We start from the raw sequence: 56749 nt of genomic DNA, 5'->3' as shown, positions 1-56749 counted from the left end.
GGATTTTATTTGTTTGAACATATCATCGAGTTCGTTCTTCACTTCCAAGAACAAGGTGTCCCATTTCGTAAAATACTTCTCATATTGAGGAACTTCAAGAAGATCGCTAAGCTCTCTTAACGTGTTCATCATCCCATCGCCATCTGTAGTAGAAAGCCGGTCTAATAGCTTTTGAAAGGTAAAATAATCGGATTCTTTACCAAAATGATCGCTTACAACTTCTTCAATATGATGTGCTTCATCCAGCACTGCTTCTTTATAAGAAGGCAGAAGCTGAGAATCAGACTTCAAATCTGTAAACAACAAAGCATGGTTCGTAATGACCAAGTCTGATTCATGCGCTGCTCTTCTTTGCTTGTGATAGAAGCATCTGGAAAACCATGGACAACGATGGTTCAAACAAGAATTCGCATCACTTTTTACCGTATTCCAAAACAATTTTCCGCCAGAAGCCATTGAAAGTTCTTCAACATCCCCTTGTTCCGTTTCTGTCAGCCATATGATCAGTTGAGCTTTTGTAAAATTCATATCGTAATTATCATCATGATGATCCATTAATGTATGCTCAAACTTTCTCAAGCACAAATAATGATTTCTGCCTTTTAATAAAGTTGCTGAAAAATCAAACGGCATAATTTTTTTTAACAGCGGAACATCTCGTTCCAGCAATTGTTGCTGTAGTTGAACGGTGTGTGTAGAAACAACAAGGGGGCGGTCCTTCTCTTTTGCAAAACGGATACCGGGAATGAGATACCCTAATGATTTCCCTACTCCCGTACCTGCCTCGATTACAAGGTGCTGACTTGTCTCTAATGCTTCATCTACAAGCTCAACCATCTTCTGCTGACTCTCGCGCACCTCATAATGTTTCATATGGTTTTTAAGTTGATGTTGAACATCAATATTTTCTAGTTCTACTTGGTCTTCCTCTTCAATTTGGGCATCTGATTGGATCATTTTCTTTTTAAGCGCCAATTTGCGATAAAAATCATACGTTTCTTCATCCGCTAAAAAAGCTGATTTTTCTCCAATCATTTCGTTAACAATGCTCTCTAAAGAGCTTTGCAATTTTTTTAGAAACGGAGTCAGACGCTCAAGCGTCAACAACGGCAGGTTCTCAAGTTTCTCAAGCAGATGCATAAGAAGCATTGCCGTTACTTCCGCATCACTGTCAGCTTGATGCGGGTTCTCATGCTCAAGTCCTAAGTAATCTGCAAGCATTCCTAGCTGATAACCATCGGCACCTAAAAGAAGAAGTCTTGACAGCTCAACCGTATCGATCAGAGGCATTGAAAGAGGGGAATAACCAGACCGATCAAGCTCCCCTTGCAAAAACGAATAATCAAACATAACGTTATGCGCAACAAAATAAGCTCCTTCTAACATCTGAAGGAGCTTTGGCGCCACTTCTTCAAATAACGGAGCATCTTTTACCATATCATCCGTTATACCTGTTAATTGCTCGATAAAAGGGGGGATGGGAACGCCTGGCTGGATAAACGTTGAAAATCTGTCCGTTATCTTTCCTGCCTCAACCGCGACCGCACCAATTTGGATAATCCGGTCTCCTTTAGCTGCTGAATTTCCTGTTGTTTCAAAATCGATAACGACAAATCGTCGTGTCATACCCAATTCACCTCATTCCCCTGTGGCTATATATTTAAAAAAATGATTATTAATAGATTGTAGCCTCAGGTTCAACACCTATCATATCTTGTATGTTGTTATTTTTATCCATGATTGCTACTTTCGGCTGATGATTTTTGGCTTCTGCTTCGTCAAACATGGCATAAGAGATAACAATGATTGTATCGCCTTCTTGAACGAGTCTAGCAGCTGCACCATTTAAGCACATCACACCAGAACCTCTTTTTCCAGGGATGATATATGTCTCAAAACGAGCACCATTATTATTATTTACAATTTGGACTTTTTCGTTCGGTATCATATCCACTGCATCTAGTATGTCTTCATCGATCGTTATGCTGCCAACATAGTTTAAGTTGGATTCTGTTACAGTTGCACGATGTATTTTTGCTTTCATTAATGTACGGAACATGTTTCTTCCTCACTCTCTGTTTTTATGAACATATTGTCTATGATGACATTATCAATTAAACGAGCTTTGTTAAACTTCACACTGACAGCGAAGATGAGCCGCTTGTCACTTTTGGTTGGAGGAAGAAGCTCTGGATACGATAATATCTTGCAATATTCTACAGAACCGCTCGTGTGTTCCTCCAAGTATTTTATCATCTTTTGTTCTGTGTCACCACTATCATACTTCAAGAGCCAATCTTGTGCTCTCGATAACGATTGGAACAGATGAAGAGCTTCTTTTCTTTCGTTTTCGTCAAGGTAGACATTCCTTGAACTCATCGCTAGACCATCCGCTTCTCGTTTTGTTTCACACCCAATAATCTCTACTTGAATATTAAAGTCCTCAACTAGACCTGTAACGACGGCAACTTGCTGGGCATCTTTCATTCCAAAAAAAGCTTTATTCGGAGAAACGATGTTGAATAGTTTTGTAAGAACGGTCGCAACACCATCAAAATGACCTATTCGGGTCTTCCCGCAAAGTGCATCAACACGCCTATTAACAGAAACGGTTACGACAGGCTCTTCTGGATACATGTCTTTTGTTTCGGGACAAAAAAGAACATCTGCTCCCGCCTCTTCAGCAAGTTTTTTGTCACGTTCAAAATCTCTCGGATAACGGTCAAAATCTTCGTTCGGACCAAACTGCAGAGGATTAACAAAAATGCTGACGACGATTATGTCACATTCTTCTTTTGCTTGTTTTATCAGAGAAAGATGACCTTCGTGCAGATAACCCATTGTTGGAACAAATCCGATCGTTTTTCCAGCTGTTTTTTCCAGATTCATTTCTTTTTGCATGACTTGGGTGCTTTTCACTATTTTCATTACTTTACTCCCCCATACAAACGGTCAAGTGTTTCAGCCTTCATGTTGAAGCTGTGGTCTTCTTGTGGAAACTTCATTTGCTGAACATCTTTTTTATACTTCATAAGTCCTTCCATCATTACATCTTTAACATTTCCATATGCCTTCACAAATTTAGGAATATGATGAAAGCCATATCCGATCATATCGTGATAGACAAGAACCTGACCATCAGTATGCTTCCCTGCACCTATACCGATCACTGGTATGTTCAACCTTTTGGATACGATCTCAGCAAGCTGCTGAGGCACACACTCGAGCACAACGGCGAAAGCCCCTGCATTTTCTAACAAAAGACTTTCTTCTACTAGCCGGTTTGCTTCTTCTTCGCCTTTTGCCTGCACACTATATCCGCCCATTACACCGACCATTTGTGGTGTTAGCCCGAGATGGCCCATTACAGGAACGCCGGCGTCAGTCAGAACTTCGATTGTGCGGATGACATGTTTTCCACCTTCAAGCTTTACAGCTGACGCACCGCTTTCCTGCATGATTCTTCTTGCATTTTTTAACGTCTCATCAATTGATCCATGATAAGTCATAAAAGGCATATCTGTAACGATAAATGTGTTTGGAGCTCCTCGTTTCACCGCTTTTGTATGATGAATCATATCTTCCATTGTTACAGGAATTGTAGATTCATACCCTAAAACGACCATTCCGAGTGAATCTCCGACTAACAGCAGATCCATCTCTGCTTTTTCGCAGATTACCGCCGATGGATAATCGTATGCGGTTACCATCGTAATTTTCTCACCGTCTCTTTTCATTTTGAGAAAGCTTTTTGTTGTTTTCATTTTATTTCCTCCCTGTTTTTTAACAGGGCCAGAGTGCAAAAAACCTTCTTCCAAAGAGGAAGAAGGCATAGGAAACATCCCTAGACGTTTTTTTGTTTGCTTCCTCTGTCCCGGTCCTTTTTTGGATCTAGGCAGATATGTGGTTTTTGTTCTGGAATTTCGCTCATTTCAAGTGCAGTTCCTAAGCTGGATACCGCCTATATACTCATATTATCATGGACTTATGCGTTATGAGAAGGAAATTCAATATCAGCAGAATAGATCGAATGAATCTCGCCTTGGTCATCCTCAAGAAGCAACACACCTTCATCTGTTATCCCTTTTGCATAACCTGTTATAGAACCTGAAACAGATCTTGCTGTTATTCGTTTACCTAGGCTGAAGGCACGCGCTTCCCAAAGTAATTTAATTACTCCAAATCCATTTTGAAGGTAACTTTGATACAAGCTCTCGATCTCGGTTAAGATGGAACCGACGATTTCTGCACGTTTATACGTTTTGTTACCCTCAATCGCCAGACTTGTTGCGATTTCAGCAATTTCTTCTGTAAAATGTTTTTTTTCTTGATTGACATTGATGCCGATACCAACAATAACCGAATGGATAGAGTCTGCTTCTGCCTGCAGTTCTGTTAAGATCCCTGCCACTTTTTTTCCGTTGATCAATAGATCGTTCGGCCATTTAATCGCAGCTTCGAGACCTGTCACCTTTTCAATCGCTTTCGATGCGGCTACCGCGATCAGCAAGGTGAGCTGCGGTGCTTTTTGCAAAGGAATCTTTGGGCGCAGAATAAGACTCATCCAGATTCCCGTTCCTGATGGCGATTGCCACGCTCTCCCTAATCTGCCTCTGCCACCTGTTTGTTCATCAGCAAGAACGATACTTCCTTCAACGGCTCCTTCTCTTGCTAAAGAATGGGCAATCTCCTGAGTACTCTTTACAGATAAATGATAGGAGAATTTTTTTCCAAAGGTTCCTTTCCCTGTATATAAAGAAACCTCTTCAGATGTAACAAGATCTGGTGAGGTCAATAAACGGTACCCTCTTTTCTGAACCGCTTCAATGGTATAGCCGTTCTTTCTAAGCTCTGAAACATGTTTCCAAATCGCCGTTCTTGAACAGTTTAGCTTATCGCTTATCTGCTGTCCGGAGACAAACTCACCTTCATTTTCTGTCAACATGTGCAACAATGCTTCTTTCATAATCGTTCCCACCTTCGTACCCATTCAATAAGCTCACTTTCAGAAAGAGGTAATTCTCCTTCAACAATTTCCTTTTCCATCTCTTGAAAAAGCTGACCAACCCATTCACCAGGTACCTCTTTTTTTATAGATAAAATATCCTCACCCCTTAATGGGATATCACTTCTAGAAGAAATGGGAATCTCGGACGCTGTCTGTTTTAATCGTTCTGCCTTTTCATGGTATGGAGCACCGTTTAGTAGACAACGTATTTGTAAACCTAATAAGGCAGTCTTCAGAGAGGTTTCATATAGCTTCATCTTGGACCACGAATCGGTATAAGTTGCCTCAACAACGTCCAAAACAGCTTTTGATAATGGATTAGGAATCTTCCATTTCTTAAGAAAATCTCTACGGTCATTCACTTTAGAGAGAATAATCACAGCTGCCCATCTTTGTTCTTCATGTTTAAGAGAACACCAATCGAAGGTGAGCATATTCCCGTTCTTTTGTTCTTTAATGGGGTGTGGCAAATAGTGCGCAACATGAGAGCTTTGCATAAATTCCAATGCTTTTCCTGCTTGCTCACCTTCTAATAATTTCCTAAATTCCGCCGTGATTCTTTCGGTTGATATTTTTTTTAACAAAGGAGCATGATTGCCGATTGCAGCCCTCGTTCTTTCCTCAATGTCCATGTTATACACGCTCATAAATCTGCAAGCACGCATAAGACGCAGAGGATCTTCTGAAAAACGATGATCAGGATCTCCGACCGTTCTAATTTCCTGTTTCTTCAGGTCCATTCTGCCGTGAAAAGGATCGATAAGCTTATATGACTTGTCCATTGCCATTGCATTGAAGGTAAAGTCTCGCCTTGATAGATCTTCTTCTAATTCGTCTACAAACCAAACTTGTGAAGGTCTTCGATAATCTTTGTATTGATCTTCTTTTCGAAAGGTTGTTACTTCATAAGACACATGATTATGGCGAACAATGACGGTTCCATGCTCGATCCCGACAGGAATCGTTTTTGGAAAGATTCTTTGGATATCTTCAGGTTTCGCGTTGGATGCAATATCAATATCTTTTATCGGTTTTTTTAAGCAATAATCACGCACACATCCACCAACGTAATAGGCTTTGTAGCCTTCTTTTTCAATCTGCTCTATTACGTAAGAAGCTTCTTGAAACAATTCGTTCATATGAACTCAACCCTTTACTAAAGAGTTATAAATGTCTTCGTAAATACTCACGATTTTTTCTGATAAAAAGTTTTCCCTTACATGTTCTACCGCATTTTTTCGAAATTGGTTGTGCATTTCATCATTTTTCAAAAGAGAAATGGCTTTCTTAGCAACTTCATTCGTGTCTCCAACATCAACCATAAATCCCGTCTCTCCGTCAACGATCACCTCAGGAATACCACCTATTCGAGTCCCGATAACCGGTACGCCACACGCCATCGCTTCTAAGAGCACCAATCCAAAACTTTCTTTTTCAGATAACAAAAGTTTAAGATCGCAAATCGAGAAAAGTTCGCCGACGTTTTCTTGTTTTCCTAGGAATAGAACATCTTCTTCCAAGTTAAGTTCCCGAACAAGTTCACATGCGACAGTCAGTTCAGGACCATTTCCTATTAATAGGAGCTTGGAAGAGATCTCTTTTCTAATCAAAGAGAAAGATTTAATGACGTCCTTTATGCGCTTAACTGGTCTGAAATTAGAAATATGAACGATGACTTTTTCGTCTTCTTGTATGCCATATGTCTTCTTGAGTTCCGTGTAATTATCCTGTCTATAATACACGCGTTCATCAACAAAGTTATGTACTGGGATGATGTCTTTTTGTATGTTTAAGAGTTTTTCTGTATCTTCTTTGAGCTGATGAGAAACAGCTGTGACCACATCGGATTTATCGATACCGAATCTAATCATTTCACTTAGCGATGGGTCGTAGCCTAAAACCGTAATATCCGTTCCATGAAGAGTTGTTACGATCTTAATATTGTCGTCAACCATCTGTTTAGCAAGTACTGCACACACAGCATGAGGAACAGCATAATGCACGTGAAGAATATCCAGTTTTTCTCTTTTTATCACCTCTGCCATCTTGCTTGCAAGTGCAAGATCATAGGGAGGGTACTTAAAAACAGAATAATGGTTCACTTCTACCTCATGAAAAAAGATATTCGGATAAAATTTACCTAGCCGAAATGGGATACTTGATGTAATAAAATGAATCTCATGCCCTTTTTCAGCTAATAGTTTTCCTAGTTCAGTTGCAACCACTCCCGATCCTCCTACAGTAGGATAGCAAGTGATTCCTATTTTTAACTTCATAACGTTCTCCTTATAGATAGTCTGCAACAAACGTTTGTTCCGTAATAAAACCTTCAGCATAAGCTCTTCCTGCCTCAAATCCAAACAGTCTATCACGTGCTTCTACTCGTTCGATATATCCGTTTGTCAAAGGTGTATCAACACTGCCAACGGTTTTAATAAATTGGGAAGGATATGCATTTAGCGCCTGGAGCTTAAAAGAATAAGTCTCACTTACATCTACGAGAAGGGTTGGTTTTTCTGTGCTGTTTATGAAATAATAGAAGACTTTTTTTACCTTATGAGCAGGCAGATTGTCTCTATCGTTTATCTTTTTGATACCTGCAGAAAAAACAGCTTCTTTTACTAACCTGGAACAATTTCCATGATCGGGATGTCTATCAACCCAGTATGGCGCAAAAACATATTCAGGTTTTTCCTTCCGTATACAAGTAACGAGATGCATGATGTACTCTTCGTGTATATAAAGACCCCGATCAGGAAGGTTTAAGTTAATCCTTTTTTGAACACCTAAAATCGTAGAAGCGTCTTCAGCTTCTTTCTTCCGGATATCAACGTTGCCATTAGAAGAAAGTTCAGCCTCGGTCAAGTCACAAATAGTAACGTTACGGCCTCTTATCGTTTCTTTTTTTATTGTAGCTCCCATCCCGATCTCCACATCGTCTGCATGTGCACCGAATACAAGCCAGTTATTTAGATTCATTGATTCTCTGACTCTCTTTCATCGATAATTTTGCGCCAGTCTAAATCTCCTCGTTCTAATGAACGAATGAAGAGTTCCGCACTCGCAACATTTGTGGCGAGGGGTATCTGATAAACATCACATAGACGCATCAATGCAGATACATCAGGTTCATGAGGTTGAGCGGTCAATGGGTCTCTGAAGAACAGAACAAGATCGAGTTCATTCTCTGCGATTAAAGCTCCGATCTGCTGATCACCGCCTAATGGACCTGATTGGAATCGTCTGATTGGAAGATTAGTCGCTTCTTTTATTTTAGAACCCGTCGTTCCAGTAGCAAATAATGTGTGATCTTTTAGGATAGGAGCATATGCCACTGTGAAATTGATCATATCGTTTTTCTTCTTATCGTGCGCAATAAGAGCTATTTTCATCTTAACCCCTCTTATTCCATTATATTTTCAAGACCATACACAAGGCCTTCAATGTGCATTACATGTTCTATTGCCATTTTCACTCCAGGCATAAACGAAGCTCTGTTCATAGAATCGTGGCGAATGGTCAGTAACTGGCCTTCTCCGCCAAACATTACTTCCTGATGTGCAACAAGACCAGGAAGCCTCACACTATGAATTCGAATTCCTTGCCACTCTGCTCCCCTAGACCCTGTTAACTCTTCTGTTTCATCAGGATGTCCCTGTCCCTTCGCCTCTCGAACTTCAGTAATTAATTGAGCAGTTTTTAGTGCTGTTCCTGATGGTGCGTCCAGTTTTTGATCATGATGCTTCTCGATGATCTCAATATCTGGGAGGTATTTAGCTGCCATCTGTGAAAATTTCATCATAAGAATAGCACCGATGGCGAAGTTAGGTGCAATGATTGCCCCTGTCTTTTTATCATGGGCAAGCTGTGATAAGCGTTCAAGATCTTCATTGGTGAATCCTGTCGTTCCGATAACAGTTCTAACTCCGTAGTTCAACGCGATCTCCAGATGCCTCTTTCCGATGTCCGGTTTTGTCAGATCGATCAATACATCCGCTTGAATGGCATCTAAACATCTTTCTATGTCGTCATACACGGTTGCATCCATTGAATTAGGAGCACCAGTGAGATCTTTTACTTGTAATCCGTCATTTCTAGAATCGATCGCCGCAACAAGTTCAAACTGCGGTGTCTCTGAAATCATCTTTAACGCTTCTAGACCCATCTTTCCCCTTGGACCAGCCAGGATAATCTTTACTTTATTCATGGTTCGTCTCTCCTTCATCGATCTTTGTCCATCTATCTTTGTCTCGAGTTTGAAATTTATTCATTACGGTGCTTAGTGCATCATCTAAATTTATGTTTAATGAATTCGCAAGACATATTAATACAAAAAACATGTCTCCTAGTTCTTCTTCCACTGTTTTAGCTTCTTCTGTCGACTTTTTTGGTTTTTCTCCATAGTGGTGATTAACTTCTCTTGCAAGTTCGCCAAGTTCTTCTGTTAATCTGGCGATCATTGCAAGCGGGCTGAAATAGCCCTCTTTAAATTGCGATATGTATTGATCTACAACGTCCTGACTCTCTTTTAACGTACGGTTTGCCATGGTGTTGACACTCCTCTTTCATTTTAGTTCCACCTTTATGTTATCGGTATTTTTTATGTTTGACAAATTTCATGAAATTTTGATTATAATAGGGAGTCAGAAGCGAAAGTTCAAGTCTTACTCAACAAGAAAAGAGGCATAATATGATTTATCCGATCAAACTAAAAAATATTTTTTATATTCTTTTAGGATCTGCAATTTTTTCATTCGGAATTGTACATATCAATATGACAAATAATCTGGCAGAAGGTGGTTTTACAGGAATCACTCTTATTCTATATTTTTTATTTTCTATTGATCCTTCCTATTCAAATCTTGCTTTGAACATACCGTTATTCTTTGTAGGATGGAAACTTCTAGGAAGAAATGCCTTTATCTATACCATTATCGGCACTGTTGCTGTATCTGTATTCTTATTTGTGTTTCAGCGTTATTCCTCAATAACGATTGAATTAAAGGAAGACATGACATTAGCAGCCCTTTTTGCCGGGGTATTTATCGGAGTGGGTCTTGGAATCATATTCCGATTTGGAGGGACAACAGGCGGTGTTGATATCATCGCACGTCTCGGGCATAAATTTTTAGGCTGGAGTATGGGTAAGACAATGTTTATCTTTGATTTTATGGTCATCGCCATCTCACTTGTCTATTTAAATTATCGGGAAGCCATGTACACTTTAGTAGCTGTTTTTATCGGAGCACGTGTGATTGATTTTATGCAAGAAGGAGCTTACGCTGGAAAAGCCGTTATGGTCGTATCTGAGAAAAACGCAGAAATCGCAGCAGATATTATGAACGAGCTTGACAGGGGTGCAACTCTATTAAATGGTAAAGGAACATTTACTGGGCAACTTAGAGAAGTTCTTTATTGTGTAATCGCAAAAAATGAGATCGTACGTTTAAAACAGGTGATCGAGAGAATAGATCCACATGCTTTTGTTACGGTAAATGATGTCCACGAGGTCATAGGCGAAGGATTTACACTTGATGCTGATAAAAATCCGATAGGAAGATAATAGAAAAAACTCCCAAATCGGGAGTTTTTTTAGTCTTTTTAGTCCTCTGAGTTCATTCCAAGAAACATAAAGATAAAGCGTGCTAGTTCTAGAAGGGCAACGAGTGCTCCTGCAACATATGTTAACGCTGCAGCATTTAATACTTTTCTTGCTCCTCTTTCTTCATTGTTGCGAATCATACCGGTTGAAACAATTTGATCCATTGCACGAGAGCTAGCATTGAATTCGACTGGCAAAGTTACAAACTGGAACAGGACGGCTACAGCCATAAAGATGATTCCCAACAAGAGAAGGTTCATAGCTCCAAGCAGCATACCTCCTAGAATGAGGAAAAACGAAAAATTCGATCCTATATTAGCAACAGGTACAAGAGCATGTCTGAAGCGCAAGAACGCGTACCCTTCAGCATCTTGAATGGCATGGCCCACTTCATGGGCAGCAACAGCAGCTCCAGCAATCGAAGAGCCATAATAGTTATCTTCGGATAAACGAACTACTTTTTTACGAGGATCATAATGATCCGATAACATTCCTCTTACAGGTTCAACTTGAACATCGAATAATCCGTTCTCATTCAATATTTCTCTTGCAACTTCTGCACCCGTTTTTCCAGTGCTGTTCGCTACTTTTGAATATTTTTTATACGTACTTTTCACCCTCATTTGTGCCCAAATGGGAACAATAAGCAAGATGGCGAAGTAGATTAAAAATCCACCCATTTCTGCATTCCTCCAAATTAAAAAGCTTAAGTTACTTTACATTCATTTTACGATTTTGCCCACTAGGTTGTCAAAGATAACGCCTATTTAGTTATCTCTTTTGAGGGACGCGTAGTGCTTCTTCTTCCTCTTTATCCCCTTTGTATTTTCTCCATCCTACATAAAATAATGTAGATGAAATAATACCGCCAATCGAAAAGATAAGCCAAAACAGGGAAGGCTCGGAATTATCTTTTTTGGCAAAGAATAATGCTTCAAAATCAGCTGAAATCACTTCAAGATGTTTTTGATGTTCGACCTCTGAGAGTATTTCGTTTCGATTACGATCTACGTAAGACACATGTTCGTCCAGCATGTCGATTTCATCAGACTTAAGATCAACAGTTAATGCTGGTCTTAACGTCTCATATCGTTCAAGTAAAAGGTTAGCAGCTTGATGAAACATAGCGGAATCATTCTTCCCGATTCCTTTTTTCATTGATATAAACGGTTCTAGCATCATCAGCCCAGTCTTTTTCCACAATGGCTCATAGCTTGTTTGAAGAGCATCGACTAAAAGACGGACTTCAGTTAGTTTATTAAGCTTTTTCTCTTTTGACCATTCTGGATTTTGAAGAGATGTTACAGCCTCAGAAAAAGTATATTCAACTAATCGCTGCTGATCAGGTCTTAAGGATAACACTTCTTCAATGTGAGTCATGTTATCTGAAGTGAACTTTAGCACATCAGCCGCCTCGTTATACCGTTCTAATTTTCCCAGTTCCCAGATCTCACTCGTAAGTTCATTAATTTCAGACCATTCTTTCACTTCATCTGATGTATGATTTGTTGCATGTACTGGTATGACAAGTCCTAAAGCAAAACTTATAACGGCAATCGCCCATCCTAACCTTCTCATCCGTTGTCCCTCCTGTACCCTTATACTAAAAAGTATGAGAGATTGGACAAGGTTATACCTGTTTAAAGGATAGAAGCTATGACTTTCTTATTCTCCATAATAAAACGATTGCGATAACAGAAAGCCAGAAAGTTAAATAACCGATGATATCTTGGTAAGGATCTAAAACGGTATATCTCGGCATCATATCAAAAACGTAATCTATGATTTCATTGTGAAGTAACCAAATAGCAGCAATGGCAACATGCCAGTCTTTTATTTTATAAAAGGGAGCAAATAAAAGTCCTTGTACAGCCATACCTAGATGAGAAAATATTAGCATGTAATTCACAAAGTTTAACGGGCTACCAACGAAAGCACCGGCTAGATTCATTCCTACAGCCCAAATTCCGTACTTGAACAACGTGGTTACCGCGAGTGCTTCGATCAATCCAGATTGTTTATTAAAAATAAAACCTAAAAGTACGAACACAAAAAATAAGGATGCTGTTGGACTATCAGGAACAAAGAGTAAAAAATACCACGGTGTGTCTTGCAGCTGGGAGTTGTACCAATAGTATCCATATATCGTGCCAAGTATATTAATCCATAAAAGCATTTTTAAGAACCATCGTTCCTTGATGATCGTAAAAATCCAAGACATTGTATATCTCCTTTTCATTTAGAAAAAAGCCGACCCATACCGAGCCGGCTTTTACTTACTTCTGTTCAAGTTTAGAGATGAATTCAGCTAATTGTTTAAGCTCTTCATCAGATCCTTTAAACGCATTTGGCGGCATGCCAGGAGGCTTACCTTCTATTGCGATCTTGCTGATCTCTTCAGGCTTTAATCCTGTCCCAATCAAGGAAGGTCCAGATGCACCACCTGTTAAAGTGTTACCATGACAGCCTACACAGCTTTGCTGTTGGTAAATCTGATAACCTGGATCATTTTGATCAAAGCTTACATCAACAATTTTCCCTTGAGTCTTCGCTTTTTCCCAATCATGGTTCACAACGGATTCCCAAGTTAAATATGTAGTAGCGATCAAACCCAATAACATCAACCCGGTAGCAATTGGACGTTTAGATGGACGTCTCTCCAAACCAGTGTCAAGAAATGGTGCCAACATTAAAGCACCAAAAGCTAGACCAGGTATAATAACAGTACCGATAAGAACATAATCCCCTGCCGCATACTTGTACTTCAAGAGCTGGTATAAAAATAGGAAGTACCAGTCTGGTAGAGGAATATATCCGGCATCGGTAGGATCAGCTTTTTTCTCCAAAGGAGATTCATGAACGATGGTCAATACGAGGTATCCGATTAAGAATACGGCACCAACCATCCATTCTTTTAAAAGGAAGTTTGGCCAGAACGCTTCTGTTTTCCCTGGAAATTCTGAATAATCCTTAGGGATATTAGGTTTACGTTCAGCAGGGACACGAGAGTCTCCGACAAACTTCATTCCTTTACCGCGATGCATATATTTCCCTCCTTTGCTCTCATGAAACTATTAAAATCTTTGCTCGTTTTTACAACGGTCCGGAAATACCTTGTTTACGGATCATTAAGAAGTGGGCACCCATCAAGCCTAACAGTGCTGCAGGAAGGAAGAATACGTGAATCGCAAAGAATCGCGTAAGCGTCTGAGCTCCAATAATCTCTCCACCAGCAAGGAATGTTTTAGCGATAGGTCCAACGACCGGAATGGTCATGGCGATCTCGATCCCTACTTTTGTTGCAAATAATGCTTTCATATCCCAAGGTAATAGATAACCTGTGAATCCTAAACCTAACATTACAAAGAAAATAAGTACTCCAACAACCCAGTTTAATTCTCTAGGCTTTTTATAAGCTCCCTGGAAAAATACGCGCAATGTATGTAAGAACATCATTACGATTACAAGGCTTGCGCCCCAATGGTGCATTCCGCGTACAATAACTCCAAATGCCACTTCATTTTGCAGGTAATATACGGATTCCCATGCATTCACGATATCAGGAACATAATACATCGTTAAAAACATACCTGAAAGAATTTGAATAACCGTGATAAAGAACGTTAATCCGCCAAAACAGTAAACGAACGCAGAAAAATGATGCGCGGGGTTTACGTGTTCAGGTACTTCATGGTCTGCAACATCTCTCCAAAGCGGCGTAATATCCAGGCGCTCATCTACCCAGTCATAAATCTTTTGTAGCATTCATTACGCCCCCTTTCTTGGTTTTGCCTTTCCTAAATAAAGCTTTCCATCTTTCACCTTGCTGTCGTATACATCAAGCGGTGCTAGTGGCGCAGTTCCCTTCACGTTCGTTCCGTCCTTCGTGTAACGGCCTAAATGACATGGACAGAAGAACTGATTTGGGTGAGATGGATCTGTATTCCAGTCTACCGTACATCCTAAGTGTTTACAGATTGGAGAAAGTGCGATAACATCACCATTCTTCGCTTTATAAACCCAGGCAGATTGAGTTACATCTGACTCATACCAACCATCTTTTTGTTTGATTTTAAAGTCAAAACGCTTTGGTTCATTCGATAGCTCTTCCATACTCGTAACCGCTACCATTTTTTGATCAGAACCCTCTTTTAAAATCGGATCAAGGGCGAAACGGACCATTGGCATAAGCATGCCGGCAGCCATAAATCCGCCAACGCCAGTTAATGTGTAATTTAAAAACTGACGTCTTGAAATATCTTCCTTTGACATTGTTTTCCCCCCCTTATGCTGTAAATGACGGTCCATCCGGACTTTTTACACACATATTACTAGGACATAAACATGATAGCTTAAGTTGTCTTTTACTGTCAATATGAACATGCAGTAAATATCACGAATTTATCCCGCGTTGCCATTCATTAAAAATGAGCTGAAACAGCGGTTTGACCTGTTCTTTTACAACTTCAAATTTATAGTTCTCATCCATACTTTCAAGCGGAAGTGCAGGAACCCAAATGAGCTGTCCTTTCGTAGTATGTTCAAATTCCTTCCAATACACATCACTGCTAACTAAAAAGATGTGTTTAAAGTGTCCGGAATTTGTAACATGTTCTAGGAAACTTGTTAATTGTTGGATGGGAATATCTTTATCTTCTCCCATTACATATGTAAAATTTGGAGCTAAGAACAGCCTTCCATGCAGTTGCCGTTCGATTTCTGTACAGAGAAGTTCCGTATATTCTCCCATCGCTACACTGCTTTTAAAATCTTGTTTAAAATTCACAGGAGTCAGTGGAATTAATAGACTATCTACATATTCACCTGATTTTAAAAATACATCACCATCGCTTGTTTTCCATTTCATTTCATATGTCTCCTTCACGCGTTGTACTGCTATTCTATCGTACCATATTTCTGCGTTTAATAGGCTTAAGGTAGAAAAACCGAAAAAAATTTCTGCTTTCCGCTTCTTTGTAAGGAAAACGGAGAGAATATGAGAGACTTTGAGAGTGTCGTTTTTTTTTGAGGATTTATGTGAGGGATTATGCCTAAACTAGAGAAAGTTTAGTTAGAACACAAAAAAAGGATGACCCATTTTTTGAGTCATCCTTTCCTTTTAAGAAGGCTGTTTTTCTAAGTTCTTTAACTCTTTTGTCCATTTTGTAAAAGAATCATAATCTTTTTGATCTAATGCTTCATCAATTTTGGCCATGATATCATTCTTTCGGTACGCCTCAATAGACTTCTCTAATACCATCTCTGCCCATATGCCATACTTTTTGTCCATAGACATATTTTGAGGCAAGTGCGGATTTTCTTCTAATACAGAAGCATATTCAGGCGTTAAACGAGAAGCATTAAAATTAAGTTCTAAGAAAATTTCTTCTTCTTGATTTAGCCGGATATCATGAAAGGACTTTTCTGCATCAGTTGTTAAGACGTTCTGTTTGTAAAAACGAAATGGAACCCCGTCGGTACACTGTGTGGACATAATAATGGCTTTCGGACAATATTCTGCCTTTTCTACAAAGTGCACTTTCTCCATCAACTGGTCATCACTTACTAAGTAGTTTAATAACCAAACACATTCGCGCTTCTTTAACTGATAATGATTAAGGAACCATTTGATAAAATCCTTTTTTTCAAGGACCGAAACGGTGCTGCTCATTGCAATCCCCCCATCATTCAAAAACACGTCATTTTTATAATAATTATATTCTCCGATTAGTCGTAAAATCCTTCTTTGCTTCAGAAAGTTTTAAAATTCTTCCAAACGGTTTAAAACATCTTCAATGTCATCTCTTCCAGGGTTTAATTTAAGCAATAATGACAGTGTTTTTTTAGCATCTGATTGCTTGCCTTCTTCCAAGAGAAAATAAGCAAATTCTTCTAAAAACACTGGGTCATCGTGAAAAATTCGAGCTGCTCTTTCATACCAAATTTCGGCATCTTTATCCTTTTCTAATTCTTTATTTGCTGTTGCTAAATGCCAATACATTAACGGAATCTCTTCCTTCGTTTCTATGAGTGGTTTATACAGGCTTAAAAGATCCTCATACCTTTCTTCACGAACATATTGATCTCCTAAACGCAATAGAGGTTCAATACGCGCCGGGTTGAGTTCTAAAGCTGCTTTGACCCATTTTTCTCCTTGTTCAGGATTATGCATTTTGTAAGCAAGTCTCGCAGCCTGAAGGTAAATGTTTTCGTTATGTTCATCTCGTTTTAAACCCTCTTGGATGATTTCGTAAGCCTCTGTTACAGCTCCTTCTTCTTCATAAGATTCCGATAAGACACTGTATAAGGTTGTATAGTCAGGATCCATATCTTTTAATTCTTCGAGAGCAGAAATAGCCTCTTTGAATTCACCAGCTTTATAGGCAGTAATTCCATACCCAAATAAGCTATAAATTTCCTTGTGCTGATCGAGCCCTTTTTTATATAAAGGCAATGCCTCTTCAAATTTCCCTGCGCGGCTTAAAGCCTCTGCATACCGAAGAGCAAGATCTTCAACCTCAGCCTTACCTTCAATGGCTTGTTGCAGCAATGGCAAACTGGAATCGAACTTGCCTTGTCTTAAATAAAAATCACCTAAAGCATAAGCCAGCAATGGATGTTGTTTATCTACTTCACGTGCAGCTGCTAGTTTTCGTTCAGCCACTTCTGTTAATCCCAGCCCTTCATAGAGGTCAGCTTGTAAGATCAATGCTCTTAAATACTCATCATCATCTTCTTTCACTTCTTCTAAATAGCTGATAGCTTTTTCATCCAAACCTTCATCTAAACAACACTCAGCAATAGAAACAAGAAGCTCTCCGTCATTTGGATATTTCTCTAGCAAATCGTTAAACATCGCCATGGCTTTTGAGGTATGTCCCCAATCTAGGTATACTTCTGCAATTTCAAACTGTTCTGGATCTGTTGCTTTTTGTTTTAGCTTCTCTAAAAGAGACATTCCTTTTTCAACGTCTCCACGCTCTACAAGCCTGATCGCATCTTGAATGGTATTCAATACGTAAAACTCCCTTATCCCATGTATTCTTGTGCTTATTATACACGAGAAACAAGAGATTCTCCAAAACGATGAGGCTGAACAATCGTAATTTCTTTTCCAAATCCTTGATAGTTGTCTGTTTGATTTTCTGAATATACAATCGTTCCTCTTACAATTACAGCTTTTGGTTTCTCGTTAAAATCTGTAGCAGATAGCAGACAATAATCTGCGTCACTTCCAGAGAACAGGCCTCCCTTTTTAGGATATATTCCAACAAGCTTTAAAAAAGGCAGGGGCAGGGGCTCATCCTCTTCTAGATTTTTAGAAAAAGTAGGGATTTGTAATTTGAAAGCAAGCTCGTTCCATTTCTTTTGCCAGGTTTTTTTCTTTTTTTCATCGATCGTTTCTGGAAAAGTAGGAAAAATGACTGCTTGATAAGGAAAATTGACTTCTCTTATTCGTTCCCATATAACGGTTGTTAATTGGCTGTAATCTTGACAGATCAACTCGATAAAGGCTATTTTTTTCTTTTTGCAATAACGGATTAAGTTTGGAGTGATCTTTTCTGGGGATAATGAGAGACCGATGCAATAATCTATCGAACTTGAAATGAGCAAATGTCTCGTTTTCTTCAACTCATGATCAGCTTCATGCAAGTAATTAATTCTGGCAGAAGCCAATATAGTGGTCGTCCCATTTTGAACCTTGTGATTGAGACGCCTTCTGACTTCATCAACTTGCAGCTTATTTACTGATAAGAACGGAGTGATATGACCAGGGATCATCTTCAATCCATCCATAGACATCTTCATCACGTTCATTCTAAGAGGACCTTGAGTTACACTGGAGATTTGCTGAGAGTCAACTAGATAGGATAGAACTGTATTTGTTCCAAGGTTTTGCAAAGGTCGCTCAATAATATACCGCATAGCTCGCCTCCTTTTGTCTCTTTAAGACAAGCTATGATAAAAAGAAGGATTATATGAAAAAAAGTCTTATAAAACAAAAAAAGTCCTGACATGTAAGCGTTGTCAGGAAAGAATAATATGGATAGGAGTGGAGAGAAACCATATTACCTACATTATAAATAGAGTATTACTGAAATGCAACACTTTTTTGAAAATTGTGAAAATAGCCCGAAATCCTTAGTTTAAAGAGATCGGGCATGATTTTTTAATTTACTTTGTGAACGAGTGTTTCCATATACTCTTCCAAATGTTCAATGATCTCCTTGTTATGCTCTTCTTCCCCAATCGTAATACGAATCATAGTAGGGAACCCTAAGGCATTTCCTGAGCGTACGATATAACCTTTTCTTAAAAGAAAATCAAAAGCAAGGTCAGCATCAGATTGAACATCTATGAGAATAAAGTTCGCTTCTGAAGGATAGTAGAATAACCCTTTACTCTTACAAAAAGAATAAAAGAGTTCTAGACCTTTTCTGTTCCTCATCTTGCATTCAACAATAAATGCTTGGTCCTCAAGAGCACCTATCGCGGCAGCCTGTGCTAGTCGAGAAGTGTTAAAAGGTTCTCTTGCCGGTTCAATAGACGCGATGATGGAACAATCAGCGATTCCATACCCTATCCTAAGTGCAGCAAGTCCGTGTGCTTTTGAAAACGTTCGAAGAATAACGAGGTTAGAATACTCTTTTAGATAGGATATCGTATTTGGATAGTCACCTGCAGCGACATACTCAAAATAAGCTTCATCACTTACAACGATGACATGTGAAGGCACTTTTTTCATAAAGCTTTCAAACTGATCTTCAGGGATATAGTTTCCAGTAGGATTGTTAGGGTTGCATAGCCAGACAATCTTCGTGTTTTGGTCTATCGCGTTAAGCATTGATTCAAGATCATGTCTTCCATTAATGAGCTCGATTTCTCGTACTTCTGCTCCTTCGATTACTGCATTATGTCTGTATTGAGGAAAAGTAGGCGCAGCCATCACCGTGTTGGTTTTGGGTGATAAATATGCTCGGCAAAGGATTTGAACCACTTCATCCGAGCCGTTTCCAAATATAATTTCATCCGGCTTTACATGTAAAGAACTAGCAAGCTTCTCTCTGATGTCAGCCGCATAACCATCTGGATATACTTGAAGGTTTTCCAGTTCATCTCTGATGTTAGCTTTAGCACGCTCAGAACAACCGTACGGATTTTCATTTGATGCGAGCTTTACGATTTTTTCTAATCCTAATTCACGTTTAACTTCCTCGACCGGTTTACCTGGTTTGTAGGGTTTCAATGACATCAACTGTTGTTTGGGCTGCATTTTCCCACTCCTTTTTAACGACTATAAACAGGCAGCAATGAATCAATAAAATGTTTAAACTCCATAATCGCTTCTTCTCTATTAGACATTAGCTGTTTTTCTAATGATTCAATTTTATTCACAATGGCGCTGCCTACAATAAAACCATCACTTGTTTCCTCGAATTGCTGAATCTGTTCACGTGAAGATAGACCAAATCCCACTAACACTGGAACATTCGCATTTAATCTGGCAGCATGTAAAAAGGCACTCAATCCATCTCTAAACTCACTTCGCACTCCAGTTACTCCAAGTGAAGAGATACAATAAAGAAAACCTTGCGCTTCTTTAGAGAGTTTATGAAGTTTATCTTCATGTGTAGTTGGAGCCACAAGCGAAATCAAGGCAAGATGGCGATTGCTGCACATTTCACGCAAATAGCTGCTTTCTTCATATGGCAGATCAGGCACAAGCAAACCATCAACACCGTTTTCTTCAGCTAAAGTGACGAAGCGATTTTCTCCTAATTGTAACAAAAGATTGTAATAAGTAAAGATGATTACGGGAATCTTCAAACCTCTTTCTCGCAGTTTAGAAACAAGTGTAATGGTTTTCTCAAGTGTCATATTTTGGCCCAATCCACGCATACCCGCTCTTTGTATGACAGGTCCGTCAGCAAGGGGATCTGAATAGGGCACACCTAGCTCTAATGCAGCTGCACCACATTCTTGGAGAGCTAAAGAAAGTTCAATCGTTGCTTCTTCACATGGATCGCCAGCCATGATATAAGGTACAAAACGATACTGAGTTGAATTCTGAAAGCTTTCCCACCGTTTATTCATTCAGCTTCGACTCCTTCCACATGTTCCATGAGTGTATGAACATCCTTGTCTCCTCTTCCTGACAGACAGACAACAACTGATTGATTCTCATCCATCGTTCTTGCGAGTTTCAAGCTGTAAGCAACAGCATGTGCACTCTCAAGGGCACAAAGTATTCCTTCATTTACACATAAAAGCTTCAAGGCTGCTATCGATTCTTGATCAGTCACTGCTTCATACGTTACTCTTTTAGTATCATGCAAATAAGCGTGTTCTGGTCCAATCCCTGGGTAATCCAGTCCAGCTGATATCGAATAAGGTTCTGTAATCTGACCTTCTTTTGTTTGCAGAAGTTTCGTCAGAGATCCGTGAATTACACCGTTTGAACCTTTAGATAGCGTAGCGGCATGGTGATTCGTATCAACGCCAAGACCTGCTGCTTCAACACCATACAATGGAACATCACTTTGTATAAAAGGAGCAAACATTCCGATGGCATTACTTCCGCCTCCTACACAAGCAACAACTGCATCTGGCAGTTTTCTTTCACTTATAACATCAAACTGTTCCATCGTTTCAATTCCGATTACTTCTTGAAATCTTTTAACCATTTTAGGATAAGGATGCGGTCCTACAGCTGAACCGATAAGATAGAACGTATCCTCCACTGAAGCCACCCATTCTCTGATCGCTTCGTTCGTTGCATCTTTAAGTGTCTGGCTGCCGCTTGTAACCTCTATTACTTGGGCACCTAAGAGCTTCATGCGAAAAACATTCAACGCCTGTCTTCTAATATCCTCTTTCCCCATATATACTTTGCAGGAAAGTCCGTATTTCGCAGCCACCGTTGCAGCAGCTACTCCATGCTGCCCTGCACCCGTTTCAGCGATGATTTTCTTTTTTCCCATACGAACTGCAAGAAGTGCCTGTCCGATGGCATTGTTTATTTTGTGGGCACCAGTGTGATTCAAATCTTCTCTTTTTAGGTATATTCTTGCACCACCATTTGTTTCACTAAGTCTGTTGGCAAGTGTTAAAGGAGTCGGTCTGCCCGAGTATATCGCGAGTTCTTTCTGTAAAAGCTTATTAAATGCAGGATCGCTAATTGCTTCTTCAAACGCACTCTCAAGCTCTTCTAATGCAAACATAATCGTTTCAGGTACGTATTTACCTCCAAATTCTCCATATCTTCCACGGTGATCCGGTACGATTGTTGCTGTCATGCTACATCATCCCTTCTAGTTTCTTTATTCGTATCCCGCATTTTTTTCCTTCTCGTTCAATTCCACCGCTAATATCAATTCCATCTGGATGATACTCAAGCAGCGTGTGAATATTTTCAGGGGTAATCCCGCCTGCAATAATAATGGGTATGTTGTATTTGTTAGCTTTCTTTATGAATTGGGGAATCTCTGTCCACGCAAACGGAACTCCAGTACCTCCGAATTGACCATCTGAAACACTGTCTACGACGATAGCATCAGCGCACTCTGCATAAAGTGCGATCTGATCGATTACATCCTCACCATACGCAATAGCTTTATAAATTTTTGTTGAACATTGTTTTTTCAGTTGTATAAGAGTTTCAACCGTTTCATGTCCATGACATTGAATGATATCTAAAGGGACTTGACTCACGACATGCAAGATTTCATCAACAGAAGCGTTTTGAAATACACCAGCCAACTCTTTCTCTTTTCCATATGATCGCATCCAACTTGAGACTTCTTCACCTCTTACTTTTCTTTTACTCTCTGCAAAAACAAAGCCAATAATGTTTGCTTTAGTAGCAGATAGCAGTCTGTAATCTTCCTCTGTCTGACATCCGCAATATTTAACAAGTACGCTCATGAATACAACTCTCTAATTTTATTTTCTATAGATTCTGCTCGCATGAGGGTCTCACCGATCAACATCCCATTCACACCATGATCTGACAAACGCTTAACATCGGTTGCCGTTTTAATTCCGCTCTCACTTATAACAAGCGTATCGCCATTAATAAATGGAAGTAATGAAAAAGTATGATCAATACTCGTATTAAAGCTATTTAAATCACGATTGTTTATGCCGATCATGGAAGGTTTACAAACATCAAATACTTGGTCGATCTCTTCTTTTGAGTGAACTTCTATTAAACATTCAAGACCGCATTCATGTGCAAAATGATGAAGAGCTTTTAGCCTTTCTTTCGATAAGCACGCTTTGATCAATAAGATAGCGTCTGCACCAAATTCCAAGCTCTCAATGATCTGTCTTTCATCTAAAATAAAATCTTTTCGTAATAAAGGGAGTGAGACGTAATTCCGAATTTCTTTTAGATATTGAAGACTTCCCTGAAAAAACTCAGTATCTGTTAATATGGATAAACAAGACGCACCAGCTTTTTCATAATCTAAGGCAATCTGTATGGGATCAAAATGTTCTTTGATCACCCCTTTTGATGGGGATGCTTTTTTGACTTCTGCAATCAGGCTTGGTTTGTTTGGTGCATCTCTTAGCTTATCTGCAAAAGGTCTATGGTCTTTATCTCTGTAATCCAATTCTTTTTTCGTTGTAATTTGAGGAAGAACGGCAATTTCTTTTTCTTTTTGCTTCATAATTTTAGTTAACAAGAGCTTTCTCCTCCTCTTTTGATATGAATAAAAGATGATGATACGCCACTCCGGATCGAAGACAGTTTTGAACGATTTCAACACCGTCTCTAATTGTTGGTACTCGATTAGATGCAAATAATGCTGCAGCAGCATTTAGTATAACGATATTCTTGGCTGAATCATTGCTCTTATTTTTAAATATAGAAAGAATCAATTCTGCACTCTCTTGCTTGTTTTTTACTGTAATTTCATTTAAATTGCCTCTTTGTAAACCCGCTTCTTCAGGGGTGTATGAAAAAGACGTAATCGTACCATTTTCCACTAGATACATCTTTGTTTCATCTGTTATCGAGCATTCATCCAGACCATCATTCCCTGTTACTACAAGGGCTTTTTTAATACCAAGCATGTTGATTGCCGTTGCCATCGTTGCAGCCGTTTTTTCATTGCTCACACCGATCAGCTGATAAGAAGGAGACAATGGGTTGCATAGTGGACCTATGATGTTAAAAATCGTGCGAAACGGTAGCTGTTGTCTTAGATGAGCCACTTCTTTTAATGCAGGATGAAAGTAGGGTGCATGTAAAAAGGCAATATCATTTTTTATAAGCTGTGATTCTGCCTCATGATGATTCTTGGCCACCTTGACACACAATGACTCCAACACGTCAGAACTGCCGCTTTTGGATGTGACAGCTTTATTACCGTGTTTAGCAACTTTTATCCCTAGAGAAGATAAGATAATACTTACTGCGGTTGAGATATTAAAGGTTGAAGCACCATCACCACCCGTTCCGCACGTATCCATTATGTCATGAGAAAATCTTTGGTTACTGCGATTAGACATCTTTCTTATCATCTTTACGAAGCCAACTATTTCTTCTGCAGTTTCTCCTCTGTGACTCATGATGCTTAATACTGACGCTGCTTGCACGTCCGAGATCTCTTTGTTGACGATCCCTTCTAACAAGAAAAAAGCTTCGGTTTCTGTTAATGTGTTATGGTTTACTATTTTTTGCATTATTTTTTGAATCTGAATCATAAGAACACCCCTTTATACGATTTGTTTTATCAGCAAGTAATAAAACAGACGTTCAAGGTGGGATGTGAAAGGAAATAATCATTCATGGCACCTCCGCAAAATACGGAGAATGAGGGGTATACGAAGAGGATCGATGGTAAGGAACATATACACCATTTGCTTTTCTTTTTAAAAGAATAACAAAAAAGCCATGCAGAAATAACCCGCATGGCATTTGTACATTTCCATTCTCGGCTCTGCTCCACTCAAACTCTCTCAACTTGTCTCAACTAGGCTCTAAACTAATTCTAACTATTTATATTCTAAACTCTAAACTTAAAGGTAAGGTTAAACCATCCTTTGCTTTCTGTCAACTGAAACAATAATTTAGAATACTTAAAGAACCAGCTTCTATTTTTTCCGATAAAAAAACGGCTCTTCTGTCTCTAGTCCATAAAGTCCCGGGTTAAAAATTTGCTCTGTGCTTCCAACAAACAAGACGCCCCCAGGACGTAATGCTTTACTGAATTTTTCATAAAGAACGGTCTTTGCTTCTTCCGTAAAATAAATCATAACATTTCGGCAAACGATCAGATCAAAATCTGAACCGAACGGATCAGAAAGAAGATTTTGTTTTTTAAAGGCAATAGGTTTCTTTAAGACATCGTCCACTTTAAACCCAAGCTCCTGTTTAGAAAAATACCGTTCCTTTTTTTCTTTTGGAACATCCTGTAAGGCTCTTTCAAAATAAAAACCATTTTTTGCACGATCTAAAACCATTTCATCCAAGTCAGTTGCAAGAATTGAAAAGTTTGCAACGCCTCTGTACTCTGAAAGCATCATGGATAAGGTGTAAGGTTCTTCACCAGTAGAACATGCAGCACTCCATACCTTCAAGGAAGATTTTCCTGTTAATAGCCGTGGAAAGATCTTCGTCTCAAGAACCTCCCAACGAGAAGGATTGCGATAAAACTCAGAAACATTGATCGTCATGCGGTCTAAAAACTCATGAAGCATTTCGGTATCGGATGAAAGTGATCTAAAATAATCCCCAAACGAACGAAAAGAACGCTTATCTCGCAATGCGACTAAACGGCGTTTCATTTGCGCTTCTTTATAAAGAGACAGATCAATTCCTGTCTTTTCATAGATGTTCTTTTTAAAACTTTCGTAGTCTATGTCCATCAGTTTCTCTCCCGTTGCAAGCATTGTAGCGTTAATTCTATCTCTTGTATCCATTATATCGGCTGAATCCAAGGCATTTTGAACAAAAAGAAAAACCGGCTCTCAAGCCGGTTAAACGCTTTCATTTTGTTGAAAAAAATTAGATCCAAACAGAAACAGCTTTATCATAAGAAACTAATTCTTCTTCTTTAAAAAACAATCCAATTTCTCGCTCTGCACTCTCAGCAGAATCTGAACCGTGAATGATATTATTGCTAACTTGTACTGCATAATCTCCGCGGATTGATCCAGGAGCTGCTTCAGACGGGTTTGTTTTCCCCATCATGTTGCGAGCTGTAAGAATTACATCTTTTCCTTCCCAAACCATTGCAAATACAGGTCCAGAAGTAATAAAGTCTACAAGTTCCCCGAAAAACGGACGTTCTTTGTGCTCACCATAATGTTCTTTAGCAAGATCTTCAGAAATATTCATTAATTTTGCACCAACAAGCTGAAAACCTTTCTTCTCAAAACGGGATACGATTTCTCCGATTAACGCACGCTGAACGCCATCTGGTTTGACCATTAAAAACGTTTTTTCCATGTATTCCCTCTCCTATCATCTATGTATAGTATATGTGGGACAAGTTCCCCAGAGAAATCGTACCAAAAATTTTAAAAATTAGCAATCACTCAAAATTTTCTGCCAGCGATAAAATCTGCTACTTTTAACAAACTATCCCTCGCATCTGTTTCAGGTAAAGAGCTCGCAGCCAATTTAGCACGGTTTAAATACTTTTCAGAAATCCTAGAAGCAGACTCGATTCCCCCAAGCTGTTTCATATCTTTTAATAGTTCAGCTAATAAGACAGAATCTTTGCTTTCATAGTACAAATTCAGTTTGTCTTTAATCTCAGGATGCTTGTTAATAGTGATTAAAACGGGAAGTGTGATGTTGCCTTGCTTCAGGTCACTACCTGCTGGTTTTCCAAGCTGTTTTTCAGAGGCAGTAAAATCCAAAATATCATCAGTGATCTGAAATGCCATGCCTACACAATAACCAAACTCATATAGCTTTTTTTGAAGAGACGCATCAGCCATGGATGTTATCGCACCCAATTGACAGCTTAAAGCGATTAATAAAGCTGTTTTTCGCTTGATCCGTTTGAAATATTTTCTGACGTTTTGATCTGTATCGAATTGTTCATTAATCTGTTCAATTTCACCGAGACACATTTCTTTCATACCTTGCGCCAAAATTTGATGAGCTCTTGGAATATTGATGTCTGTCATTAATTTCAATGCAGAAGCGAATATATAATCTCCTGTATACATGGCAACTTTATTGTCATATTTTGCTTTAACCGTCTTCCTGCCTCTTCTCATATCAGCATCATCTACAACGTCATCATGAACAAGAGAAGCCATATGGATCAGCTCAAGGGCAGCAGCAGGTTTTTTGATTAGATGGATGTTATACGTGCCGAACTGGGCAGAAAGCAGCACAAATAAAGGGCGGATTCTTTTTCCGCCGGCTTTTAATAACTCCATACCGGCTGTTTGAATCAGTGGCTGGTCGGAGCTAACAGATTGTACTAGCTGATCTTCTATTTGTTGTAAATCCTTTTTTAAAAATGAGTATAAGTCCTTTAACTTCACTTTTGTTTCACCCTATCGCCCGTTACTTATAGGAAATTTTAAGATAGATGGTATTGTTTGTAACAATCCGCACTCTTTGGCCAGCTGAAAATAATAGGAAAGTCCTTTTTCATGTTCGCCATCAAATCCATAATTTAATCCATTAAAATAATTTTGCCAAAAGTCATAGCTTCCACCATGCTCCTTCATAACAAAGTTGATTACAGGAGCGAATTTCTCAAATTGACAGCGTTCCTTGCTCTCAATCATGCTTTGTCCTACATAGGAAAGCAAATTCTTATTCTCTTCTTCCATTTCTTTCCGGTAAGCCATTACTGCAAAAACCATAGGTAGTCCTGTTTGTTCATACCAGATCTCACCTAAGTCATAAACATAGTAAATGTTGTTTACTCTGTTAGCTGTTATTGCATCATCACCAATTAACAGACAGGCATCATATTGATCCATCATCTTCTTAAAATGAGGAGCTTCTACATGGAAAGATGCTTCAACCTTGAAAAAGTGGCACATGATGATTTTTAATAGTGCGACAGAAGTTTCTGAACTCGACGTTAATGCCACATTCTTCTCATGTAATGCTTGTATTGGGTACTTCGAAAAAAGAAAGATAGAATTTACTTTTCCGAAAGAAGAAACAGATAAATCAGGAACGAGATGATAACGATCCGCGTTTTTTCCGAAAGAAAAAGAGGAAATCCCTCCTATATCTACATGTTGTTCTTCCATTAACTTATTAATCTTTGAAGGAACAGCGTGTGTTATGCTAACACCTTGTTCCATCAGACGCTCTCTATTTAAATAATAGTATAGGGGTATGATGTTCGTGTAGCTGATTTCCCCAATGTTCATATTCTATCAGTCTCCCCAGCGTGTAAACAATTCGTGTTGTACACCTAAGTTATCCAGAACTTTCCCCACTAAAAAGTTTACAAGATCGTCCATTGACTTAGGCAGGTGATAAAAACCAGGCATAGCCGGTACAATTTTCCCGCCAGCTTCCGTAACTTTTATCATATTTTCCAGATGGATTTTATGTAAAGGCGTTTCCCGTGGAACTAAAATGAGTTTTCTGCTTTCTTTAAGCATAACATCTGCTGTTCGCTCTAACAGATTACCGGACGCGCCATGAGCAATGCCAGATAAAGTTCCCATTGAACAAGGAATGATTACCATTCCATCATTTTGATAAGAGCCGCTCGCGATTGGAGCATTAAAATCACGTAGCGTATGATAAAATAATCGTTCGTTTCCATAGAAGCCAAAATGTTCTTCAATGACAGCTTCTCTATCTTCTGTATCCCAAAGAAGCTCTTCTCTGAATACTTGCCAGCCAGCTTCTGTCACAACGAGGTGTACTTTATGACCGCTTTTTAAAATTTCCTGAGCCAGCCTTACTCCGTATATTGCTCCACTCGCACCAGTAATACCAATCGTAATAGTTTTCATAATAAAAGATCCCCTATTGAAAAAATAAACATAACAACACTTAAGATACCGTTCATTGTAAAGAAGGCTACATCTAGCTTTGATAAATCGTGCGGCTTTACTAAAGAATGTTCATAAATCATAATGGCACCTGAAATGAATACTCCAAGGTAGAATAGCCATCCCATCCCTGAAACAACACCTAATAGCATAAAAGCTATGAAACTAGCAACATGTAACCACCTAGCGGTCATAAGCGCTCTTCTGATACCGAAAGTTGACGGGATTGAGTAAAGACCGTGTGACTTGTCATAATCAGCATCCTGAGTAGCATAGATTACGTCAAAACCTGCAATCCAAAACAATACACCAAAGAATAACAGAAAAGCCTCTGGACTTAGTGTCCCTGTAGCTCCAACCCATCCTCCAAGTGGTGCAATTGCAATCGTGATGCCTAGAACTAAGTGACATAAGTAGGTAAATCGTTTCGTATAAGAATAGATAACAAGAAAGAATACCGCAAGCGGCAGCAATTTCATTGATAATACGTTTAACTGATACGCACTAAAAAGTAATAAGGAAAGCGAAAGAATAATAAACAGATAGACTTCGCTTTTTTTCAACAGTTTAGCGGGGATAGCGCGAGTCTTCGTTCGAGGATTCGCCTCATCAATATCAGCGTCAATTGCTCGATTTAGTGCCATTGCAGAGCTTCTAGCACCTACCATCGCCAATGTTATCCAAATCCATTCCAACAAGGTTGGGAGAGTACCTTCTTCCAAAAGACTTCCCATAATTGCACCCAAGTAGGCAAATGGAAGCGCAAAAACCGTATGTTCAAACTTAATCATTTCTAAAATCACTTTAAATTTATTCCACACACTGCAACGCTCTCTTCTATTGCTGTTTTTTCCCTGTATGCATTGCTGCTGCACCTAATGCATACGATTTAACTTCGACATTACATAATCCTGCTTCTTTAAATAGTTTTGCAAGCTCTTCTTTTGTTAAAAAAGCTTCAGTTGATTCTTGGAGCCATGCGTATTCTTGATAGCTTTTTGCAAATAACTTGCCAAAAACAGGCATGATATACGTAAAATATAATGCAAAGAGCTGTTTGAATACAGGTACAGTCGGATGTGAGGTTTCAAGACATACTACTCTTCCACCTGGCTTTACCACTCTAGCCATTTCTTTAAGCGTTTGAAGATAATCAGGAACGTTTCTAAGACCAAAACCGATCGTAACAAAATCAAACGAATTCTCTTCGAACGGAAGCTCCATCGCATTCCCATGAATGAAGGTAACTTGTGGAGTGTGTCGTTTTTTTAACTTCTCACGTCCTACCTTCAGCATGTTCTCGCTAAAATCAAGCCCTTTAACCTGACCGTGCTCACCTGCTGCTTCTGCAAGGGCAAATGTCCATTCACCAGTACCGCAGCATACGTCTAAGCAATGATCACCTAGTTGCACGTTCATCTTTTTCATCGTATCTTTGCGCCATTTGCTATGTTGTTTAAAACTTATTAGATCATTCATATAATCATATTGATCAGAGATCTTTTCAAATACAGAGTGAACCCTTTCTTCTTTACTCAACATCGGATTAACCCTCTCCTAACAATAGGTCATTTTCAAAGCAATCGTACATCGTGCTTTCTTCTCTTGTAAACAAAAAGGGAACATCCACCTTTTTTTCACGAATATCACACTCGAATTTCTTAATGCTGTTCAACTGTTTTTTATTTAATACGGATCTTGATTCCTTCGATTGATAACGAGCAATGAGAAGATAACGCTCAATAAATGGTATATATTTATGTAAACCGAAAGACTCTGCCGCTTTTGTATACAACAAGCTTTCCATTTGCTCTACGGATTTTAAATATTCCATAGAACTTCTATTTTTTATGTTCAAATGCAAGTAAGTTTTATGTTCGTTTATTTTTTGAACGGCTGTTGAGAGATGAGAAATCAAATCTAAATTTTCACAACGTGACAACAAGAGGTAATATAGACTGCTAAAATAATCCCCAGACAAAACCACGAGCTGTCTTTTCTTTTTATGGGCAATCATATTAGGTTCAAGTATATCATCATGACGGTCAAGAGCGGATTGAATTAAAAGAATTGAACCGAAGTACTCAGCTTCCACTGCTTCATCGAGTTCAAGTTCGCGAAGCAAACCGTATGTAATGAACACTTTAGCATCATGCAATACAGGATGCAGTAAAAACTCATCCACATAACGATGCTGCATCAGTAAAAGTGTATGCTGTTTTAAACGTTGAATTTGTTCCATGGTGTTCATCATATGCCTCCAATGATACAGCAAAATGTGCCTCATTATTATACCATAGTCCCCAATTGTATACGGATTCAATCCATGAAAAAGACATAAAGAAAACTAGGCTGATGCCTAGCCCTTTGTAGTTGGCCATTGATGACCAGATAATTTATGAGCATTTCACCTTATGATTCTGTGTCTACTTCACCGTGTTTTGTATAAATGACCGCTTTCCCTCTAACTTTCACAGCAGATGTGTGTTCAGTAAACTGTGCGATCATGACTTCACCTTTATCCAATTTTTCTGAATGGTGAAACCTTGTTTCCGTACCACGGGTTAATCCAATCACATTTACTCCGTTTTCTTTTGCTTTAATTACAAAAAAATCAAATTCTGATTTCATTGGTAATCCTCCTAGTTTCGAATAAAACTTAATACTTCTGCACGAGCCGCTGCATCATTTTCAAAGACTCCTCGAACGGCAGAAGTGACTGTTAGTGACCCTGGCTTTTTCACTCCGCGCATCGTCATACACATATGTTCAGCTTCAATCACCACAATTACACCATGCGGCTCAAGCGTCTCTAATAAGCTGTTTGCGATGGTTGAAGTAATCCGTTCTTGCAGTTGCGGTCTCTTCGTTACAGCTTCCACTGCTCTTGCAAGTTTACTCAATCCTGTCACTTTACCGCCTTTTGGAATGTAGCCGATATGCGCCTTACCAAAAAAAGGAACTAAGTGATGCTCACACATGGAATAAAAAGGGATGTCCTTCACAAGTACAAGTTCTTCATGATCTTCCCCAAATATTGTAGCAAAATGTTCTTTCGGATCTTGGTTCAATCCTTGAAAGACTTCTTCATACATTTTAGCCACTCGTTTCGGAGTATCTATTAGACCCTCTCTCTCAGGATCTTCACCAATCGCTTCTAATATCATTTTAACTGCTGTTTCAATTTTTTCTTTTTGAACTTCCGCCACGCTTTTTGTCCTCCAATTCCAATAACACAATAGCAAAATTTTAGCATACTGCATGTAGAATAGCAAAAGTAGAAAACCCTTACAAGGATTGGTATACTTATTTGTTCTTTTAAAAAGAACAGCTAAAAAAGAATGTGCGTGGTAATCGAGAATAAAGACCCAATTAAAATGAAGCAATGCCTCAGATGGCATGGGAGAAGAGATGTAAAAAGATGAATTTTAAACAAAAGAAAAAGACCGTGATAAATCACGGTCTAATTGCCCTATGTATCAATTATTTAACAGCGTCCTTAAGGGCTTTCCCTGGTTTGAAAGCAGGAACCTTGCTTGCAGAAATTTCGATTTCTTGTCCAGTTTGTGGGTTACGGCCTTTACGAGCAGCACGCTCACGAACTTCGAAGTTACCAAAACCGATAAGTTGTACCTTGCTTCCGCTTTGAAGAGTACCAGTGATTGCTTCAAAAACAGCGTCAACGGCTTTAGATGCATCTTTCTTTGATAGTTGAGCTTGCTCAGAAACTGTGTTGATAAGATCAGTCTTGTTCATTCCATTCACCTCCTCTCAAAGAACCTAATACATATATCGGTAGAGTTTGATTATTTTAAGCAAGAAATTCTATGTAATATACAGGATTTTACTTATTTTATCTGTGACAAGCCTTATATTATACGATTAACTTGAAGAATTCAATCTTTTTTCGACCTTTTTAACGATTCACCCCTTAAATGTACTTATTTATTGACTTTATTTTACAAAAATAACCACTAAAAAGAGTTAAAAGTATCTTTTATACAGAGTACCAATGTACTATTTTTTAAGACAACAGAAAAAAAAGACTCCTTTTTATAGGAGTCTAACGCTATAAAATAATGGCAATTAATCCGCCTGATCCTTCATTAATAATGCGTTCTAGTGTTTCCTTCAATTTATATCTAGCATTCTCCGGCATCAATGAAATCTTCCCTTGAATTCCTTCTCTAACAATAGAGTTAAGTGAGCGCCCAAAGATATCTGAGTTCCAGATGGAAAGCGGATCTTCCTCAAAATCCTGCATTAAATATCTCAGCATTTCTTCACTTTGCTTTTCTGTACCAATAATTGGTGCGAATTCAGATTCCACATCAACTTTGATCATATGAATAGAAGGAGCAATTGCTTTTAATCGAACGCCGAATCTAGAACCTTGACGGATGATCTCTGGCTCATCCAGACTCATATCAGTTATTGCAGGAGCTGCAATTCCATACCCCGTCTGTTTTACCATTCTAAGTGCATCTGCCACTTGATCATACTCTGTCTTCGCATATGCAAATTCCTGCATCAATTGAAGAAGGTGATCTTTTCCGCGAATCTCTACCCCAACAACTTCTTTTAGTATTTGATCGTACAAGTAATCTGGTGCAAACAAGTCTATCTCTGCAATCCCTTGCCCCATTTCGATTCCTGCTAATCTGGCATCATCAATAAAGTCATAGTTCGCAAAGAAGCCCACAACTTTATCAACATCGCGCAGTCGTTTTATATCCTGTACAGTCTCCCTCACAGCTTCTTCATAGCTTTCACGCAGCCAATGATTCTCACGAAGCACCATAACCCAGCTCGGTAGATTTACATTGACTTCTAATACTGGAAACTCATACAATGCTTCTCTAAGAACGTTGTTGATATCATGTTCGGTCATACCTTCAACACTCATCGCTAACACTGGTATATCATACTTTTCACAAAGTTCATTACGAAGCTGTTGTGTGTCTGGATGATGTGGATGTGTTGAGTTGATCAGCATGATGAACGGCTTGCCTACTTCTTTTAATTCTTCGACAACACGCTCTTCTGAGTCCACGTAATCATATCTAGGAATTTCCCCGATCGAGCCATCGGTTGTTACAACTACTCCTAGTGTAGAGTGCTCTTGAATGACTTTTCTTGTGCCAATTTCTGCTGCTTCATGAAACGGAATCGGCTCATCGTACCAAGGCGTATGAATCATTCTAGGGCCGTTTTCATCTTCGTACCCTTTTGCACTTGGTACTGCATAACCTACAGAGTCTACAAGACGGATGTTCACATCAAGCCCATCACCTACATTGATTTTCACCGCGTTGTTTGGAACAAATTTGGGCTCAGTGGTCATAATGGTACGTCCAGCTGCACTTTGCGGTAATTCGTCCTGAGCGCGATGACGATCTGCTTCGTTTTCAATGTTTGGCAGCACCACAAGTTCCATGAATTTCTTAATAAATGTGGATTTGCCAGTTCTTACTGCTCCTACTACGCCTAAGTAGATATCTCCGCCCGTCCTTTCGGCGATATCTTTAAAAATATCGATTTTTTCCATTCGTTTCCCTCCCGATCCAAATAGAGTTCCGGATGCTAGTCTTGGACAATATATCGTATGATTTTGTCCTATTGATTATGACAAAGGACGAAAATTTTTTATTGGATCCTCTCATTCTTGAGTTGTATAGTTCCATAAAACGGGAGGGCGCACAATTAGTGCCTACCGATGAAACTATAAAGCTTGTTCCGTTAAAAGGTTATCCAAAAAAACTCTCCGCCTTTTCTATGAATGTATTAGAAAAAGGGAGAGTTCATGCCTATTTTATTAAAAAAACAGGTTTGTTGTTTTCAATTGTATATGGCACAGAATAAACGGGAACGAAGAAAGAATGTTCCGCTAACAGATGTCTGATATCTTCATATTTTTCTAGCTCATCAGAATAGCTGCTGATCGCTGATTTTAAATCTTTTCTATAATCTATAAATATTTTAGCGTCACTGTTTACCATAAGAGGCAGTTCTTTACCTGTAAAGGGACTTGTAACCTTTGGATCTTCTTTAAAGCCTAATTTTTTATAATCGAGTGTGTACCTTCCTTGGGCTTCAATCTTTTTGAATGGCGGGTACTCATGTTTCGCCATGTATATGTTTAAAGCTACCTGCACATCTTGCACATGATCTGTTAATACGAGATCAGCCAGTTTTACCGTTGGTTTTGTTTCCACGTCGATCAAAACATATTGAAATGTTCCACCCTTTTCAAATGCATTTCCTGGCGGTTCTTGTATATATCTGGGAACTAATTTGTTAAAATCAATTAAGTATTTTTGATAGACATCTGTGTCTGCTTCTTTTGTTCTTATCGGTAATACACCTGTATCTTTTTGAAAATTCTCCACGGCTTTCTGAACTAGAACGATTTGATCCTGATAAGGGATGCTGTTTTGCATCTTTCTTTCTTCAGGGTATAAGCAACCAGAAAGCGTAAACAGGATAAGACAAAGGGGAATCCACCATTTTTTTGACATCTTAGTTGCCTCCTTTATCCTTGTACAGGTCCACTAAATACGACGATTAATATAAGTATTCCAGCCACTAACATACAGGCCCATGCAAAAAAGGAAACAATCGCCTGTGGAATACCGGTCAATTTAGAACGGCTTAACATTATTGAAAAAACAGCGATAAACATTAGACCGATGGCTGATAACGCCACCCACATTTTTAATAATCCTTCACTCATATGTATCCTCCTTGTCCACAGCGTACATTATAGCATAATTTTCTCGGTTTTTTCTTTGGCTGTTCTTAAACTTTGTTGTTTACGCTTTCCGCAGGGCGTGCGGTGAGCCGCAGGAGTCTGGCATCTTCAACTCCAATCCATTTATCAAGAAAGAGAAATAATGACCATAAAAAAACACCCGGCAGATGCCGGATGTTTGACTAAATACTTCCTTGTTTCCAGTTCAATACCATCATTTAAAACGCTGCTTTACATTTCATTCTTAAAGTAGGCGTTATTTTCCATCAAACATTTTAGATAGTGTTGCCAGATCTAGAGGGATATTGTTATTTAAAACAGCCTGAACGATCTGGTCTTCCTTTTGTTTTGTTACAGCCACTCCAGCCATAGAAGATACTTGGGAAATCAGCATTCGAATCGTGCGCTCATCACGTAAATTAGAGCCGCTTACGGATTGTGCCAGTTTAAAAATATCATCTTTTTTAACACTTGTTTTCTTTTCAATCTTGTCAAAAAATTGTTGATCACGTTCCACCTGAAGTCCTCCTCCCACTTCCTTTTCACCCTTATCGTATGCAATAAAAAAAGAAGCGTGAAAAGAAAAAAGGCGATTGCCTAATTTTTTTAGACACTCACCTATTTTTTCTTTAGCTCTTTAGGGAGGAAACATCCTCAACTTCATGAGTTCGAGAACGCTGCATCAGCTCATCTACAGCTTGCTTAGCACCTTTATGGTTAAATAGAACATCATACAAAACTTGAGTAATCGGCATTTCAACTTTCTCTCTCTTGCTTAGCTCATATGCAGCTTGTGTAGTCCTTACACCTTCTACGACCATACCCATATTTTCAAGAACTTCTTCAAGCGCCATTCCTTTACCTAACATGTTGCCTGCACGCCAATTTCGACTATGTACACTTGTACACGTAACGATTAAATCACCAATACCTGTTAATCCAGAAAAGGTGAGAGGGTTGGCTCCCATGTGTGTCCCAAGTCGAGCGATCTCTGCAAGTCCTCTTGTAATCAATGCTGCTTTTGCATTATCACCATATCCAAGTCCGTCAGAAAGCCCTGCTCCTAACGCGATAATGTTTTTCAATGCTCCTCCGAGTTCAACACCGATTACATCAGGATTGGTATACACTCGGAAATTTTGATTAATGAACAGATCCTGAACTTTTTCAGCGGTTTCAATCTTTTCAGAAGAAACTGTTACTGTAGTGGGCTGTCTTAAAGAAACTTCTTCAGCATGACTAGGTCCAGAAAGTACAACAACAGCTTCTAATAAAGAAGTTGGCAATTCTTCCTCGATAATTTCTGAAATTCTTTTATATGTACCGGGTTCGATCCCTTTACTCGCATGTACGATTGTGACTGGATGCGCTAATGTTCCTTTTAGCTTTTCAAGAACGTCCCTCATTGCTTTTGTTGGAGTTACAAGAACAATCGTATCTGCTTCCTTAACACATTCATCAAGTTTAACCGTCGCTATTATATTCTTTGGCAGTATAACTCCAGGTAAGTATTTTTCGTTACGATTCTCTTCGTTAATTTCTTGCACTTGTTCTTCTCTTCGTCCCCACAAGCTTACAGTGTGTCCGTTATCAGCTAATACCATGGCAAGGGCAGTTCCCCAGCTTCCTGCACCTAATACAGCAACTCTTCCCATAAATGTCACACTCCGTGTTTTATTTTGCTTTTTTGTCTCTCTAGCCTGATTTTTCTATTGAAAGATTTAAAAAAGAAAATAGCGGCAAATACACCAAGTTACAGCCACTATTTTCTCTGCCTAAATTCTTTAATCGTTCTTCTTTCGTGCGAAAATTTTAATCGGTGTTCCGATAAAACCAAAAGTTTCACGAATTCTGTTTTCTAAAAATCTTTTATAAGAAAAGTGGAAAAGCTCTGGATCATTTACAAAAATGACAAAAGTAGGCGGCTTAGAAGCTACTTGTGTAGCATAGTTAATTTTTAGACGCTTCCCGTTATCCATTGGTGCCGGATTCATAGCAACAGCATCCATAATGACCTCGTTAAGCACATTTGTTTGAACTCTAAGCGCATGGTTCTCTGCAACTTGATTGATTACAGGGAACAACTGATGCAAACGTTGCTTCGTTAACGCTGAAACGAATACGATAGGTGCATATGATAAGTACAGAAAATGATCTCGAATCTTTTGTTCGAATTTCTGCATGGTCTTGTCATCTTTTTCAACAGCATCCCATTTATTAACAACGATGACTACCGCTCTTCCTGCTTCATGTGCAAAACCGGCAACCTTTTTATCTTGTTCAATGATGCCTTCTTCTGCATCAATCACCATTAAAACGACATCTGATCGTTCGATCGCTTTCATGGCACGCATTACACTGTATTTTTCAGTCGTTTCGTAAACTTTTCCGCGTTTACGCATACCAGCTGTATCAATGATTACGTATTTTTGGCCTTCCCGCTCAAAACCTGAATCAATCGCATCTCTTGTTGTTCCTGCGATGTCACTTACGATAACACGTTCTTTTCCTAAAATGGCATTTACTAAAGAAGATTTCCCTACGTTCGGTCTACCGATTAAAGAAAAGTAGATGGTTTCATCATCTTTTACTTCTTCTTCATGCTCAGGAAAATGACTGACTACTTGATCTAAGAGATCACCAAGTCCAATACCATGTGTCCCTGATACACCGATTGGCTCACCCATCCCTAGGCTGTAAAACTCATATAATAATTCTTTTCGTTCTGGGTTATCAATTTTGTTAACACCGAGTACGACTGGCTTTTTAGAACGGAAAAGCATTTTGGATACTTCTTCATCAGCAGCTGTAATCCCATTCATGCCGTCTACAAGGAACAAGATAACATCTGCCTCTTCAATAGCAAGTTCGGCCTGCTCTTTCATCTGGCTCATAAACGGGGCATCACTAATCTCAATACCGCCCGTATCAATTAAATTAAACTCGGTATTCAGCCATTCTGCTGAACTGTAGATACGGTCACGTGTTACCCCTGGCATATCCTCTACTATGGAGATACGGTCTCCTGCGATTCTGTTAAAAATGGTAGATTTTCCAACGTTCGGTCTTCCTACTATCGCTAAAACTGGTTTCGTCATGCTGACACTTCCCTTTTTTCCTGATCATATATAATCATCATTTTCTTTTATAAGTTCGTTTACCTTTTTAGGTTTCTATAAAATTAGACAAGTCCACTTATTTTAGCAAATTCTACTGCTCTTATACAACTTAATCTAGATTTGTTTTGCTGAATTTACTTTCTTAAACGTCAAGCGTCTTATTTTTTTGAACATATCTACCAATACTACCATAAATAAGAGAATCATTGAAGATGAGACTAACAAATCTAATACATACATAGAACCTATTTCTAAATAACCGTTAAGCCGATAAATTAAGATTTGATAGAGTGCATCCCCTATAAACAACCCAATTAAAGGAACAAAAAAGAGGTCATTCTTCCTTTTTGAAAGAAGCATTAAAATAACAACGAGAACAACAATGAATAAATATTTCTTTTCTATAATGAATTTCACAGGATCATAAAGTGCAAATAATTCAATAGCTACATAAGAGGTTGCAACGATGAAGCATGCTGAAAGATAGTACAGAAGCTGAATGGAATGTTGAACAACATAGAAAAAACCGATACATAAAAAAAAGAGAAAAGCCATGTTGACAGATCCAATCGAAAAAGATATCGAATAGCCTGATAACATTATTCCTAGCAAAAACGTAATGCCGAGCCCATTCCTCTTTCCGCTCCTAGGCATTAAAAAGGTTATGAAGACCCATCCCATCCACATGAACCAATAAAATAAAGTACCGTCATTCATGCATTTCACCTCGGTAGCATTATGCCACTTAAACGGACCTCTTAATCGTCAAAAAAAAATAGCTCCCGACAAAATCGAGAGCCATTTTACAGCTTATTTAAATTCTTTCAACTGATCACCAATCATTTCTGCTAATGAGAATCCTTTTTCTTCTTTTGGAAGATTTTGCTTTAAATTTTCTTTGTCTTTATCATCTTGAACAGCTTTCATGCTTAAGCTCATTTTTTTCTCTTTGTTATTCACATCTAATACTTTTACAGAAACTTGTTGTCCCTCTTTTACAACTTCACTTGGATTACCGACATGACGGTTGGCTAATTCTGAAATATGAACCAGCCCTTCAATCCCAGGGGCAACTTCTACGAATGCCCCGAAAGATACGATTCGTTTTACAGTACCCTCAATCAAGCTTCCAGGTTTGATAGAAGAACTTGCTTCTTCCCATGGTCCAGGAAGAGTTTCTTTTATAGAAAGAGAAATTCGGTCATTGTCGCGGTCAACAGAAAGTACTTTTACTTTTACTGTCTCACCTTCATTTAAGACTTCTGCGGGGTTCTCTATACGTTTATGAGAAAGCTGGGAAACATGAACTAGTCCATCAACGCCACCAATGTCAACAAAAGCACCAAAATCAGTTAAGCGCTGAACTTTTCCTTCAATAATCTCTCCAGGAGATAACCGATCTAAGATCAATTGTTTTCTTCCTGCATCTTCTTCCTCAGTAACAGCACGATGTGAAAGAATCACACGACCTTTTTCATGGTCTAATTCTACAATTTTTACTGTGAGTTTCTTGCCTTTGTAATCTGAAAAATCTTCCACAAAATGAGACTCTACCATAGATGCAGGTATAAAAGCACGAACACCTAAATCTACAACAAGGCCGCCTTTTACAACATCGTGAACTACAACTTCAAACGTTTCTTTAGCCTCATACTTTTCTTGAAGCTCAGCCCAGGATTTCTCACTGTCTACCGCTTTTTTTGAAACGAGAAGCTTGTCCTCTGTGTGAGAAAGCACCTTAACCGTAATCTGATCTCCTTCATTTAACACGTCACTAACCTTTTCGATAAAAAGACTCGAAACTTCATTAATTGGTAAAAACGCGTCTTGTTTGGCGCTTATATCAACTAAAGCATGCTTGTCTTCCACTTTTAATACAGTACCTGTAACGGTTTCACCTTTTTCAGCCATAGCAGCATTTGATAAACTTGTGCTCATTTCTTCTGTCATGTTCGTGCCCTCCTCAATAATTAGAAAAGTAATTTATTGAACTTTCTCAAAGAAAGAACGTTAACATTTGTGTAAAGATAAGATCACTCATTTTCTGTTTTTAACTGTCCTATATGTTTCATTATAAGCTCTGTCGCTTCTTTAGCGGAAGCTTTTTGCTCCCGTAAATGTGTAAAGTCAATAGGCTTTCCAAAGACAATTTTTAACTTCTGTCCTTTTTTATATTGTCCGATGATCGCACAAGGAACGATATGGGCTTCTGATTTAAGGGCAAAGAAACCTGCGCCAGCTAAACCTTCACCAATTTCTCCCGTCTTGCTTCTCGTTCCTTCAGGAAAAAGCCCTACGACCTTACCATCTTTCAAAAGCTTCATCCCTGTTTTTAATGCCGTTTTATCACTCATTCCACGTTTTACAGGAAATGCATTAATACTAGGAAGGATATTTTTTAATACAGGCATTGAAAACAGTTCTGATTTTGCCATAAAATGAACTTCTCGTGGGGAAGCCACTCCCACAAGGGGGGGATCGTAGTTATGAATATGATTCGTACAGAGCAAAACGCCGCCAGATTGAGGCATGTTTTCTGTTCCCATGATCTCAGGTTTGTAAGTGCTTTTAAAATAAGTGCCGCAGAGCCATTTACCAAAAGAATAAAGCTTCATCTTAACGTGCCCTTTCTTCAGCATAGTGAAGGATGCTTAAAACGACTTCATCAATCGTCATGCTCGTAGTATCAAGCTCGATAGCATCTTCTGCTTTTTTTAATGGAGCTGTTTCCCTTTCACTATCCCGCTTGTCTCGTAACGTAATTTCACTTTTTAATTGTTCAAAATCAGCTGGAAACCCTTTTAAAAGGTTTTCTTCATACCTTCTGCGGGCCCTTTCTTCTACTGATGCGATCAAGAAGATTTTTAATTCTGCATTTGGCATCACATGTGTGCCGATATCTCGTCCGTCCATGACAACGCCGCCAGATTCTGCAAGCTGTTGCTGTCTTTTTACCATTTCGATCCTAACTTCTTTTTGACGTGCTACGAACGATACGTTGTTTGTAACATCTGAAGACCGGATCTCCTCTGAAACATCTATTCCATCAAGAAATACCGCTTGCCCTTCATTTGTTTTAATCAGTTGGATCTCAGTAGTTTGAAGTACAGATTCAAGAGCTGATCCGTTGTTAAGATCTTCTCCTAAGGAAAGAGCTTTATATGTTAATGCTCTGTACATAGCCCCTGTGTCGATATAAATAAAAGAAAGGCGCTCAGCTACCTGCTTTGCTACCGTACTTTTCCCTGCTCCTGCTGGGCCATCAATGGCGATTGATAATAATTTGTTCATGTTTCCTCCTACCAGTACCTATGACTATGCATACATAACAATAAAAGCAGGTAGATTTCTCCCTGCTTTTTCTCTCTAACATAATCTGTTCATGCAACAGATTAATTCTATTTCTATCTTACCACAATTGTTCCTTAACGGTCTATTGTTTCCAAAACGGGTTCTCTTTCCCCTTTAATAACGCCCTCATAATAAATACTCTTATTTGTATATAACCTGAAAGATGGAATCTCCATAAAAGCTTGAGCAAGTAATAATAAAATAAAATGGACGATTGCGAGCTGAATCAGCATTCGATCTAGCCGTTTCACACGTATCACCTTCTTTTCGGTGATTATTATGCCCAAAAATAAAATAGATATCCTATATTTGTTTTTCCTTTTTTTTCATTAGCAGTTGTTGTTCAAAACAAAAACGAACGATATGTTGTCTTACTTTTGGGAGAATCTGTGTAAATTGGAGAGATGCCCTTTGCCTTCCATTCGTTTGACCTTCTAATATCCTCAACACGTTGCATTGAAGATCTAAGTAGATCTTTTTACCTGACTGCATCGGAAGGACGACTAAACAATCCAATTGATCCCCTTTGGATACCTGATGCCGTACAGGTAAGGACAAGAGCATTCCTCCTGCACTCAAATCAAGGACTACAGAATTAAAGGATGGATAAGCATCACCTACATGTTTCACATTTGTATCTAATAACGTTTCTACCCTTACAAACTCCCTGCGCTGTATTTTATGAATTTCTTCTTCTTTTGGCAAAGTGATAATTAATACAGGGATTTTTTCTATTTTCCTGCCAAGTAATTCTGTTCGGAAAGTATAGACATTTTTTTCTTTGTCAACGAACGAAGCTTTAAATTGAGTGCCATCAAAAAAATATTCTGTTCGATTGGTCGTTGTGTTACTCGGATAATCAATATATAACTGATCTCCTTTCACCTCGCATACCTTGCATTTGTATTTGTCTTTTTTATCTGAAAACATAGGTTCTAAAAATAGTGGTTCACCTGCAATGATCATCGTACTTCCCCCATATTACTTTCTTTACTCTCTACCTTATTATGACAGTTATAAAATAAAAGAAAAAGCAAAATTTCAAAACGAAATTTTGCTTCATTCTTATTAGATCTCATTATAAGAAGGCTCTGCTTCTTTTAACTTTTTCACTTCTTCTTCATTGCCATTTTCCGCGTTAATGAATACTTGATAGGTTTCATTCCCAAGGATTCCGAGGAATTCATAGCATAATACTTCTTCATTAATATCGTTTAGGATTAACGCTTTGCTTACTTCTTTAACTTGGAATTTTGGATTTAAATTCGTTCTTGCTTCTTTTTCAGAAATTTCAAATGCTGGAAGATTCCGATCTTGATGGGCTAAAAGAAAATCTGTTCCTTCATACCCCATGATGTCTCCATTATCAAGTGCTACTTTTACAGTAACGACTTCTGGATAGATTCTTACATCATCCTGTAATCGTGCGTATGTGAAAACCCCGATATTTTCATATTGATCGCTCGAAACCATTTCCATTTTACTATCCATATGCTTCTTTAAAAAGTCTTCTGCTTGAAGCATTGCTTCGTTTAATGAGATCTTCGTTTTACCAACATTACGGTCGTATAACACCCAGAGCGGATATCCACCTTTTTTGGTCAGATCCATATACGTTGTACCTTTTGTCTCTGGATTATAAAGGGTTAGAGAATACGCATCATACTTTGCATCTTTTCCTGATTTCTCGACCGTTATCTTTACGTTTTTCTTTAATTCAAAAAACTCTATGGCGATCTTTTTCGCTTCTTCTTTTGTAATCTCTTTTCCTTTAAGCTGACTGAGATTACGATCTTTCATTTTCATCATGTTAGATACTTCTGGCCCAAAATCAACCTCTGAATATCCTTCTACTGTTTTATCGACCGTTTTGAAACCATCTATGATCGTGTTGTCATCTGGCTGTTTATTTGTAGCCAAAGCCATCTCGACATCCATCCAGCGAAGATTGTTCTTTTGTGCCAATGATTCTGTTTTTCTTAATTCATTCTGTACTTCTGTTGCATTCGCATAAAGCTCTTTTAACGTGTTATATTCCTTATCACTAAGCGGTTTCTTTTCTAAATCCCGTACGGCTGTCCGATAACTAAATTCTCCCATTTTCGCTAAGAATTCTTCTGTTTTATTAAATGGGAGTAATGCTAACGGAAGCTGTCCTACATCGTTATGAGCTTCCGATGTTAGTCTCCAAACTTGTGCAAGTGCAGGAGAAAGCTGGTTTCTTGAATTCATAGCCAGCGTTTCACCAATCTTGTCGTGAAGAGCATCAACGTGAAAGTTTAAATCATGGAAAGCTCGTTGATAGTTATTTTCAGCTTGTAAAAGAACGGCATTTTTTTCTTGATGCTCTGTATAGCCCCAATAACCTGTTCCTGCAACAGCCACGAACAAGAATACAATTAGAATTGTGCGTATCATCTATATCACCCCTTTATTAGTTGCAAAAAATATGCTTTCCGATTTTTTTGATTTGTGGACGGCCCCAAATCCAGCCAGAAGTTGCGGTGTCTGGGTTAAAATAATAGATGGCTTCACCTGTCGGATCCCACCCGTTTAACGCATCCATAACCGCTTTTTTAGCTTGATCGTTAGGAGTCAAATAGATCTGGCCATCGGCAACTGCCGTAAATGCGCCTGGTTCAAAAATTACACCAGATACTGTGTTGGGAAAAGATGAACTCTGCACACGATTTATAATGACAGCTGCTACAGCGACCTGACCGATATATGGTTCCCCTCTCGCTTCACCATAAACCGCATTGGACATTAGATTCAAATCGTTCTGTGAGTACCCGTCAGGAATATTTTTTGCGGGTTTCACTTGAGCCGGTTTCGCTTTTGCTTGACCACCGCCCCCTGCTCCGCCTTTTGGCGTGCCGCCTTTTGCTGTGCCGCTCTTTGTTTGTTTACTCTTTTCCACTCCACCATAGTAAGAAAATTTATTTCCTGATCGAATCTGCTTTTTAACCCATGCTTTATCAAACTTCGAAGCTTTAGCGAGTTTTTCCTTCGTCGTTCCACCTGCAAGGCCGTCGATCTCTAAGCCAAATTCATATTGAAAGTTTCGTAACGCCCAATAGGTTCTCCATCCAAAAACACCATCGATATCTCCAGTGTAAAACCCTAAATATTGAAGACGGGATTGCAGCTCAACAACGTCGTCTCCAGATGCTCCTTTTTGAATGACCTGGTTTGAAAACGCATGTACACCGTTTTGCCCAAATCCAGCAAGTAACCCAAAACAAAGGGCAATTGCAAAAAATATTCCCTTTATGTAAGCTGAATTTCTTTTCATGAGAAAGTTAGCCTCCTGTAATTTAATCTCCATTTCTTGTTATACATGTATCATTTGTAATCCGTTTTTTTTTATACAATTTCAAAGTCTCATTGTTAACAAAACAAAAAAAGACCGGTTTAGATACCGGTCTTTGCATCAGGATTTACATAGGGATTCAATGAGGAATTTGCGAGCTTGACTTTACGAAGTGCAAACCACCATAAAAAAATCATAAAGGGAAACATGTAAAAGAAAATATATTTTGTACTGGATAAGAGTAAAAAATTAAAAGTTCCATGAAGCACAATTGGCAGTATCAGTGACAAGTTTAAATAAAGAATCTTTTTTCTTCCTGAAGAAAACTTTGCTTTCCCTAAATAAAAACCCATTATTACGCCAAATAAAGCATGACCGCTTACAGGAAGAAGAGCCCTGATCAAAGCCTCTTCTATACCGAACGTATACAGATAAAAAATATTTTCCAAAGAAGCAAAGCCAAGTGATAAAGCTGCTGCATAAACGATGCCATCGTATGGTTCATTAAATTCTTCATGAAGATATGCACCATAAAAAACTAGAAACCATTTTAAAAACTCTTCAAGAGCACCGCCGACTAAAAATGCATCAGCAAATAAAGGAATATTCATCTCTTCCTTGAACCCAAACTGCAGGACCATAACAGGAAACACGAGAAGAACTCCAAATATATAAACCTTTACGACTAATGATAAAGGTTCTGTTTCATATTTATCTTTTAGGTAAAAAAAGGATAATAGAGCAATAGCCGGTGCCACTGCTGCAGATATTACAGCCAGCATGTCCTGCCTCTTTTCTACTGTTTTTTTCTATCGTAACATGATATTTTAAGAAGTGGAATAGCGAACAATCGAACAAGGAGGACGGCAATATTGAAAAAAATATTACTCATTCATACAGGCGGAACGATCGCCATGGAAGAAAATAAACACACCGGTGGGGTGAATACGAAAGAAATACACCCGCTTGAAGCTACAATCACTGAACTTTCAAATATTGCACAAATCGTTTCAAAAAACTATGTTAACTTGCCTTCTCCTCATATTACACCTTTTCACATGCAGGAGCTCGCAACGTTTATTCAAGAACAAACAAAGTCTGAGCAATATGACGGACTCGTTATTACACATGGAACAGATACACTAGAGGAAACAGCTTATGTGCTCGATTTAGTACTCGAAACACCAATCCCTGTTATCGTGACAGGTGCTATGCGTTCGAGCAATGAACATGGATCTGACGGGCCCTATAATCTGATCTCCTCTGTAAAAGTAGCTTGTGATCAGCAATCGCTCGGAAAAGGAGTACTTGTCGTCTTTAATGATGAGATCCATTCTGCAAAAAATGTGACAAAAACACATACTAGTAACATTGCGACCTTCCAAAGCCCACAATACGGCCCGATTGGCATAGTCACAAAAAGAGGAGTGTTCTTTCACCACACACCACTGCAATCAAGCCGATTTTCTGTTAAACACTTCACTAAGAAAGTAATTTTGCTAAAAGCGTATGCTGGAATGGATTCTTCTCTCATTGAGGCAGCCAGCCAAAATGTTGATGGTGTTGTTATTGAAGCACTCGGACAGGGTAACATGCCTCCACTAACTGTTCCTGCCATCCAAGATCTCATCTCTCGAGGAATTCCAGTTGTGCTTGTATCAAGATGCTTTAACGGAATCGCACAAGATATTTATTCATATGATGGCGGCGGAAAGCAGCTTAAAGAAATGGGCGTTATCTTCTCTAACGGCCTCAATGGTCAAAAAGCCAGACTGAAGCTGATGATTGCATTAGAAAATACAAATTCATCAGAAAAATTACAGCAATTGTTTTTAGAGTAGTTATGATGTCATCATTTTAAATATGATAAAAAGCCGATACCCTTTAATGGATTATCGGCTTTTGTTTCGTTTCTCTATCGTATCGGCAATAATCTCACCATGAAATCTTCCATTTTCAATAAAGATCTCGTTTGCATTGTTGCCTGCTGCGATGACACCTGCTATAAATAGGCCATTTATGTTTGTCTCCATTGTTTCTTCAGAATAAAAAGGGCGTCCATTAACAGGGTCGATTCCGACTCCTATACTTGAAAGAAATTGATGATCGGGATGATATCCAGTCATGGCAAATACAGAATGAAAAGGATGGAACTTTTCTTGATCTGAAATCTGGACAAAAACACCCTCTTCAGTAATCTCTTTCACATACGCAGAAAATGTCATCTTGATCGATCCATTTTTTACGCACGCTTCAAAATCAGGGAGTACCCACGGTTTGATACTTGGAGAATACTCGCTGCCTCTATAAAAAACATGCGGACGAGCTCCTGCTTTTTGCAGTTCTAAAGCAGCATCGATCGCAGAATTTTTACCTCCGATAACGGCAACATCTAAATCATAAAAAGGATGCGCTTCTTTAAAATAATGATATACGTGTGGGAGGTTCTCTCCTTTTACGTTCATCATGTTCGGATTATCATAATATCCTGTAGCGATGATCACCCATTTTGCAACGTACGTCGTTTCTTCTTTTTTTCGATTGATTGTTGTAACCTTAAATGGACCATCCTCTTTTTTTTCCACAAATTTTGCTTTTTCGAATGTACGGATGTTTAATCGATTCCTTTTTACAACTTCTCTATAATAAGTTAATGCATGAATTCGATTAGGCTTCCTTTGCTCATGCACAAAAGGGAAATCACCAATTTCTAGTTTTTCACTTGAACTGAAAAAAGTCTGGTGGGTTGGATAATTAAAGATGGTGTTGACCACGTTTCCTTTTTCAATCACACAATATGAAATGCCTTTTTTCTTTAACGCGACGGCTGCTGCTAAACCACACGGCCCACCGCCAATGATACATACTTCAACATTCACTTGCATCACCACTCCAAAAACACGTTATGGATTCATTGTTGCCAAAAAAATCTCCTATCATCATATGATAGGAGATTTGCTCTAGGTTTGCAAAATATTAAATCCAGCCTCTGAATCGTGATGCTTCAGCCATCTTACGAACACCCACCATATAAGCAGCGAGCCTCATGTTGACTTTTCTGTTCATTGCCGTTGTATATACGGTTTCAAACGATTTAACCATCACTTTTTCAAGTTTTTCTTCGACTTCTTCTTCAGTCCAATAGTAGCCTTGGTTGTTTTGGACCCATTCGAAATATGAAACGGTAACACCGCCAGCACTTGCGAGAACGTCTGGAACAAGAAGAATTCCTCTTTCAGACAAAATTTTTGTAGCTTCAAGTGTTGTTGGCCCATTTGCAGCTTCTACAACGATTGTTGCTTTGATCTGATGTGCATTTTTTTCCGTAATCTGATTTTCAATAGCTGCAGGTACTAAAATGTCACAATCAAGCTCTAGCAACTCTTGATTTGTAATGGTGTCTTTAAATAATTTTGTAACGGTTCCAAAACTATCTCTGCGTTCAAGCAAGTAATCAATATCCAGTCCTTCAGGATCAAATAGACCGCCATACGCATCTGAGATCGCGATTACTTTAGCACCGGCATCGTGCATGAATTTAGCAAGGAAACTTCCTGCATTACCAAATCCTTGTACAACTACTCGAGCACCTTCAAGCTGGATGCCGCGTTTTGCAGCAGCTTCGCGAATACAAATCGTAACCCCTTTTGCAGTTGCTGTTTCACGTCCATGAGATCCACCTAATACAAGCGGTTTACCCGTAATGAATCCTGGAGAATCAAACTCTCTAATTCTGCTGTACTCGTCCATCATCCAGGCCATAATTTGTGAATTTGTAAATACATCAGGTGCAGGAATATCTTTTGTAGGTCCTACGAGCTGACTGATCGCTCGAACATATCCGCGGCTCAATCTTTCCAGCTCTCTAAAAGACATTGTACGCGGATCACAGATGATGCCGCCTTTACCGCCACCATAAGGTAAATCTACAATTCCTGCTTTTAAACTCATCCAAATCGATAACGCTTTTACTTCTGTTTCAGATACATTCGGATGAAAACGAACGCCGCCCTTTGTTGGACCAACAGCATCATTATGCTGGGCACGATATCCTGTAAAAATTGTAGTGCTTCCGTCATCCATTTTAACCGGAATTCGAACGGTTAACATACGAATTGGCTCTTTAAGCAACTCAAAAACTTCGGAAGAATATCCTAATTTATCGAGCGCATCCGCGATCACGGATTGCGTGGATGTGAGCACATTGTCATTTTCATGATGATTGTCGGATTTTTGGTCTGTAGTATTTTGGGCTGTCATTTGTTTACCTCCCATATTTGTCACCTCTAAAGTTTAGTCAAGCTTCAACGACAGTATACACCTTCCGAAGACGGTTGAGAAGAAAAATTTAGTGAATTTCACCTAAAAAGAAAACGCTTTCTTAATCTCTAAAATTTAAGAAAATAACTAATATTCTGCCAATAATATTGGATTTGACTGATCTATTGATTTTAGTTAAACTGCCCCATCCTTCCATTTAAGATGGGGCATTTAGAACTATTATTTCTTTAGCGATAGATCGATTAGTCTTTCAATCATGCTTGGGTAATCGAGTCCGATCTCTTTTGCAGCATCTGGGAAAAGACTTGTCGGTGTCATTCCTGGCAATGTATTCACTTCTAGAATAACAGGTTCTGAGCCATCATGCGGTACGATAAAATCGACTCGCGAATACACTTCACAGCCTAGTACTTCATGAGCAAGAACAGCTTGTTTTTGCAGAAGATCTGTTGTTTCTTCATCCAATCTTGCCGGAACATAGTGGATACTCCCGCCCTCAGCATATTTTGATTCATAATCATAATAAGCATTCTTAGGTTCAATTTCTACTACAGGCAATGCTTTCATCTTTCCATATTCACCCATTACAGCAACGGTTACTTCTTTTCCACTAACAAACTGTTCAACTAGTATCGTATCATCATGCAAAAAAGCGTCAGCGATTCCTTTTAAGAGTTCTTCTTTGTTTTGAGCAATCGTTAACCCGATTGTAGATCCTTCTCGGTTCGGTTTTACAACCGCTGGAAAGTCAAAGGATAGATCTAACTGGTCTTCCCTGTACGCCTTTTTATACAAAACCTTTTCTTTAGCGATTTTTATGCCGACTTCTTTAAAAAACTGTTTTGATTTCGCTTTATCCATAGCGATACCGGAAGCTAACGCACCTGAACCTACATAAGGGATATTTAACATATCCAAAAGACCTTGAAGGCGGCCATCTTCCCCAAACTTTCCGTGAAGTCCTAGAAATACAACATCTGCTTCAAGTTCCAGCAACTCATGTAATCGAGAAGGGTGAAAATCGATGCCGATAACATCATGACCTCTGCTCTCGAGGGCAGATATAATTTGATTTCCTGTAGACAATGATACTTCGCGTTCAGCAGATACTCCACCATATAAGACTGCAATTTTCATTTAATGGTCACTCCTAGCCCAAAAGTTATGTATTTATTATATTCCCTGAAGTTTTTACGGTTCAGCGGATGAAAAATATTACTTATCATAACACGTTTTTCCCTTAAAATCAGTAAGTGTAAACAATTTAAAAAGGACGCAGATATATGCGCCCTCCTTCCTGGTTGCTATTTAAAATAACGGAACAGTTCATTTACAGCATCCGACTTCATTAACTCTTTTCCATATTCAATCACTCTATAGCTAGTAATGGTAGAAGAGCTGCCGAATTCAGCGAGAACTGCAATAAACAAATCAAGGTCAAGTGGTGTTACCTCTTCTTCTTCGAACTTTAAGTAAAAGTGATTATTGAAAGAAAACAAGCGCCCACCCTTAATATCAAGTGAATGAAGACGTTTTGCTAATACGATTACGTCTTCGAATGATGAAAACTCATAAAAAATTTCATCATTTTCATCAAGAGTGACCTGCATTTCTATATAATCTTCGTCATATTCCTCTTCAAGATCGTACTCGTTAATACCTTTTGTAACAATAACAACCATTCCTTGAGCTGGCAGAGAAAAAACTTCAACCGCAATAGGACCGTCAGCTTTAAACCCTACCTCATCATCAGCTTCAGTCATCATGTCACGGAAGAGCTGATGTACTTTCGGAATGTCTTGCCATATTTCTTCCTTAGAAATACCACGTTCATTCAGATCATCAAAAGTTAGGAAGATTTTTATTTTGTTATAGGTTAACCGTTCTACCCGCATCTCTGGTCCCCCTTACGATCGGCGCTATTATGTCTTAATTACAATATATGAGGTTGTGAAAAGTTGGTGATAAGCATACAAGCAAAATATAAATCCATTCAACAATTATTTCTTAAGTTTTTTAGAAATCCAGTCATCCCAATCAACTTTTGCGTTACCGATCAAAAAATCACCAAACGTTTCTTTTACACTTTCTGGGATATGGTTAATTGCTGATCCTCCAACACCAAAAGCGATTTCAGGGAATTTTTCTTGAAGATTTTCCACCCATTGAAATGTCTTATTCACATGATCTGTGATGGTACACGATAAGAATATCATTTTCGGTTCGACTTCATTTATGACAACCTCTAAATCTTCTTGCGGAATTCCATGACCTAAATAAATCACTTCAAATCCTTTACGTCTTAAAAACAGTGTAAACATGAGAAGTCCTAGTTCATGCTCTTCGTCTACTCCACAGCTTGCTATCACTTTAGGAAGATGCGGATCGGATGGCAGCCATTGCATAAGTTGTCCAATTTTCATCCTCAGAAATGACGAAGTAAAATGTTCGTGTGCAACTGTAATTTTCTTTTGTTCCCAAAGATAGCCGACTTGTACTAATAATGTACCCAAAATATCGATTATGACTTTTTCCAAATTATACATACTAAACGCTTGGCTTAATAAATCGTTTGCCTTCTTTTCCTGAAAAGACAGCAAAGCATCTAGAATCATATTTGACATTTCTACTGCACGATCCGTATTTTCAACGGAAAATGGTGCAGCTTCTTTATAAAGTTCCCCATTTTGCGCGACGTCAACCGCCTGACTTATTGTGAAACCTTGATTCACTTTGTTCACAAGCCATTTTAAAATGTAAACCTGTTCGTCCGTATATAAACGATGACCTGCCTCGTTTCGATGTGGCTGAACGATCGAATAGCGCCTTTCCCAAGCTCTTAATGTTCCAGCTTGAATGCCTAGCATTTTGGAAACCGCTTTAATATTATATTTCCCTTCACAAGGCATCCGTACTTCCTCCAATAAATAAGTTAAGAAGAGTATATCTGAAAAAACATTATACTGTAAACTTTTTCACTTTTTTGAGAGGGTAATCAGGTGTGATTCACACGGAGCTCCTAAACGTAAAGGAAGATGGGTTGCTCCAAACCCATTGCTTATTAAAAGCTGATAGGATTTGTAATCATACCAACCCCCTTTTTTCGCAATTCCAAATGGCCCTAGTCTTATTTGTCCACCATGTGTATGACCAGATAATACGAGACAGATCCCATGCTCTTTTTTTATTTTGTTAATGATAACAGGATTATGACTAATAAGAATACGACATGAAGAAGTACATTGAGCAACTGCGTCTTGCAATCTGTCTTTACGAAGTGATGTATCATTCACACCTACAAAATCAACAGCTCCATCTCCCTTTATCAGAGTGATGAATGAATTGTCTAATATGAGAGTTCCCTCTTCCATAAGAACCTTTTGAAGTTCATCAATATCCACGTCATAATCGTTATTACCCCAAACAAAATATACTGGACCGATCTTGGAAAGCATTTTTAAATTATTTTGGACTCTATTCATCTTGACACCTTTCTCAACCAAATCCCCGCCGATAAGGACGATATCCGCTTTTCCTATTTTTTCTATAATTTCTTCTTGTATGGTCCGTTTGTGGATATCAGAGATAAAAAAGATTTTAAAATGATTAAATGATGAAGGAAGCTTGTCTACTTTAACTGACTGAAATCTGACACGATTTCTATGTGCTTCAATATACATATATAGTAAGAAAAGAAACCCGGATATACCTAATAAAAAAAGAATCATAAAAGCCTCCTGAAAATGTTAAACGATCTTACCACACCACGAAATGAAAATGAATACTACAGTGATAAAAAGGTTAATTTTTTGAATATTTAAAAAAGATTAGTTGAAAATTTTGTAAATTTACCGTATGATAGAAGTACATTCAATGCTCTAAAAATTTATAAAAATTGGAGAGGAAACATCATGACATTAACTAAATTGAAAAACAAATCTCTCGTGACTGACCTAGATTTATCCTATAGCCTTCGTCTTGGCTTACCGATTGAAGTGTATTGTCCAGATAAACATGAAACAATAGCATTCGGCAGGATCGATCAATTTTGTGAGATGACTGTTGTCGTTCAAGGTCAACATCATAAAAGGGATTCTGTATTATTTTTTGGTTGCCCTTGCCAGTAAGATTTTCATTTATGAAAAATGTTTATATTATATTCTTTCTTCATAAACTCGAATACAATATGCCTCTTAGCCCATTGTTCCTCATCACTCCACCATTCTTCATTTCTATCGATAAAATCTGCCCTAATTGACTCAAAATCATCATCTGCTTTTTTATATTTCTTTTTCATCCACATCATATAAAAACTTGCAAATAAAATAAAACCAATACAAATCCATACCATTTCATCCCCAAACAATAATGTAAGCGGATTGATTAGAGGCGATGCGCTGTTCAGTTTATAAAAATAAAGATAAACGAACGTTGCGACAACCACAAATATCATAGATAATCCCCATTGGTTCATGGCTTTTTTCCATCTGTCTTTCTCAGCTTTTTTCTCAATTAACTGAGCTAAAACAATACTTGTCAATTCATTTACAAAAGGATTTATCTTCCAGTGATTCAATGCATTCATACACAAAACCTCCTGTAAAATAACTATGCCAATACAAGCGGATTCATGCTTTTAAATACACAAAGACCGTCAGGAAATCACATGACCTGACGGTTTTTTATTTAGTGCTCGATCTTCACTTGTTTAACGCCTTTATTATCTTCACTATGTACGGGCACATAGATGTTTTGTGACCAAAATTGATAAGTAACGGTGAGCACGACCAAAAGGATGAACGCCACGAGTAAGAGTCTGGTTACTATAAAGGAAGACTTATTTTTATCCTTTTCAGTTTGTTCCTTCTTTTTTCTTTTCTCTCTTTTCTTTCCGTGGAGGTCACTTCTAGATGGCAATGAGCTAGTTTTTACGTTCTCCATACTTTTTGTTTTTTCTCTTAAACGTTCTGCTTGGTCATTTTCCATCTGGATTCACACTCCCCTTTTCACTGTCCACATTATTTTGATAATGCCGGGCGATGTAACAACCTGAAATAAAATCGATTAAGAAATGAGCTAAAAATGGTATCCATATCGTGTTCGTCCACTCGTATAAAAACCCAAGCCAGAAACTAAGCATCGTCACAATACCAAATAATACAGGTTTCTTCATATAACGTACATGGAGTAAGGAAAAGATTAAACTCGTTGCCACTAGACCAATCAGAGGCTGCAGAACGCCACGGAATAACCATTCTTCTGCAAATGCAATTACTCCTGTTAAGACAAAAATATGAAGATAAGATAATGTTCCGAAAATCTTCTCGTTTATCCCTCCGTCATCAAAATAATGAGAAGGTAATCTATTTTTCAATTGAATAGACATAACAGGGAGAACAAGTCCCGTAACTATCGCTGCCAATAAATAAATGAAGGATATTTGAGCATTAAAGCTCCATGGAAACGTAACGTTAAAAATAAGAGCCATACATCCAGCGATTATGATAAAAATCCCTTGTGATACATACACATTGATTACTAACTGCTTTGGTGAAAATTCATCCACCCAATTTTGTTTTTCCGGTCTTTTCATGCTTGATGTTCCACTTCCTGTCTTAATAATCGTCCAAGTTCATCCTCCCAAGCAACATAGTCAGCCTTGTTACTTTCATTTTTTCCATAAAAACGTGAAAACTCGGCACGACAACTAGAGCAGCAATTATCAATTTCTTCTCCTAACGTTTCACCAAAATAGCTTAAAAGTGCACTTCGTTTACATTCAGGACTTTTTATCCAATGTTCAATCATCCTCAACGCATGATATTTTTCTTTTTTTCTTTCCTCAATCTTTTTCTTTAACAAGGATTTAAGAGCAGTCTTTGTATCTGAAGAAACATGAGTTTCATATAACACATCTGCTTTATGTAGATGATACTCCATAAATCGTTGACCCGTTTCAGACATACCTGCCATTTGTAATCTTTCCAATAACGTACCATGAACCAACGAATCATGAGGGTATAAAACGAAGTCCATTTGGGTTTCATCCGGCAGTTCATGTTCAATGAAATGAAACGGTATTTCTAAATCGGAAAGATGAAAAAGAAGAATGGCTACAGACGGTGCAAGGTCCCTGCCAGCTCTCCCAATTTCCTGAACATACCCCTCTATTGTAGAAGGAGTATGAAGGTGAATGACGTATCGGATATCAGATTTGTTAATTCCCATACCAAAAGCGTTCGTACAAACGATTAAGCTAAGTTGAGAGTGTAAAAATTGCTTTTGGACGAGTAAGCGTTCATCTTGATCCATTCCGCCATGATAGTATGCTACATCGTTGATTCCTCTTTCTTGGAGAATCATGACAAGCTGTTCAGCGGCTTTTCTCGTATTCGTGTAAACAATACCCGGCCCTTTTAAACGATTTATTAAATCAATGGCTTTGTCCTGTTTTTGCTCTAGATCAGAAAAAGATTCAACAAACAAAGAAATATTTGGACGATTTACGCTATAAATATGTACTTTCGGCTGCTTCATTTCCAAATAATATCGAATATCATGCTGTACTTGTTTTGTGGCTGTCGCGGTCAAAGCCAGACATAACGGTTCCCCTAATCTTTTTTTCATGAGTGCTAGATCTAAGTAGTGAGGCCGAAATTCATGTCCCCATTGGGAGATACAATGCGCTTCATCCACAACAAATAGCGACCATTCTACCGATATTAGTGCTTCCTGCACGAACTTACTTTGAATAATCTCAGGGCTCACAAACACAAACTGAAAATCATCTAATTGCCTTAATATGTGTTGTTTTTCTCCATGATCTAAAAAGCTATTTAGGGCAATCGTCTTTTTAAACCCAGCTTGTTTAAACTGATCTACCTGGTCTTGCATTAAGGAAACTAAAGGAGAAACAATTAAAGCTCTTCCTTTTAATAAATGAGCTGCCATCTGATAAATCAGTGTTTTTCCAGTTCCTGTCGGAAGCATTCCAAGAACATCCTGACCTGAAAGCAGGTCAGTTAAGATTTCTTTCTGCCCAGGTCTGAACTCATCAAACCCATATATTTGCTTAAGCGCTGCTTCCAGTTGCAATTTTACCACCCTCTTTTGCAAGAACAAGTCTTATTTGCAGATACGATAAATGAGGAAAAGCTTCTTTAATCGGACGTAATTTATTTTCCTTCGTTTTATTATAAAAACAAACAACTTGGTCTGTATCTTCCTTCTTTATATATGGGTATATGGAGAATTCAGGAATAGCACGTGCAATTTCGACAAGATGATCTTCCAATGTGCTGGATTTTAACTTTCTGATTCTCAT

At 38.5% G+C, this 56749-nt stretch carries 67 protein-coding genes (2 of these 67 running past the window's edge); 3 read left to right on the top strand and 64 right to left on the bottom strand.

Features of this window, described 5'->3' with window-relative positions:
* The 11 genes from dinG to KUV80_RS03575 form a co-directional block, all read right to left on the bottom strand.
* A protein-coding gene (dinG, locus tag KUV80_RS03625; protein WP_222461309.1) for an ATP-dependent DNA helicase DinG crosses the window boundary here: on the bottom strand, positions 1-1626 show its 5' portion. 1188 nt of this gene lie to the left of the window's left edge; only the first 1626 of its 2814 coding nucleotides appear in the window; its start codon is at positions 1624-1626; its stop codon lies off the left edge, out of view.
* 49 nt (positions 1627-1675) lie between these two features.
* On the bottom strand, positions 1676-2059 hold the full coding sequence (panD, locus tag KUV80_RS03620) for an aspartate 1-decarboxylase (RefSeq protein ID WP_222461308.1): 384 nt from the start codon (positions 2057-2059) through the stop codon (positions 1676-1678).
* On the bottom strand, positions 2044-2928 hold the full coding sequence (gene panC / locus KUV80_RS03615) for a pantoate--beta-alanine ligase (RefSeq protein WP_222461307.1): 885 nt from the start codon (positions 2926-2928) through the stop codon (positions 2044-2046). The genes panD and panC overlap by 16 nt, the downstream gene beginning before the upstream one ends.
* Positions 2928-3764, bottom strand: coding sequence for a 3-methyl-2-oxobutanoate hydroxymethyltransferase (gene panB / locus KUV80_RS03610; RefSeq protein ID WP_222461306.1), 837 nt, complete (start codon positions 3762-3764; stop codon positions 2928-2930). The genes panC and panB overlap by 1 nt, the downstream gene beginning before the upstream one ends.
* Positions 3765-3985: 221 nt before the next feature.
* Positions 3986-4966 (bottom strand): biotin--[acetyl-CoA-carboxylase] ligase, encoded by a 981-nt coding sequence (locus KUV80_RS03605; protein ID WP_246625013.1) that lies wholly within the window; start codon positions 4964-4966, stop codon positions 3986-3988.
* Positions 4963-6147 (bottom strand): CCA tRNA nucleotidyltransferase, encoded by a 1185-nt coding sequence (locus KUV80_RS03600; RefSeq protein ID WP_222461304.1) that lies wholly within the window; start codon positions 6145-6147, stop codon positions 4963-4965. Before KUV80_RS03600 ends, KUV80_RS03605 begins: the two co-directional genes overlap by 4 nt.
* Positions 6148-6153: 6 nt before the next feature.
* The gene (bshA, locus tag KUV80_RS03595; RefSeq protein WP_222461303.1) at positions 6154-7284 is read right to left on the bottom strand and encodes an N-acetyl-alpha-D-glucosaminyl L-malate synthase BshA; all 1131 of its coding nucleotides are present in this window, start codon (positions 7282-7284) and stop codon (positions 6154-6156) included.
* A gap of 10 nt (positions 7285-7294) precedes the next feature.
* A complete protein-coding gene (gene bshB1 / locus KUV80_RS03590) occupies positions 7295-7987 on the bottom strand; it encodes a bacillithiol biosynthesis deacetylase BshB1 (RefSeq protein WP_222461302.1) in 693 nt (230 codons plus the stop codon).
* Positions 7984-8400 carry a methylglyoxal synthase gene (gene mgsA, locus KUV80_RS03585; protein WP_222461301.1) on the bottom strand — a complete coding sequence of 139 codons (417 nt, stop codon included), beginning with the start codon at positions 8398-8400 and terminating at the stop codon, positions 7984-7986. The genes bshB1 and mgsA overlap by 4 nt, the downstream gene beginning before the upstream one ends.
* Before the next feature lie 11 nt (positions 8401-8411).
* On the bottom strand, positions 8412-9215 hold the full coding sequence (gene dapB, locus KUV80_RS03580; RefSeq protein WP_222461300.1) for a 4-hydroxy-tetrahydrodipicolinate reductase: 804 nt from the start codon (positions 9213-9215) through the stop codon (positions 8412-8414).
* Complete coding sequence (locus KUV80_RS03575) at positions 9208-9555, bottom strand: nucleotide pyrophosphohydrolase (RefSeq protein WP_222461299.1); 348 nt, start codon at positions 9553-9555, stop codon at positions 9208-9210. The genes dapB and KUV80_RS03575 overlap by 8 nt, the downstream gene beginning before the upstream one ends.
* Before the next feature lie 143 nt (positions 9556-9698).
* On the opposite strand from KUV80_RS03575, the gene KUV80_RS03570 reads away from it, so the two are divergent.
* Complete coding sequence (locus KUV80_RS03570; protein WP_222461298.1) at positions 9699-10571, top strand: YitT family protein; 873 nt, start codon at positions 9699-9701, stop codon at positions 10569-10571.
* A gap of 38 nt (positions 10572-10609) precedes the next feature.
* On the opposite strand, the gene KUV80_RS03565 is transcribed toward KUV80_RS03570, so the two are convergent.
* From KUV80_RS03565 to prsW, 42 genes are all read right to left on the bottom strand, one after another.
* Positions 10610-11290: a zinc metallopeptidase gene (locus KUV80_RS03565; RefSeq protein ID WP_222461297.1), complete on the bottom strand. Its 681-nt coding sequence runs from the start codon at positions 11288-11290 to the stop codon at positions 10610-10612.
* 91 nt (positions 11291-11381) lie between these two features.
* A complete protein-coding gene (locus KUV80_RS03560) occupies positions 11382-12188 on the bottom strand; it encodes a sporulation protein YpjB (protein WP_222461296.1) in 807 nt (268 codons plus the stop codon).
* 76 nt (positions 12189-12264) lie between these two features.
* On the bottom strand, positions 12265-12831 hold the full coding sequence (locus KUV80_RS03555) for a DUF1405 domain-containing protein (RefSeq protein ID WP_222461295.1): 567 nt from the start codon (positions 12829-12831) through the stop codon (positions 12265-12267).
* A gap of 55 nt (positions 12832-12886) precedes the next feature.
* On the bottom strand, positions 12887-13654 hold the full coding sequence (locus KUV80_RS03550) for a menaquinol-cytochrome c reductase cytochrome b/c subunit (protein WP_222461294.1): 768 nt from the start codon (positions 13652-13654) through the stop codon (positions 12887-12889).
* Positions 13655-13703: 49 nt separating this feature from the next.
* Positions 13704-14375 carry a menaquinol-cytochrome c reductase cytochrome b subunit gene (qcrB, locus tag KUV80_RS03545; protein WP_066241815.1) on the bottom strand — a complete coding sequence of 224 codons (672 nt, stop codon included), beginning with the start codon at positions 14373-14375 and terminating at the stop codon, positions 13704-13706.
* Positions 14376-14378: 3 nt separating this feature from the next.
* Complete coding sequence (locus KUV80_RS03540) at positions 14379-14882, bottom strand: ubiquinol-cytochrome c reductase iron-sulfur subunit (RefSeq protein WP_222461293.1); 504 nt, start codon at positions 14880-14882, stop codon at positions 14379-14381.
* 121 nt (positions 14883-15003) lie between these two features.
* Positions 15004-15477: a YpiF family protein gene (locus KUV80_RS03535; RefSeq protein ID WP_222461292.1), complete on the bottom strand. Its 474-nt coding sequence runs from the start codon at positions 15475-15477 to the stop codon at positions 15004-15006.
* 252 nt (positions 15478-15729) lie between these two features.
* Positions 15730-16281, bottom strand: a complete 552-nt coding sequence (locus tag KUV80_RS03530; RefSeq protein ID WP_222461291.1) for a ReoY family proteolytic degradation factor — start codon at positions 16279-16281, stop codon at positions 15730-15732.
* A 90-nt stretch (positions 16282-16371) separates the two neighbouring features.
* Positions 16372-17625, bottom strand: a complete 1254-nt coding sequence (locus KUV80_RS03525; protein WP_222461290.1) for a tetratricopeptide repeat protein — start codon at positions 17623-17625, stop codon at positions 16372-16374.
* A gap of 38 nt (positions 17626-17663) precedes the next feature.
* On the bottom strand, positions 17664-18536 hold the full coding sequence (locus tag KUV80_RS03520) for a hypothetical protein (RefSeq protein ID WP_222461289.1): 873 nt from the start codon (positions 18534-18536) through the stop codon (positions 17664-17666).
* A gap of 244 nt (positions 18537-18780) precedes the next feature.
* Positions 18781-19884 carry a histidinol-phosphate transaminase gene (hisC, locus tag KUV80_RS03515; protein ID WP_222461288.1) on the bottom strand — a complete coding sequence of 368 codons (1104 nt, stop codon included), beginning with the start codon at positions 19882-19884 and terminating at the stop codon, positions 18781-18783.
* 14 nt (positions 19885-19898) lie between these two features.
* Positions 19899-20705, bottom strand: coding sequence for a tryptophan synthase subunit alpha (gene trpA / locus KUV80_RS03510; protein ID WP_222461287.1), 807 nt, complete (start codon positions 20703-20705; stop codon positions 19899-19901).
* Positions 20702-21907 carry a tryptophan synthase subunit beta gene (gene trpB, locus KUV80_RS03505; RefSeq protein ID WP_222461286.1) on the bottom strand — a complete coding sequence of 402 codons (1206 nt, stop codon included), beginning with the start codon at positions 21905-21907 and terminating at the stop codon, positions 20702-20704. Before trpB ends, trpA begins: the two co-directional genes overlap by 4 nt.
* 1 nt (position 21908) lies before the next feature.
* Positions 21909-22535: a phosphoribosylanthranilate isomerase gene (locus KUV80_RS03500; protein WP_222461285.1), complete on the bottom strand. Its 627-nt coding sequence runs from the start codon at positions 22533-22535 to the stop codon at positions 21909-21911.
* Positions 22532-23299, bottom strand: a complete 768-nt coding sequence (trpC, locus tag KUV80_RS03495; protein ID WP_222461284.1) for an indole-3-glycerol phosphate synthase TrpC — start codon at positions 23297-23299, stop codon at positions 22532-22534. The genes KUV80_RS03500 and trpC overlap by 4 nt, the downstream gene beginning before the upstream one ends.
* Positions 23289-24323 (bottom strand): anthranilate phosphoribosyltransferase, encoded by a 1035-nt coding sequence (trpD, locus tag KUV80_RS03490; RefSeq protein WP_222461283.1) that lies wholly within the window; start codon positions 24321-24323, stop codon positions 23289-23291. Before trpD ends, trpC begins: the two co-directional genes overlap by 11 nt.
* 390 nt (positions 24324-24713) lie before the next feature.
* Positions 24714-25487 carry a CheR family methyltransferase gene (locus tag KUV80_RS03485; RefSeq protein ID WP_222461282.1) on the bottom strand — a complete coding sequence of 258 codons (774 nt, stop codon included), beginning with the start codon at positions 25485-25487 and terminating at the stop codon, positions 24714-24716.
* A gap of 139 nt (positions 25488-25626) precedes the next feature.
* Positions 25627-26070, bottom strand: a complete 444-nt coding sequence (gene ndk / locus KUV80_RS03480) for a nucleoside-diphosphate kinase (protein ID WP_222461281.1) — start codon at positions 26068-26070, stop codon at positions 25627-25629.
* 89 nt (positions 26071-26159) lie between these two features.
* Positions 26160-27125, bottom strand: coding sequence for a polyprenyl synthetase family protein (locus KUV80_RS03475; protein WP_222461280.1), 966 nt, complete (start codon positions 27123-27125; stop codon positions 26160-26162).
* 12 nt (positions 27126-27137) lie between these two features.
* The gene (locus KUV80_RS03470) at positions 27138-27974 is read right to left on the bottom strand and encodes a menaquinone biosynthetic enzyme MqnA/MqnD family protein (protein WP_222461279.1); all 837 of its coding nucleotides are present in this window, start codon (positions 27972-27974) and stop codon (positions 27138-27140) included.
* 6 nt (positions 27975-27980) lie between these two features.
* The gene (locus KUV80_RS03465; protein WP_222461278.1) at positions 27981-28571 is read right to left on the bottom strand and encodes a UbiX family flavin prenyltransferase; all 591 of its coding nucleotides are present in this window, start codon (positions 28569-28571) and stop codon (positions 27981-27983) included.
* On the bottom strand, positions 28568-29431 hold the full coding sequence (locus tag KUV80_RS03460) for a UbiA-like polyprenyltransferase (RefSeq protein WP_222461277.1): 864 nt from the start codon (positions 29429-29431) through the stop codon (positions 28568-28570). The genes KUV80_RS03465 and KUV80_RS03460 overlap by 4 nt, the downstream gene beginning before the upstream one ends.
* Positions 29432-29447: 16 nt before the next feature.
* The gene (locus tag KUV80_RS03455; RefSeq protein WP_222461276.1) at positions 29448-30152 is read right to left on the bottom strand and encodes a demethylmenaquinone methyltransferase; all 705 of its coding nucleotides are present in this window, start codon (positions 30150-30152) and stop codon (positions 29448-29450) included.
* 4 nt (positions 30153-30156) lie between these two features.
* Entirely contained in the window at positions 30157-30861 is a 705-nt protein-coding gene (locus tag KUV80_RS03450) for a heptaprenyl diphosphate synthase component 1 (RefSeq protein ID WP_222461275.1), read from the bottom strand.
* A 161-nt stretch (positions 30862-31022) separates the two neighbouring features.
* Positions 31023-31241 (bottom strand): trp RNA-binding attenuation protein MtrB, encoded by a 219-nt coding sequence (gene mtrB, locus KUV80_RS03445; protein ID WP_066241872.1) that lies wholly within the window; start codon positions 31239-31241, stop codon positions 31023-31025.
* Positions 31242-31252: 11 nt separating this feature from the next.
* Entirely contained in the window at positions 31253-31819 is a 567-nt protein-coding gene (folE, locus tag KUV80_RS03440) for a GTP cyclohydrolase I FolE (RefSeq protein WP_222461274.1), read from the bottom strand.
* A gap of 274 nt (positions 31820-32093) precedes the next feature.
* A complete protein-coding gene (locus KUV80_RS03435) occupies positions 32094-32366 on the bottom strand; it encodes an HU family DNA-binding protein (RefSeq protein ID WP_222461273.1) in 273 nt (90 codons plus the stop codon).
* Positions 32367-32679: 313 nt separating this feature from the next.
* Entirely contained in the window at positions 32680-34158 is a 1479-nt protein-coding gene (spoIVA, locus tag KUV80_RS03430; RefSeq protein ID WP_222461272.1) for a stage IV sporulation protein A, read from the bottom strand.
* Between the two features lie 259 nt (positions 34159-34417).
* Positions 34418-35128 carry a hypothetical protein gene (locus KUV80_RS03425; RefSeq protein ID WP_222461271.1) on the bottom strand — a complete coding sequence of 237 codons (711 nt, stop codon included), beginning with the start codon at positions 35126-35128 and terminating at the stop codon, positions 34418-34420.
* A gap of 14 nt (positions 35129-35142) precedes the next feature.
* Positions 35143-35343 carry a DUF2768 domain-containing protein gene (locus KUV80_RS03420; RefSeq protein WP_222461270.1) on the bottom strand — a complete coding sequence of 67 codons (201 nt, stop codon included), beginning with the start codon at positions 35341-35343 and terminating at the stop codon, positions 35143-35145.
* Between the two features lie 274 nt (positions 35344-35617).
* A complete protein-coding gene (locus KUV80_RS03415; RefSeq protein ID WP_222461269.1) occupies positions 35618-35878 on the bottom strand; it encodes a stage VI sporulation protein F in 261 nt (86 codons plus the stop codon).
* Positions 35879-35990: 112 nt separating this feature from the next.
* Positions 35991-37016: an NAD(P)H-dependent glycerol-3-phosphate dehydrogenase gene (locus KUV80_RS03410; RefSeq protein WP_222461268.1), complete on the bottom strand. Its 1026-nt coding sequence runs from the start codon at positions 37014-37016 to the stop codon at positions 35991-35993.
* A 129-nt stretch (positions 37017-37145) separates the two neighbouring features.
* Complete coding sequence (der, locus tag KUV80_RS03405) at positions 37146-38459, bottom strand: ribosome biogenesis GTPase Der (protein WP_222461267.1); 1314 nt, start codon at positions 38457-38459, stop codon at positions 37146-37148.
* A 135-nt stretch (positions 38460-38594) separates the two neighbouring features.
* Positions 38595-39197, bottom strand: a complete 603-nt coding sequence (locus tag KUV80_RS03400) for a YphA family membrane protein (RefSeq protein WP_222461266.1) — start codon at positions 39195-39197, stop codon at positions 38595-38597.
* A 93-nt stretch (positions 39198-39290) separates the two neighbouring features.
* Positions 39291-40430 (bottom strand): 30S ribosomal protein S1, encoded by a 1140-nt coding sequence (gene rpsA / locus KUV80_RS03395; protein ID WP_222461265.1) that lies wholly within the window; start codon positions 40428-40430, stop codon positions 39291-39293.
* 83 nt (positions 40431-40513) lie between these two features.
* Positions 40514-41095 carry a lysophospholipid acyltransferase family protein gene (locus KUV80_RS03390; protein ID WP_222461264.1) on the bottom strand — a complete coding sequence of 194 codons (582 nt, stop codon included), beginning with the start codon at positions 41093-41095 and terminating at the stop codon, positions 40514-40516.
* A gap of 1 nt (position 41096) precedes the next feature.
* Positions 41097-41771: a (d)CMP kinase gene (cmk, locus tag KUV80_RS03385; protein ID WP_222461263.1), complete on the bottom strand. Its 675-nt coding sequence runs from the start codon at positions 41769-41771 to the stop codon at positions 41097-41099.
* 134 nt (positions 41772-41905) lie between these two features.
* A complete protein-coding gene (locus KUV80_RS03380) occupies positions 41906-42082 on the bottom strand; it encodes a DUF5359 family protein (RefSeq protein ID WP_222461262.1) in 177 nt (58 codons plus the stop codon).
* Between the two features lie 52 nt (positions 42083-42134).
* Complete coding sequence (locus KUV80_RS03375) at positions 42135-42797, bottom strand: flagellar brake protein (protein WP_222461261.1); 663 nt, start codon at positions 42795-42797, stop codon at positions 42135-42137.
* Between the two features lie 102 nt (positions 42798-42899).
* Entirely contained in the window at positions 42900-44249 is a 1350-nt protein-coding gene (gene ypeB / locus KUV80_RS03370; RefSeq protein WP_222461260.1) for a germination protein YpeB, read from the bottom strand.
* Positions 44250-44265: 16 nt separating this feature from the next.
* Positions 44266-45126 carry a spore cortex-lytic enzyme gene (gene sleB / locus KUV80_RS03365; RefSeq protein WP_222461259.1) on the bottom strand — a complete coding sequence of 287 codons (861 nt, stop codon included), beginning with the start codon at positions 45124-45126 and terminating at the stop codon, positions 44266-44268.
* A 119-nt stretch (positions 45127-45245) separates the two neighbouring features.
* A complete protein-coding gene (gene prsW, locus KUV80_RS03360; RefSeq protein WP_222461258.1) occupies positions 45246-45926 on the bottom strand; it encodes a glutamic-type intramembrane protease PrsW in 681 nt (226 codons plus the stop codon).
* Between the two features lie 90 nt (positions 45927-46016).
* Here prsW and KUV80_RS03355 point away from each other — a divergent pair, with 90 nt between their 5' ends.
* The gene (locus tag KUV80_RS03355) at positions 46017-46985 is read left to right on the top strand and encodes an asparaginase (protein ID WP_222461257.1); all 969 of its coding nucleotides are present in this window, start codon (positions 46017-46019) and stop codon (positions 46983-46985) included.
* A gap of 51 nt (positions 46986-47036) precedes the next feature.
* Here KUV80_RS03355 and KUV80_RS03350 read toward each other — a convergent pair whose 3' ends face one another.
* The 6 genes from KUV80_RS03350 to KUV80_RS03325 form a co-directional block, all read right to left on the bottom strand.
* Positions 47037-48023, bottom strand: coding sequence for a YpdA family putative bacillithiol disulfide reductase (locus tag KUV80_RS03350; RefSeq protein ID WP_338083463.1), 987 nt, complete (start codon positions 48021-48023; stop codon positions 47037-47039).
* A 97-nt stretch (positions 48024-48120) separates the two neighbouring features.
* Entirely contained in the window at positions 48121-49404 is a 1284-nt protein-coding gene (locus tag KUV80_RS03345) for a Glu/Leu/Phe/Val family dehydrogenase (RefSeq protein ID WP_222461255.1), read from the bottom strand.
* A 240-nt stretch (positions 49405-49644) separates the two neighbouring features.
* Entirely contained in the window at positions 49645-50562 is a 918-nt protein-coding gene (locus tag KUV80_RS03340) for a D-alanine--D-alanine ligase family protein (protein WP_222461254.1), read from the bottom strand.
* Positions 50563-50729: 167 nt separating this feature from the next.
* Positions 50730-51320, bottom strand: a complete 591-nt coding sequence (locus KUV80_RS03335) for a genetic competence negative regulator (RefSeq protein WP_222461253.1) — start codon at positions 51318-51320, stop codon at positions 50730-50732.
* Positions 51321-51425: 105 nt separating this feature from the next.
* Entirely contained in the window at positions 51426-52334 is a 909-nt protein-coding gene (locus KUV80_RS03330; protein WP_222461252.1) for a MerR family transcriptional regulator, read from the bottom strand.
* A 66-nt stretch (positions 52335-52400) separates the two neighbouring features.
* Positions 52401-53153: a metallophosphoesterase gene (locus tag KUV80_RS03325; RefSeq protein WP_222461251.1), complete on the bottom strand. Its 753-nt coding sequence runs from the start codon at positions 53151-53153 to the stop codon at positions 52401-52403.
* 183 nt (positions 53154-53336) lie between these two features.
* Here KUV80_RS03325 and KUV80_RS03320 point away from each other — a divergent pair, with 183 nt between their 5' ends.
* Positions 53337-53552, top strand: a complete 216-nt coding sequence (locus KUV80_RS03320; protein WP_222461250.1) for a hypothetical protein — start codon at positions 53337-53339, stop codon at positions 53550-53552.
* Between the two features lie 5 nt (positions 53553-53557).
* On the opposite strand, the gene KUV80_RS03315 is transcribed toward KUV80_RS03320, so the two are convergent.
* The 5 genes from KUV80_RS03315 to KUV80_RS03295 form a co-directional block, all read right to left on the bottom strand.
* On the bottom strand, positions 53558-54010 hold the full coding sequence (locus KUV80_RS03315; RefSeq protein ID WP_222461249.1) for a DUF2663 family protein: 453 nt from the start codon (positions 54008-54010) through the stop codon (positions 53558-53560).
* A 101-nt stretch (positions 54011-54111) separates the two neighbouring features.
* Positions 54112-54411, bottom strand: coding sequence for a hypothetical protein (locus KUV80_RS03310; protein ID WP_222461248.1), 300 nt, complete (start codon positions 54409-54411; stop codon positions 54112-54114).
* Positions 54401-55018 (bottom strand): CPBP family intramembrane glutamic endopeptidase, encoded by a 618-nt coding sequence (locus KUV80_RS03305; protein WP_222461247.1) that lies wholly within the window; start codon positions 55016-55018, stop codon positions 54401-54403. Before KUV80_RS03305 ends, KUV80_RS03310 begins: the two co-directional genes overlap by 11 nt.
* The gene (locus KUV80_RS03300) at positions 55015-56520 is read right to left on the bottom strand and encodes a RecQ family ATP-dependent DNA helicase (protein ID WP_222461246.1); all 1506 of its coding nucleotides are present in this window, start codon (positions 56518-56520) and stop codon (positions 55015-55017) included. Before KUV80_RS03300 ends, KUV80_RS03305 begins: the two co-directional genes overlap by 4 nt.
* A protein-coding gene (locus tag KUV80_RS03295) for a helix-turn-helix domain-containing protein (protein ID WP_222461245.1) crosses the window boundary here: on the bottom strand, positions 56498-56749 show its 3' end. The gene runs 819 nt beyond the window's last position; 252 of the gene's 1071 nt are visible here — the last part of the coding sequence; its start codon lies off the right edge, out of view; the stop codon is at positions 56498-56500. The genes KUV80_RS03300 and KUV80_RS03295 overlap by 23 nt, the downstream gene beginning before the upstream one ends.

The sequence above is a fragment of the Fictibacillus nanhaiensis genome (assembly GCF_019801215.1).
In the GTDB taxonomy this organism is placed as follows: Bacteria; Bacillota; Bacilli; order Bacillales; family Fictibacillaceae; genus Fictibacillus; species Fictibacillus nanhaiensis_C.
The sequence above is the reverse complement of the archived record's forward strand: the minus strand, read 5'-3'. Positions and strand labels throughout refer to the sequence as shown.

What these genes read in the sequence shown, in the direction of transcription:
- panD (WP_222461308.1), bottom strand. Translation starts at nt 2,059, where the DNA reads ATGTTCCGTACATTAATGAAAGCAAAAATACATCGTGCAACTGTAACA.
- panC (WP_222461307.1), bottom strand. Translation starts at nt 2,928, where the DNA reads ATGAAAATAGTGAAAAGCACCCAAGTCATGCAAAAAGAAATGAATCTG.
- panB (WP_222461306.1), bottom strand. Translation starts at nt 3,764, where the DNA reads ATGAAAACAACAAAAAGCTTTCTCAAAATGAAAAGAGACGGTGAGAAA.
- KUV80_RS03605 (WP_246625013.1), bottom strand. Translation starts at nt 4,966, where the DNA reads ATGAAAGAAGCATTGTTGCACATGTTGACAGAAAATGAAGGTGAGTTT.
- KUV80_RS03600 (WP_222461304.1), bottom strand. Translation starts at nt 6,147, where the DNA reads ATGAACGAATTGTTTCAAGAAGCTTCTTACGTAATAGAGCAGATTGAA.
- bshA (WP_222461303.1), bottom strand. Translation starts at nt 7,284, where the DNA reads ATGAAGTTAAAAATAGGAATCACTTGCTATCCTACTGTAGGAGGATCG.
- bshB1 (WP_222461302.1), bottom strand. Translation starts at nt 7,987, where the DNA reads ATGAATCTAAATAACTGGCTTGTATTCGGTGCACATGCAGACGATGTG.
- mgsA (WP_222461301.1), bottom strand. Translation starts at nt 8,400, where the DNA reads ATGAAAATAGCTCTTATTGCGCACGATAAGAAGAAAAACGATATGATC.
- dapB (WP_222461300.1), bottom strand. Translation starts at nt 9,215, where the DNA reads ATGAATAAAGTAAAGATTATCCTGGCTGGTCCAAGGGGAAAGATGGGT.
- KUV80_RS03575 (WP_222461299.1), bottom strand. Translation starts at nt 9,555, where the DNA reads ATGGCAAACCGTACGTTAAAAGAGAGTCAGGACGTTGTAGATCAATAC.
- KUV80_RS03570 (WP_222461298.1), top strand. Translation starts at nt 9,699, where the DNA reads ATGATTTATCCGATCAAACTAAAAAATATTTTTTATATTCTTTTAGGA.
- KUV80_RS03565 (WP_222461297.1), bottom strand. Translation starts at nt 11,290, where the DNA reads ATGGGTGGATTTTTAATCTACTTCGCCATCTTGCTTATTGTTCCCATT.
- KUV80_RS03560 (WP_222461296.1), bottom strand. Translation starts at nt 12,188, where the DNA reads ATGAGAAGGTTAGGATGGGCGATTGCCGTTATAAGTTTTGCTTTAGGA.
- KUV80_RS03555 (WP_222461295.1), bottom strand. Translation starts at nt 12,831, where the DNA reads ATGTCTTGGATTTTTACGATCATCAAGGAACGATGGTTCTTAAAAATG.
- KUV80_RS03550 (WP_222461294.1), bottom strand. Translation starts at nt 13,654, where the DNA reads ATGCATCGCGGTAAAGGAATGAAGTTTGTCGGAGACTCTCGTGTCCCT.
- qcrB (WP_066241815.1), bottom strand. Translation starts at nt 14,375, where the DNA reads ATGCTACAAAAGATTTATGACTGGGTAGATGAGCGCCTGGATATTACG.
- KUV80_RS03540 (WP_222461293.1), bottom strand. Translation starts at nt 14,882, where the DNA reads ATGTCAAAGGAAGATATTTCAAGACGTCAGTTTTTAAATTACACATTA.
- KUV80_RS03535 (WP_222461292.1), bottom strand. Translation starts at nt 15,477, where the DNA reads ATGAAATGGAAAACAAGCGATGGTGATGTATTTTTAAAATCAGGTGAA.
- KUV80_RS03530 (WP_222461291.1), bottom strand. Translation starts at nt 16,281, where the DNA reads ATGAGCAGCACCGTTTCGGTCCTTGAAAAAAAGGATTTTATCAAATGG.
- KUV80_RS03520 (WP_222461289.1), bottom strand. Translation starts at nt 18,536, where the DNA reads ATGCGGTATATTATTGAGCGACCTTTGCAAAACCTTGGAACAAATACA.
- hisC (WP_222461288.1), bottom strand. Translation starts at nt 19,884, where the DNA reads ATGCAGCCCAAACAACAGTTGATGTCATTGAAACCCTACAAACCAGGT.
- trpA (WP_222461287.1), bottom strand. Translation starts at nt 20,705, where the DNA reads ATGAATAAACGGTGGGAAAGCTTTCAGAATTCAACTCAGTATCGTTTT.
- trpB (WP_222461286.1), bottom strand. Translation starts at nt 21,907, where the DNA reads ATGACAGCAACAATCGTACCGGATCACCGTGGAAGATATGGAGAATTT.
- KUV80_RS03500 (WP_222461285.1), bottom strand. Translation starts at nt 22,535, where the DNA reads ATGAGCGTACTTGTTAAATATTGCGGATGTCAGACAGAGGAAGATTAC.
- trpD (WP_222461283.1), bottom strand. Translation starts at nt 24,323, where the DNA reads ATGATTCAGATTCAAAAAATAATGCAAAAAATAGTAAACCATAACACA.
- KUV80_RS03485 (WP_222461282.1), bottom strand. Translation starts at nt 25,487, where the DNA reads ATGGACATAGACTACGAAAGTTTTAAAAAGAACATCTATGAAAAGACA.
- ndk (WP_222461281.1), bottom strand. Translation starts at nt 26,070, where the DNA reads ATGGAAAAAACGTTTTTAATGGTCAAACCAGATGGCGTTCAGCGTGCG.
- KUV80_RS03470 (WP_222461279.1), bottom strand. Translation starts at nt 27,974, where the DNA reads ATGAACATTGGGGAAATCAGCTACACGAACATCATACCCCTATACTAT.
- KUV80_RS03465 (WP_222461278.1), bottom strand. Translation starts at nt 28,571, where the DNA reads ATGAAAACTATTACGATTGGTATTACTGGTGCGAGTGGAGCAATATAC.
- KUV80_RS03455 (WP_222461276.1), bottom strand. Translation starts at nt 30,152, where the DNA reads ATGTTGAGTAAAGAAGAAAGGGTTCACTCTGTATTTGAAAAGATCTCT.
- KUV80_RS03450 (WP_222461275.1), bottom strand. Translation starts at nt 30,861, where the DNA reads ATGAACACCATGGAACAAATTCAACGTTTAAAACAGCATACACTTTTA.
- mtrB (WP_066241872.1), bottom strand. Translation starts at nt 31,241, where the DNA reads ATGAAATCAGAATTTGATTTTTTTGTAATTAAAGCAAAAGAAAACGGA.
- KUV80_RS03435 (WP_222461273.1), bottom strand. Translation starts at nt 32,366, where the DNA reads ATGAACAAGACTGATCTTATCAACACAGTTTCTGAGCAAGCTCAACTA.
- spoIVA (WP_222461272.1), bottom strand. Translation starts at nt 34,158, where the DNA reads ATGGAAAAAATCGATATTTTTAAAGATATCGCCGAAAGGACGGGCGGA.
- KUV80_RS03425 (WP_222461271.1), bottom strand. Translation starts at nt 35,128, where the DNA reads ATGTCAAAAAAATGGTGGATTCCCCTTTGTCTTATCCTGTTTACGCTT.
- KUV80_RS03420 (WP_222461270.1), bottom strand. Translation starts at nt 35,343, where the DNA reads ATGAGTGAAGGATTATTAAAAATGTGGGTGGCGTTATCAGCCATCGGT.
- KUV80_RS03410 (WP_222461268.1), bottom strand. Translation starts at nt 37,016, where the DNA reads ATGGGAAGAGTTGCTGTATTAGGTGCAGGAAGCTGGGGAACTGCCCTT.
- der (WP_222461267.1), bottom strand. Translation starts at nt 38,459, where the DNA reads ATGACGAAACCAGTTTTAGCGATAGTAGGAAGACCGAACGTTGGAAAA.
- KUV80_RS03400 (WP_222461266.1), bottom strand. Translation starts at nt 39,197, where the DNA reads ATGAATGACGGTACTTTATTTTATTGGTTCATGTGGATGGGATGGGTC.
- rpsA (WP_222461265.1), bottom strand. Translation starts at nt 40,430, where the DNA reads ATGACAGAAGAAATGAGCACAAGTTTATCAAATGCTGCTATGGCTGAA.
- KUV80_RS03390 (WP_222461264.1), bottom strand. Translation starts at nt 41,095, where the DNA reads ATGAAGCTTTATTCTTTTGGTAAATGGCTCTGCGGCACTTATTTTAAA.
- cmk (WP_222461263.1), bottom strand. Translation starts at nt 41,771, where the DNA reads ATGAACAAATTATTATCAATCGCCATTGATGGCCCAGCAGGAGCAGGG.
- KUV80_RS03375 (WP_222461261.1), bottom strand. Translation starts at nt 42,797, where the DNA reads ATGATCATTGCAGGTGAACCACTATTTTTAGAACCTATGTTTTCAGAT.
- ypeB (WP_222461260.1), bottom strand. Translation starts at nt 44,249, where the DNA reads ATGATACGCACAATTCTAATTGTATTCTTGTTCGTGGCTGTTGCAGGA.
- sleB (WP_222461259.1), bottom strand. Translation starts at nt 45,126, where the DNA reads ATGAAAAGAAATTCAGCTTACATAAAGGGAATATTTTTTGCAATTGCC.
- prsW (WP_222461258.1), bottom strand. Translation starts at nt 45,926, where the DNA reads ATGCTGGCTGTAATATCTGCAGCAGTGGCACCGGCTATTGCTCTATTA.
- KUV80_RS03345 (WP_222461255.1), bottom strand. Translation starts at nt 49,404, where the DNA reads ATGACAGCCCAAAATACTACAGACCAAAAATCCGACAATCATCATGAA.
- KUV80_RS03340 (WP_222461254.1), bottom strand. Translation starts at nt 50,562, where the DNA reads ATGAAAATTGCAGTCTTATATGGTGGAGTATCTGCTGAACGCGAAGTA.
- KUV80_RS03335 (WP_222461253.1), bottom strand. Translation starts at nt 51,320, where the DNA reads ATGCGGGTAGAACGGTTAACCTATAACAAAATAAAAATCTTCCTAACT.
- KUV80_RS03330 (WP_222461252.1), bottom strand. Translation starts at nt 52,334, where the DNA reads ATGCCTTGTGAAGGGAAATATAATATTAAAGCGGTTTCCAAAATGCTA.
- KUV80_RS03325 (WP_222461251.1), bottom strand. Translation starts at nt 53,153, where the DNA reads ATGATTCTTTTTTTATTAGGTATATCCGGGTTTCTTTTCTTACTATAT.
- KUV80_RS03320 (WP_222461250.1), top strand. Translation starts at nt 53,337, where the DNA reads ATGACATTAACTAAATTGAAAAACAAATCTCTCGTGACTGACCTAGAT.
- KUV80_RS03315 (WP_222461249.1), bottom strand. Translation starts at nt 54,010, where the DNA reads ATGAATGCATTGAATCACTGGAAGATAAATCCTTTTGTAAATGAATTG.
- KUV80_RS03310 (WP_222461248.1), bottom strand. Translation starts at nt 54,411, where the DNA reads ATGGAAAATGACCAAGCAGAACGTTTAAGAGAAAAAACAAAAAGTATG.
- KUV80_RS03305 (WP_222461247.1), bottom strand. Translation starts at nt 55,018, where the DNA reads ATGAAAAGACCGGAAAAACAAAATTGGGTGGATGAATTTTCACCAAAG.